This window comes from Pseudomonas sp. zfem002, from assembly GCF_032621685.1.
GTDB classification, from domain to species: domain Bacteria; phylum Pseudomonadota; class Gammaproteobacteria; order Pseudomonadales; family Pseudomonadaceae; genus Aquipseudomonas; species Aquipseudomonas japonica.
Genome location: NZ_JAVYJH010000016.1, coordinates 1 through 57,671, shown reverse-complemented (window position 1 = coordinate 57,671; position 57,671 = coordinate 1). Strand labels below are relative to the sequence as shown.

Below are 57,671 nucleotides of genomic sequence, written 5' to 3'. Positions count from 1 at the left end.
AGATAGACCTCGATCACCCGATCGTCCGCCTGCACCTGCTCCAGCGAACCCTCGGCCAGCACGCTGCCCTGGTGCAGCACAGTGACATGGTCGGCAATGCTGCCGACGAAACCCATGTCGTGCTCCACCACCATCAGCGAATGCTTGCCGGCCAGGCCCTTGAACAGCTCGGCGGTGAACTCGGTCTCGGCATCGGTCATGCCCGCCACCGGCTCGTCGAGCAGCAGCAACTGCGGGTCCTGCATCAGCAGCATGCCGATTTCCAGGAACTGCTTCTGGCCGTGGGACAACAACCCCGCCGGGCGCTGGCGCGAGGCCTCCAGGCGAATGGTCGCCAGCACCTCGTCGATACGCTCGCGCTGCTCGCCGCTCAGGCGTGCGCCGAGGCAGGCCCACACCGACTTGTCGGTCTTCTGCGCCAGCTCCAGGTTTTCGAACACGGTCAGCGCCTCGAACACCGTGGGCTTCTGGAACTTGCGGCCGATCCCGGCCTGGGCGATCTGCACTTCGCTCATGCGGGTCAGGTCGAGGGTATCGCCGAACCAGGCCTTGCCGCTGGTGGGGCGGGTCTTGCCGGTGATGACGTCCATCATGGTGGTCTTGCCGGCGCCGTTGGGGCCGATGATGCAGCGCAGTTCGCCGACGCCGATGTACAGGTTCAGTGCGCTAAGGGCCTTGAAACCGTCGAAGCTGACGTTGATGTCCTCCAGGGTCAGCACCGTGCCGTGGCGCGCGTCGAGACCGCTGCCGACCACCTGGCCAAGACCGATGGCATCGCGGCCGCTGCCGGCATCGAGAATGGGTTCGAGCATGAACTCGGGATGGATCGACGGCAGTCTCATTGTTCGCCCCTTTTCTTCAGCAGACCGACCACGCCCTTGGGCAGGTACAGGGTGACGAGGATGAACAGCGCCCCGAGGAAGAACAGCCAGAACTCCGGAAACGCCACGGTGAACCAGCTCTTCATGCCGTTGACCAGGCCGGCGCCGAGCAGCGGGCCGATCAGCGTGCCGCGCCCGCCGAGGGCGACCCACACGGCGGCCTCGATGGAGTTGGTCGGCGACATCTCGCTGGGGTTGATGATGCCTACCTGCGGCACGTACAGCGCCCCGGCCAGGCCGCAGAGCACGGCGCTCAGGACCCAGACGAAGAGCTTGAAGCCGCGCGGGTCGTAGCCGCAGAACATCAGGCGGTTCTCCGCGTCGCGCAGGGCGGTGAGCACCCGGCCGAACTTGCTCCGCGCCAGGCGCCAGCCGAGGTACAGGCTGCCGACCAGCAGCGCCACGGTGAGCAGGAACAGCACCGCGCGGGTGCCCTGGGCGGTGATGTCGAAGCCGAGCAGGGTGCGGAAGTTGGTGAAGCCGTTGTTGCCGCCGAAGCCGGTCTCGTTGCGGAAGAACAGGAGCATGCCGGCGAAGGTCAGGGCCTGGGTCATGATCGAGAAGTACACGCCCTTGATCCGCGAGCGGAAGGCGAAGTAGCCGAACACCAGGGCCAGCAGCCCCGGGGCCAGCACCACCAGGCACAGGGCCCAGGCGAAATGCTGGGTGCCGGCCCAGTACCAGGGCAGTTCGCTCCACGACAGGAAGCTCATGAACGCCGGCAGGCCGTCACCGGCGGCTTCGCGCATCAGGTACATGCCCATGGCGTAGCCGCCGAGGGCGAAGAACAGCCCGTGGCCCAGCGACAGCAGCCCGGCATAACCCCAGACCAGGTCGAGGGCCAGGGCGACGATGGCGTAGCAGAGGATCTTGCCGACCAGCGTCAGGGTGTAGGCCGAGACCTGCAGGGCATGGCCGTCCGGCAGCAGCGACAGCAGCGGCAGGGCGATCAGCAGGGCGAGGACGACGGCGCCGATGGCCAGGGACAGGCGCGGTCCGGCTTTTTGCGTGGCGGTGACAAGCAGTGGCTGGTTCATCAGTCGATTACCCGTCCCTTGAGGGCGAACAGGCCTTGCGGACGCTTCTGGATGAACAGAATGATCAGCGCAAGGATGAGGATCTTGCCGAGCACCGCACCGATCTGCGGTTCCAGCAGCTTGTTGGCGATGCCCAGGCCGAACGCGGCCCACAGGCTGCCGGCGAGCTGGCCGACGCCGCCGAGCACCACCACCAGGAAGGAGTCGATGATGTAGCTCTGGCCGAGGTCGGGGCCGACGTTGCCGATCTGGCTCAGGGCCACGCCGCCGAGGCCGGCGATGCCCGAGCCGAGGCCGAAGGCGAGCATGTCCACACGCCCGGTGGGCACGCCGCAGCAGGCGGCCATGTTGCGGTTCTGGGTGACCGCGCGGACGTTGAGGCCGAGGCGCGTGCGATTGAGCAGCAGCCAGGTGAGCAGGACCACGCACAGGGCGAAGCCGATGATCACGATGCGGCTCCACGGCAGCACCAGGTTCGGCAGCACCTGGATGCCGCCGGACAGCCAGGCCGGGTTGGCCACTTCGACGTTCTGCGCGCCGAACAGCAGGCGGATGGCCTGGATCAGGATCAGGCTGATGCCCCAGGTCGCCAGCAGGGTTTCCAGGGGGCGGCCGTACAGGTGGCGGATCACCGTGCGCTCCAGGATCATGCCGACCCCGGCGCTGACGGCGAAGGCCAGCGGCAGGGCGATCAGCGGATAGAACTCGATGGCGCCGGGGGCGTAGCGCTGCACCAGGACCTGGACCATGTAGGTGGTGTAGGCCCCGAGCATGAGCATCTCGCCGTGGGCCATGTTGATCACCCCGAGCAGGCCGAAGGTGATCGCCAGGCCGAGGGCCGCCAGGAGCAGGATCGAGCCGAGGGACAGGCCGCTGAAGGCCTGGCCGAGCAGTTCGCCGACCAGCAGCTTGCGCTTGACCTGGGCCAGGCTGGTTTCCGCCGCGGTGCGCACGCCGGCGTCGCTTTCCACTGTCGGGTCGAGCAGGGCTTCGAGGCGGGTGCGGGCCATGGGGTCGCCGGTTTCGCCGAGCAGGCGCACGGCGGCCAGGCGCACCGCCGGATCGCTGGCGGCCAGTTGCAGGTTGGCCAGGGCCAGGCCGAGGGCGGCGTGGACGGCGTCGTCGGTTTCCTGGGCGTACTGGCGGTCGAGGAAGGCGACCTGGGCCGGTTGCGCGCTCTTCTGCAGTTGCTGCGCGGCCTGCAGGCGCAGGCCGGCATCGGTGCCGAGCAGTTGATGGCTGGCGAGGGCGTTGTCCACCAGCCCGCGCAGACGGTTGTTCAGGCGCAGCTTGCGGCTGTCGTCGGGAAGGCGGCCTTGCTGCAGTGCGCTGAGCAGGGCCAGCCGGGCAGGGTCGGGTTGCGCCGCCCAGTCCTGGAGCAGGCGGGCCTGTTCGCTGGGCTGGGCGCTGGCGAAGTATTCGGCTTCGCTGGCGTGTGCGGCCAGGGGCAGCAGCAGGCACAGGCAGAGCAGGAGGTGGTAGAGGGCCTTGGGCATGGTGCGGGGGTCCCTTCGAGTAGTTGGAGTCATTGGGGACTGCTTCGCAGTCCTTCGCGGGCAAGCCACGCTCCTACAGTGGACGCGCGGTCATCCGGGGTACGCGGTCATTCGCGACGCGGTCATCCGGGGTACGCGGTCATTCGCGACGCGCGGTCATCCGGGGGCACGATTTTCCGTAGGAGCGTGGCTTGCCCGCGAAGGACCGCAACGCGGTCCCCGACGGTCTTGAATCAGTTGCCCTTCACCGCATAGTCCGGCCGCTTGTCGTTGCCCGGAATGAACGGACTCCACGGCTGTGCCCGCAGCGGCTGCTCGGTCTGCCAGACCACGCTGAACTGCCCGTCGTCCTGGATCTCGCCGATCATCACCGGCTTGTGCAGGTGGTGGTTGCTCTTGTCCATGGTCAGGGTGAAGCCCGACGGTGCCTTGAAGCTCTGCCCGCCGAGGGCTTCGCGGACCTTGTCGACATCGGTGCTGCCGGCTTTCTCCACCGCCTGCGCCCACATGTGGATACCGACGTAGGTGGCCTCCATCGGATCGTTGGTCACCGCCTTGTCCGCCCCCGGCAGGTTCTTCGCCTTGGCATAGGCCTTCCAGTCACTGACGAACTGGCTGTTGACCGGGTTCTCCACCGACTCGAAGTAGTTCCACGCGGCCAGGTGTCCCACCAGCGGCTTGGTGTCGATGCCGCGCAGTTCTTCCTCGCCCACCGAGAAGGCCACCACCGGCACGTCGGTGGCTTTCAGGCCCTGGTTGGCCAGTTCCTTGTAGAACGGTACGTTGGAGTCGCCGTTGACCGTGGAGATGACCGCAGTCTTGCCGCCGGCGGCGAACTTCTTGATGTTGGCGACGATGGTCTGGTAATCGCTGTGGCCGAACGGGGTGTAGACCTCTTCGATGTCCTTGTCGGCCACGCCCTTGGAATGCAGGAAGGCGCGCAGGATCTTGTTGGTGGTGCGCGGGTAGACGTAGTCGGTGCCGAGGAGGAAATAGCGCTTGGCCGCACCGCCGTCCTCGCTCATCAGGTATTCCACCGCCGGAATCGCCTGCTGGTTCGGCGCCGCGCCGGTGTAGAAGACGTTCGGCGACATCTCTTCACCCTCGTACTGCACCGGGTAGAACAGCAGCCCGTTGAGTTCCTCGAACACCGGCAGCACCGACTTGCGCGATACCGAGGTCCAGCAGCCGAAGACCACCGCGACCTTGTCCTGGGTCAGCAACTGGCGGCTCTTCTCGGCGAACAGCGGCCAGTTCGAGGCCGGGTCCACCACCACCGGCTCCAGCAGCTTGCCGTTGACCCCCCCCTTGGCGTTGATCTGCTCGATGGTCATCAGCGCCATGTCCTTGAGCGAAGTTTCCGAGATCGCCATGGTGCCCGACAGGGAATGCAGGATGCCGACCTTGATGGTCTCGGCGGCCTGGATGGTCCAGCTCAGGCCCATCGCGGCGATGGATGCGCTGAGGGTGAAGGCCTTGATCAGACTGCGACGCTTCATGGGTGCTCTCTCCGTTGAGTTGTATTTGGCGGTAAGGCAAATGGCGACTACGCAGAGGGAGATAGCAAGGGCTGTGCCTAATTGTGTACAGGCTCTGGCACAAGGGTTTCAGCGGATTGTGAGCGATGCATGCACCGCCCTGGAGCCCAGGACGGTGGCACGGTGCAGGCCGTTGCGCGCTGATGGTGCGCAACGGCCTGTGGGGCGGGGAATCAACCGCGCGAAGGGTCGATCTGACGACGTGGCTGACGGCGGCTGCGCACGAACTGGTAGGTCACGCTGAGGATCACGAACCAGATCGGGGTCACGATCAGGGCCTGGCGGGTGTCGGCCTCGAAGCTCAGCAGCACCAGGATGCCGGCGAAGAACACCAGGCATGCCCAGCACATGAAACGGCCACCGGGCATCTTGTATTTCGAGGCCTGGTGCAGGGCGCTGCGCTGCTTGCGGTAGGTCAGCCAGGACAGCAGGATCAGCGACCAGACGAACATGAACAGGATCGCCGAGACGGTGGTGACCAGGGTGAAGGCCTCCACCAGGTCAGGGATCACGTACATCAGCGCCGCGCCGAGGAGCAGGCAGGTGCAGGAGAAGTACAGGCCGTTGGCCGGAACGTCACGGCCGGACAGCTTCTCGAAGGCCTTGGGCGCATCGCCTTCCTGGGCCAGGCCGAAGAGCATGCGGCTGGTGGAGAACACGCCGCTGTTGGCCGAGGAGGCGGCCGAGGTCAGCACCACGAAGTTGATCACCGCCGCCGCCGCGGGCAGGCCGGCGAGGATGAACAGCTCGACGAACGGGCTCTTGCCCGGCACCACGTCACGCCAGGGGGTGACCGCCATGATGGCGATCAGGGCGAACACGTAGAACATGATGATGCGCAGCGGGATCGAGTTGATCGCCCGTGGCAGGGTGCGCTCCGGGTCCTTGGCTTCGGCGGCGGTGGTGCCCACCAGCTCGATGCCGACGAAGGCGAACACGGCGATCTGGAAGCCGGCGAAGAAGCCCATCAGGCCGTGGGGGAACATGCCCTCGTCATTCCACAGGTTGCTCAGGCTGGCGGTGCTGCCGGCCGGCGACTGGAAGCCGCTGAGCACCATGTACAGGCCGGTGCCGATAAGGCCGAGGATGGCGACGATCTTGATCATGGCGAACCAGAACTCGATCTCGCCGAACAGTTTCACGGTGATCAGGTTCAGCGACAGCAGCACGCCGACGCACATCAGCGCCGGTATCCACTGCGGCAGGTCGGGGAACCAGAACTGCGAGTAGGCGGCGATCGCAATCACGTCGGCGATGCCGGTGATGATCCAGCAGAACCAGTAGGTCCAGCCGGTGAAGTAGCCGGCCCAGGGGCCGAGCAGGTCGGCGGAGAAGTCGATGAAGGATTTGTAGTTGAGGTTCGACAGCAGCAGCTCGCCCATCGCCCGCATGACGAAGAACAGCATGAAGCCGATGATCATGTAGACGAAGATGATCGACGGGCCGGCGAGGCTGATGGTCTTGCCCGAGCCCATGAACAGCCCGGTACCGATGGCCCCGCCGATGGCGATCAGCTGGATGTGGCGGTTGGTCAGGTTGCGTTGCAGGTGATGCTCCTGCGCGTCCTTGGTGATGTCTTGAGTCATTGCATGCATTCCATAAATTGCAGTCTTCTTGTGCGTGAAGCGGCGGCTAGGCTACCACGCAAACCCGCGGGCCAGACGCGACAAGATGACTCGACTTTAGGGTAATGCTGTCTGGATTATCAGGAATTTCCCTGGTGTTGCTTGCGTAGGAGCTGGCTTGCCTGCGAAAGGACCGTGCAACGGTCCCCAAATGGCGCAACCTGCAAGATTTCGGGACCGCTCTGCGGTCCTTTCGCAGGCAAGCCAGCTCCTACAGGAAGAGGAATGGGGTCAGGCCCGCGCCACCAGCATCCGCCGGCCGAACACCCGGTCCAGCAGCCACACCACCAGCATCGACACGCCTACCAGCGGAAAGGCCACGCCAAGCACCAGCATCACCACCGTCGCGGTCTTCCAGCGCGGCAGGTCGTGGCGCAGTGGCGGCACGCCGAGGCCGCCCTCGGGACGGCGTTTCCACCACATCACCAGGCCGCTCACCGAACCGAGCAGGACCATCAGGCAGATCAGCAGGATCAGCAACTGGTTGACCACGCCGAACATCTTGCCTTCATGCAGCATCACCCCCAGTTCCGTGGCCCTGGCCACCGTGCTGTAGTCCTGCCAGCGCACATCCACCAGGACCTTGCCGGTGTACTGGTCGACATGCAGGGTGGCGTCGTTGCGCGGGTCATCGGCGAACACGGCGATGGTGAACACGCCACTGCCGGTCTTCGGCAAGGTGATGCTGTAGCCGGGCTCGACGCCGCGCTCGCCGGCGATGTCCTCGACCCGCTGCAGGCTGACCTCCGGCGCCGCCGGGCCGCTGTCCACGGCCTGGTGGCCCTGGTGCTCGGCATGCGCGCCGGCGGATTCCGGCAGGGGGGTGTTTTCCACCGCCCAGGGCACGGTCTGCCGCGCCGCGCTGTTCAGGGTGCGGGCCTCCTGGTCCGAGGTGGGGACGTCGTTCCACATGGCCGCGGGAAAGCGGTTCCACAGGTCGGCGTACTGCTTGCCCCAGAACCCGGTCCAGGTCATGCCGCTGAGCAGCATCAGCAGCAGGACCAGCGCTCCCCAGAAGCCACTGACCGCATGCAGGTCGCGCCACAGCAGCCGCCCGCGAGCGTTCATGCGCGGCCAGAACACTCCGGCCAGACGCCCGCCGCGCGGCCACCAGAGGTACAGGCCGGAGACCACCAGGACGATGCCCCAGCCGGCCGCCAGTTCCACCACGCGGTCGCCGACGCTGCCGACCATCAGCTCGCCGTGCAGCGCACGGGCCACGGCCTGCAGGTTGCTCTTGGCATCCTGCGCGCCGAGCACCTGGCCGCTGTAGGGATCGACGAACACGTTCAGTTCCTGCCCGTCACGCTTGACCACGAACTGCGCGCTGCGGTCGTTGGCGACGGCGGGCAGGTACTGGGTGATGGTGCCGCCCGGATAGGCCGTCTGCACCTGCTGCAGCAGGTGATCGGCCGGATGCCGGTGATGACCCGCCTCGACCACCATCAGCGAACGGTACATCAGTGGGTCCAGCTGCGGCTTGAACAGGTAGATGATCCCGGTGACCGCCAGCAGGATCATCACCGGGGCGACGAACAGCCCGGCGTAGAAATGCCAGCGCCAGGCCAGGTTGTAGAAGGAAAACGATGGCTTGCTCATGCAACGCTCCCGAATGAGGGGCGCGGCCTGTGACCGCGCCCGGGCTGGATCAGAAACTCAGGTCGACCTTGGTCCAGAAGGTCCGTCCCGGCTCGTTTACCGTTTCCGTGCCGGAGTAACCGAAGCCGGCGTTGCCCGCCAGGTTCAGGTGCTCGGCGTAGGCCTTGTCGAACAGGTTGTCGACGCCGACGCTGAGCTTGAGGCTCTTGCTTACACGGTAGGCGCCGTTGAGCGAGAACACACCGAAGCCGCCGGACTTGTCGAAGTCCTTGCCGACGATGTTGCCGTAGTTTTCCGACACCCGGTTCTGTGCCGAAACCAGACGCCACAGGGCACCGGCGCTCCAGTCGCTTTCGCTGTAGGTCAGGCCGAGGCGGCTCTCCAGTGGCGGCATCTGCGGCAGGGCCGAGCCATCGCTGCTGTTCTTGCCCCAGGCGTAGGCGAGGGTAGCGTCGGCTTTCCAGTTGGAGGTCAGCTGGTAGGCCACGCCCATCTCGCCGCCCATGATCCGCGCGTCGACGTTGTCGGCGCGGGAGACGTTCGCCCCGGCGCGGTAGTCGTAGAGAATGTAGTCGCGGACCTGGCCGATGTAGCCGGAGGCCCAGGCTTCCAGGGTCTCGGTCTTGTACTGGATGCCGAAGTCAAGCTGGGTGGTCTTCTCCGGCTTGATCGAATCGAAGGCGTTGACCGAGCCCAGCGGGCCGTAGGTCGGCGAGAACAGCTCCCAGTAGTCCGGGAAGCGCTGGGCGTGACCCAGGCCGACATAGGTGGTGGCCGGGATCTCGACCAGGTCGTGCTCGTAGCGCAGAAAGCCGCTGGGCAGGGTATCGGCGCGGGTGTCGCCGCGGGTGGGGTTGGGCCGCGACATCATTCCCGAACCGGTCCTCTGGCGGAAATCCTTCGCCGAGGCGCGATCCAGGCGCGCCCCGCTGATCAGGCGATCCTGGCTGTCCAGCTCCCAGGTCAGCTCGCCGAACACACCGTAGTTGTGGAAATCGGCGTCCTTGGTCCAGGGCTGGTTGCCGTAGGTGTTGACGCCCATGCCCATGCGCTGGCGGTGTTCGTTGCTCTGCGCATCGAGGCCGCTGACCAGGGTCACGTCTTCCCAGCGCCAGGTGCCCTTGATCCGCGCCCCCAGGGTCCGGCGATCGACGTTGCTGGCCATCGGGCCGGCCATCATCCCGGTGCCGGACGGCGTGCGCAGGCTGTAGTTGTCCATCACATGGTCGGCGTAGTTGTAGTAGACCTGCGCCTCGATCTTGTCGAAGACCTCGCCGATGTTGGACTTCTCGAAGCGCAGGCCGAGGCTTTCGCGCTTGAACTGCGAACCGTCCATGCCGCGCCCGGCATAGCGGGCCTCGCCATCGCCGCGCCCGGCGGTGAGTTCCAGCAGGGTGTCGCTGTCCGGGGTCCAGCCGACGGCGACGTCGCCGTTCCACTTGTCCCACTTCGACGGCACGGTATCGCCGTGGCCGTCTTCGTAGTCATCCGAGCGCGACTGGTTGCCGACGAAGCGCACATAGCCCTCGCGGCCACCGGCGGCGGCATCCAGCAGCTTGTCGAAGCGGCCGTTGGAGCCGGCCAGCAGGCTGGCATTGACGCGGGTGCCGAGCTCGCCGAATTTCTCCGGCTCGCGCTCGAAGAGGATGGTCCCGGCGGAGGCGCCCGGGCCCCACTGCACGGTCTGCGGGCCCTTGATCACGGTGAGGCGATCGTAGGTTTCCGGCGAGATGTAGGAGGTCGGTGCGTCCATGCGGTTCGGACAGGCACCGAGCATCACCCCGCCGTTGGTGAGGATGTTCAGGCGCGAGCCGAACATGCCGCGCAGCACCGGGTCGCCGTTGGTGCCGCCGGAGCGGATCGCCGAGAAGCCGGGGATGGTCTTCAGGTAGTCGGCGCCGTCGCTGGCCGGCACCGGCTGGCGCGGGTCCTTGGGGTTGGTGACGATGGTCAGCGGCGAGCTCGGGGCCACCGCGGTGATCACCGTGGGGCTGAGTTCCGCCAGGTCGTGGTCATGGCCTTCGTGGCCGGTTTCCGCAGCCAGGGCGAGCGGGGTGAGCAGGCTGCCGCAGAGCAGGGCGATGGTCCCGCGCAGGGACAAGCGATAGACAGGGGTGGAGCTGGACATAGGTTTTCCAACATCGATCGGTCATGAAGGTGCGCGCGATCACAGCACCCGCCCTACAGGGCAGGCCGTTCGCGAAGCACGTTGATTCAGGAATTCAGGCGATCGAAGTGGAAGGGGGCGCGCGACTGCGGGCACCGGGGAAGAAGGCCGGGCGCGGCGGGCCCTGGCGAGGATGGGCGATGAACTGGCGGCTGGCCGGCGTGGCTTCGCTGGTGAGCAGGCTGAGCGGTTGCGGCAGGGCCGGGCAGTGGAAGAACAGGCTGCAATAGCCGCATTTTTCCCACATCACATGCTGCGCAGCATCGCCGCCATGGTGGCTGTCACCGTGATGGTCGCCGTCCATGCTCATGTCCATGCCCATCGGCATGGACGCCATGTGCTCCATCGGCATCGACTGGGATACCAGCGGACCGATGAAGATCATCAGCATGGCGAACAGGCTCAGCCAGCCAGCGCGTCTGCTCCTGTTGTCAGGACGCGGTGGCCGGTGCCATGGGGTACGGGCGAAGCTCATTGCGAGCGGTGTTCAGCGATCAGTGCTGGTGGGCGCTGGTCCCTTCCGGCGGCTGCTTCTGCACCGCGACGTCCACGGTGACGTCGCCGGCCTTCTCGAAATGCAGTGTCAGCGGGAAGCGCTTGCCATCGGCAAGCAGGTTGCGGTCCTTGGGCTGCATGATCATCACGTGGTAGGCGCTGGGGCTGAAGACCACCTGGCCACCGGCGGGAACGGCCACGTTCGGCACCTGTTGCATGCGCATCACGTCACCCTTCATCACATGCTCGTGCAGCTCGGCGCGGTCGCTGATCGGTGTGTCGACGCTGAGCAGGCGGTCGGCCTCCTTGCCCTTGTTGTCGATGACGAAGTATGCGGCGACGTTCGGCGCGTTCGGCGGCAAGGCCAGCGACCAGGGGTGGGCGATATGCAGTTCGCCGACGTTGTATTCGTGGGCGCTGGCGAAACTGGCGGGCAGCAGCAGGGCGGCCAGCAGCATGACGTTCTTGAACATGAAGGATCTCCGGTCGATTCAGATTGTGCGCGGTAAGAGCGTAGGTGAATCAGACCGAAGGTGAGGCGCGTGGATTGAGCGAAGGCCAGAGTTGCCGCGGGCCGGGCCGGGACGGTGGCTGCACGACGGGCACGGCGGCCAGCGCCGGGCTCGGCAGGAACAGGCGCGGCATGTGGCCGGGCAGGGCCAGTGGCGACGGGTTGCCGGAGCAGCACCAGCAATGCTGCATGGCCGGGTGCTCGTCGCTCTGCTGGCTGTCATCCAGCGCGCCGAGGGAGATGGCGACCAGCTTGGTACCGCCGGTGGAGCAGAACGCCCCCCACAGCAGTTGATCGGCGGGCGCCTTGGCGGCGCTGGCGGACATCGGCATCGCCAGCAGATTGAACAGCACTGCGAAGCAGGCGATCCACGCATAGGCGAGCCGGTTGGAGGACATGGGGAGATCCGTGGGGATTCGAATGATGGCTATTTAGCCAGAAGCGGCGGGAGATGTAAAAAATGGCGGTGCGATGAAGTGCCGCAGGCCTTGTGTTGCTCTTGCGGGCCTCATCGCAGGCAACGCCCGCTCCCACAGGGTCTTGTGCTGTCCTCGATATTGAAGGCAGTCGGAACCTTGTGGGCGCTGGCGAAGCCTGCGATGAGGCCCTTGAAATTCAGGATTTGGTCCGGCCGAGCATCCCTCTCACAGCCTCCTGCAGGTCCGCCGGCAACACCACCATCTTGGCATTGTCGCTACCCGCCAGGTTCTCCATGGCATTGATGTAGCGCTCGCCGAGCAGGTACATGGCCGGCGTCACATCGGTGCCCACCGCGTTCTTCACCAGGGTGATCGCCTGGGCCGATGCCTCGGCCAGGTTGACCTGCGCCGCCGCGTCCAGCTTGGCCGACTCCTGGCGGGCCTGGGCTTCGAGGATCGCCGCCTGCTTGGCGCCCTCGGCGCGGGTCACGTCGGCTTTTCGCTCACGCTCGGCGGCGGCCTGGCGCTCCATCGCCGCCTGCATGTTCGGCGACGGCTTGATGTCCTGGATCTCCACCGAGCGCACGGTGATGCCCCAGTCCTCGGTCTGTTCCGACATCGCCTCGCGCAGCCTGGCCTTGATCTGCTCGCGGCTGGACAGCGCTTCGTCGAGGTCCATGGCGCCGACGATGGCGCGCAGCGCGGTCATGGTCAGGCTGGTCACCGCGTAGGTGTAGTTCTCCACGCCATACGAGGCTTTCTGCGGATCGACCACCTTGGCGAAGCACAGGGCGTTGGCGACGATCACCGCGTTGTCGCGGGTGATGATTTCCTGCTGCTGCACGTCGAGGATGATGTCCTTGGTCGGCAGGCGGTAGGCCACGACGTCCATGTACGGGATGAGGATGTTCAGGCCGGGTTTGAGGGTGGTGTGGTAGCGCCCCAGGCGCTCGACGATCCATTCCTCGCCCTGGGGCACGATACGCACGCCCTTGAACACCGTGACGAGGACGAACAGGGCGATGGTTGCGGTAATGATCAGACTGGTCATGACAGTTCCTTTGTTGAGGTTCCTGAAGCGGTTGGTCAGGCCCTGGCGACCCGCACCGTGTTGCCCTCGACCGCGAGGATGCGGACCCGCTCGCCGGAGGCGATGTCGCCATTGGCGATGCAGATCCACTCTTCGTTGCCGAGGACCGGTTTCTGGAAGCGCACGCGGCCTTTCTGGAACTCCGAGACCGGCGCGACCAGCAGGCCGACTTCACCGATCACTTCGTCCGCGGTCCAGCGATTGTCGGCCTTGCGCGGCTTGAACACCTTGAACCAGAGGGCCACGGTCAGCGACGACAGCAGCACCCAGATGATCAGCTCGCTGGCCAGGCTCAGCCCCGGCCACAGCCCGGCGATCACCCCGACCGCCACGGCACCGATGCCGAACCAGATGATGAAGAACGTGGGCAGCACCAGCTCCAGCAGGATCAGGGCGAAGCCCAGTACCAGCCAGATCCACCATTGCAGTTCCATAGTCGCAGCCTTGCGTGGAGGGGAAACAAGGCATTGGAAACGCTTGCCCGGGTATTGGCAATACCCGAGCGGATTACAAGGCGTTTCGCTGGTCCAGCGCGGCGAGCAGGGCGGCCGGGTCGGCGAAGTGCCGGTCGACCTCGGGCAGGGCCGGGCGGGCGAGAACCAGCACCGGAATGCCGCGCTCGCGGGCCACTTGCAGCTTGGGTTCGGTGGCGCCGCTGCCGCTGTTCTTGCTGATCAGCACGTCGATCTGGCGCCGGGCGAACAGCGCCCGTTCGTCGTCGAGGAGGAACGGCCCGCGGGCACCGATCACTTCGCAGCGCTCGTTGCCGGGGCAGGCGTCGAGGGCGCGCAGGGTCCAGAACTGCTCCGGCGGGATTTCGTCGAGATGTTGCAGCGGCTCGCGGCCGAGGGTGAACAGCGGGCGGCGGAAGGGGCGCAGGGCGTCGATCAGTTCGCCCCAGTCGCGCACCTCGCGCCAGTCGTCGCCGGGCTGCGCGTGCCAGGCGGGGCGGCGCAGGGCCCAGCAGGTGACGCCGGCGAGGGTGGCGGCGCGGGCGGCGTTGGCGCTGATCTGCGCGGCGTAGGGATGGGTCGCGTCGATCAGCAGGTCGATGCCCTCGGCGCGCAGGAAATCGGCCAGGCCCTCGGCGCCGCCAAAGCCGCCGACCCGCACCTGGCAGGCCAGGTCGTCCGGCACCCGGCCGATCCCGGCCAGGCTGTAGACGTGTTCGGGGCCGAGCTGACGGGCGATGCGCAGGGCTTCGGCGACGCCGCCGAGGAGGAGGATTCGCCGGCTCATTGCACACCCGCCTGGCCGACGATGCCGCCCTGGCGGTCGATGGCGAAGACTTCTACCTGAACCTGGGCGGGCACCACGCTGCGGGCAAAGGCCAGGGCATGGCTGCAGACCGCATCGCCCAGCGGCACCCCGGCGGCATGGGCCAGGGCCAGGGCCTGCTGGCTGGTGTTGGCGCCGATGATCGCCGCCTGCAGTGTCGCGTCGGCCCCCACCGCCGCGGCCCATTGCGCCAGCTGTGGCAGGTCGATGCTGGAGTGGCGGCTGTGCAGGTCCATGTGCCCGGCGGCCAGCTTGCTGATCTTGCCGAAGCCGCCGCACAGGCTCAGGCGCGCCACCGGCACCTTGCGCAGGTGCTTGAGCACGGCGCCGACGAAGTCGCCCATCTCGATCAGGGCGATTTCCGGCAACTGGTAGACCCGGCGCATGGTGTCTTCGCTGGCGTTGCCGGTGCACGCGGCGATGTGTTCGTAGCCATTGGTCTTGGCCACGTCGATGCCCTGGTGGATCGAGGCGATATAGGCCGAGCAGGAAAACGGCCGGACGATGCCGCTGGTGCCGAGGATCGACAGGCCGCCGAGAATGCCCAGGCGCGGATTCATGGTCTTCAGCGCCAGGCTCTCGCCGTCGCGCACGTTCACCGTGACCTCGAAACCGCCGCCATAGCCACAGCCTGCGGCGAGCTGCTGCAGGTGTTCGCTGATCATGCGCCGTGGCACCGGGTTGATCGCCGGCTCGCCAACCGCCAGCACCAGGCCGGGGCGGGTCACGGTGCCGACGCCTGCGCCGGCGACGAAACGCACGCCCGGCTCGTCCAGCAAGCGCACCCGACTGTAGAGCAGGGCACCATGGGTCACGTCGGGGTCGTCGCCGGCGTCCTTGAGGGTGCCGGCCTCGGCGCCCTGTTCGTGCAGCCGGCAGAATTCCAGGCGCATCTGCACCTGCTTGCCCTTGGGCAGGGTGATCTGCACGGCGTCGTCGTGTTGCCCGGTCAGCAGCAGGCGTGCGGCGGCGAGGCTGGTGGCGGTGGCGCAGCTGCCGGTGGTCAGGCCGCTGCGCAGCGGGGCCGGTTGTTCGGCGCTTTCCTCACGCACCCTTGACGGCTTCCAGCAGGGTGATCGGCAGGGCCTGGCGCCAGGTGTCGAACGCCCCCAGCGGCTGGGCCTGGGCGACATGGATGCGGGTCAGTTCGCCGCCGTGGCGTTCGCGCCAGTCCATCAGGCGCACTTCACTCTGCAGGGTCACCGCATTGGCCACCAGGCGTCCGCCCGGGCGCAGCTGCTCCCAGCAATGCTCCAGCACGCCGGGGACGGTGACGCCGCCACCGATGAAGATCGCGTCCGGTCGTTCCAGCCCGCGCAGGGCGTCCGGCGCCCGTCCGCGCACCAGTTGCAGGCCGGGTACACCAAGGGCATCGCGGTTGAGCTCGATCAGTTGCTGACGCCCCTCGTCGGCCTCGATCGCCAGCGCCCGGCACGCCGGATGAGCGCGCATCCACTCGATGCCGATGGAGCCGCTGCCGGCGCCGACGTCCCAGAGCAGTTCGCCCGGCTGCGGCGCGAGGCGGGCGAGGGTGATGGCGCGGACATCGCGCTTGGTGATCTGCCCGTCATGGCGGAAGGCGCTGTCCGGCAGTCCGGCCAGCGGCGACAGGCGCGGCGCGCCCGGGTCGGCCAGGCACTCGATGGCGAGCAGGTTGAGGTCGGCGATGGCCTCGCCGCTCCAGGTCTCGGCGTGGCCCTGGACATGGCGCTCCGCCGGACCGCCCAGATGCTCCAGCACATGCAGGCGGCTGGGACCGAAGCCGCGCTCGCGCAGCAGCGCGGCGATCGCCGTCGGGCTGCTGCCGTCATTGCACAGCACCAGCAGGCGCTGGCCGCTGTACAGGTGGGCGTTCAACTGCGCCAGCGGGCGCGCCACCACGGAAACGATCGTCACGTCCTGCAGCGGCCAGCCGAGGCGGGCGGCGGCGAGGGCGCAGGACGATGGCGCGGAGATCACTGCCAGCTCGCTGGCCGGCAGCTGTCGCGCCAGGCTGGCGCCGACGCCGTAGAACATCGGGTCGCCGCTGGCCAGCACGCACACCGGCTCGCCGCGCAAAGCCAGGACCGGGGCCAGGGAGAACGGGCTGGGCCAGGCCAGGCGCTCGGCCTTCAGGCAATGCGGCAGCAGTTCGAGCTGGCGCGGGCTGCCGAACACCCTGGCGGCGCCCAGCAAGGCGCGACGGGCCTGTTTGCCAAGGCCGCCGAAGCCGTCTTCGCCAATTCCAACCAGGGTCAACCAGGGCGCCATGCCGTTCCTCTTTTCCGGGGTAATCCGACCGGCAGGCTTGGCCCGCCGCCGGGCAAAGCAGGCATAATACCGCGCCTTCCCGACCACCAGCGCCTTTTGACGATTGACGGGTGACCCCTTGAACCAGTCCCGCCCCGCTCCAGCCATTCGCCCCTCGGCCTGCCCGGGGCTGTGGCGCATCGTCCAGGCCGTGGATGGCGGTATCTCGCGGATCAAGCTCGACGCCGGTCATCTCGAAGCCGACCAGGCCGAAGCGCTGGCCGCCGCCGCCGAGCGTTTCGCCGGCGGGGTGATCGAGGTCACCAACCGCAGCAACCTGCAGATTCGTGGCGTCGGTGACGATCATTCGGGGCTGGTCGCGCACTTGCTGAGCGCCGGCCTCGGCCCGCGGGAAGCGGCGGGCGACGATGTGCGCAACCTGATGCTCAGTCCGGCCGCCGGCTTCGATCCGGCCATGCTCTTCGACACCCGGGCGCTGGGCGCGCGGATTCTCGACCTGCTGCAGAGCACCCCGCGTTTCCACGAACTCTCGGCCAAGTTCGCCGTGCAGCTGGACGGCGGCGAAGACCTGGCGATGCTCTGGCACCCCCACGATCTCTGGCTGTCGCCGCTGCGCCTGGACGACCAGTTGTGGCTGGCCTTCGGCCTGGCCGGCTGCCCCGGTCACGACGCGCCGTTGGGCGCGGTGCCGCTGGAGCAGGGCCTGGCGCTGGTGCGTGCGGTGCTGGAGCGCTTTCTCGATCTGGCCGACAGCGGCCAGTCGCGCATGCGCCAGTTGCTCGCCGAGCACGATCCGCAGACCTTCCTCGCCGGCCTGCCGCTGCCCCTGCGGCGTGACGCCGCGGTCCTCGGCTGGCGCCGCCCTGGACGTGACCTGGCCCGGCACCTGGGTGTCTATCCCCAGTCGCAGGCCGGACGGGTCGCGGTGGGTGCCATGGCGCCCCTGGGCCGCCTGAGTGCGCGGCAATTGCGTGGCATCGCCGTGCTCGCCCGCGAACTGGGGGACGGCAGCCTGCGCATGACCCCCTGGCAGAGCGTGCTGCTGCCCAACGTGGCCACCGCCCAGGCCGAGCGCGTGCTGGCCGGGCTGACCTGCCTCGGTCTGATTGGCGATGCCGCCGCGCCCCTGGCCGGGGTCGTCGCCTGCACCGGCTCCGCCGGCTGCGCCAAGGCCCAGGCCGACACCAAGGCCGACGCCGTGCGCCTGGCCGCCAGCCTGCGCCGCCGTGGTCCGGTGGCGGGTATCCACCTGAGCGGCTGCGCGCGTTCCTGCGCCATGGCCCATACCGCGCCGAGCACCCTGCTGGCGGTCGGTCCCGGGCGCTATGACCTGTATTTTCACGACCCGGCGCAGCCGGGCCCCGGCACTCTCGCCGGGCGCAACCTGACATTGGAAGAAGCGGGCGCCAACCTGGACGTCCGCCACGGAGCAACCTCGATGATTGATTACATCCGCGACGGCCAGGAGATCTATCGCAACTCCTTCGCCATCATCCGCCAGGAGGCCCGCCTGGAGCGGATTCCGGCCGACCTGGAAAAGCTCGCGGTACGGGTGATCCATGCCTGCGGCATGGTCGAGGTGGTGGACAAGCTGCGCTTCTCCGCGGGCGCCGGCAAGGCCGGGCGCGAGGCGCTGGCCGCCGGCGCGCCGATTCTCTGCGATGCGCGGATGGTCGCCGAAGGCATCACCCGCGCGCGCCTGCCGGCCAACAACGAAGTGATCTGCACCCTGCGCGACGACAGCGTCCCGGAACTGGCGAAGGAGTTGGGCAACACCCGCTCGGCCGTGGCCCTGGAGCTGTGGCGGCCGTATCTGGAAGGCAGCGTGGTGGTGATCGGCAATGCCCCGACCGCGCTGTTCTACCTGCTGGAGATGATCGACGCCGGCGCGCCGAAACCGGCACTGATCCTCGGCTTCCCGGTGGGCTTCGTCGGCGCCGCCGAGTCCAAGGCGATGCTCGCGGCGGACAGCCGTGGCGTGCCGTTCGTCATCGTCGAAGGCCGCCTGGGCGGCAGCGCCATGGCCGCCGCGGCGGTCAATGCCCTCGCCACGGAGGTGGAATGATGCAGGCTCGCGGACGTTTGCTCGGCCTGGGCGTCGGCCCCGGCGATCCCGAACTGATCACCGTCAAGGCCTTGCGCCTGCTGCGTGAAGCGCCGGTGGTGGGCTACTTCGTCGCCAAGGGCAAGCGCGGCAACGCCTTCGGCATCATCGAGCAGCACCTGCAGAGCGAGCAGATCCTCCTGCCCCTGGTCTACCCGGTGACCACCGAGGCCCTGCCGGCGCCGCTGTCCTACGAACAGGTGATCAGCGACTTCTACGATGAAGCCAGCCTGACGGTCGCCGCGCACCTGGATGCCGGCCGCGATGTGGCGGTGATCTGCGAGGGCGATCCGTTCTTCTATGGCTCCTACATGTACCTGCACGACCGCCTCGCCGAGCGTTACGACGCCGAGGTGATTCCCGGCGTGTGCTCGATGCTCGGCGGTGCCTCTGTGCTCGGTGCGCCGCTGGTGTACCGCAACCAGAGCCTGTCGGTGCTGTCCGGCGTGTTGCCGCACGAAGAGCTGAAGCGCCGCCTGGCCGATGCCGATGCGGCGGTGATCATGAAGCTCGGGCGCAATTTCCCCAAGGTCCGCCAGGTGCTCGCCGAACTGGGCCTGGACGGGCGCGCGCTGTATGTCGAACGGGCGACCATGGCCAACCAGAAGATCGTCGCGCTGGATGAGGTCGACCCGCAGTCGTCGCCGTACTTCTCGCTGATCATCGTTCCCGGCGAAAGGTGGCAAGGCTGATGACCCGACGCGCTCCCGCCATTGTCGTGCTCGGCAAGGGCAGCCTGGACACCGCCCGGAAGATCCAGCGCTTCTATCCCGATGCCCTGATCCACGGCCTTGCCGGCCGGGTCGAGGACGTCGACCGCAGCTATGCGGAGTTCGGTGCCATGCTGCGCCAGCTCTATCAGCAGGACACGCCGATCATCGCCTTGTGTGCCGCCGGCATCGTCATTCGCAGCCTGGCCAGCGTGTTGCTGGAGAAGGGCGCCGAGCCGCCGGTGCTGGCGGTGGCCGAGGATGGCAGCGCGGTGGTACCGCTGCTCGGCGGCCTGGGCGGGGTGAATGTCATGGCCCGGGAAATCGCTGCCGGGCTGGGCGTCGCCGCGGCGATCACCACCAGCGGCGAACTGCGTTTCGGCACCTGCCTGCTCAATCCACCGAGCGGCTATGCCCTGGCCGACCTGGAGCTGGGCAAGCGCTTCGTCTCCGACCTGTTGGCCGGGGAAAGCGTGCGTGTAGACGGGGCCGCGCCATGGCTGGACGAGGCGCGTCTTCCACAGCGTGACGATGCGCGCCTGACCATTCGCGTCGGCTGCGCCGAGCGCGAGGCGGCGGCCAACGAGCTGCTGATCCATCCGCGTTGCGTGCTGGTGGCGGTGTCCGCCGGCGTGCCGGCCCTGGCCGAGGCGGTGCGCGCGGCGCTGCATCAGGCGCGGATCGCCGAAGCCTCCCTGGCCTGCCTGCTCGCCAGCGAGGAAGAGATGGCTGATCCCGCGCTGCATGCCGCCGCCGCCGAACTGCGCGTACCGCTGCGCTTCGCCATGGCCCGAGGCTCGGTCAGCGAGCTGGCTGCTCACGCGCTGCCGCAATTGCTGGCACCGCAGGTAGTAGGCGAGGGCCTGGCAATCGCCGTCGCCGCCGAACCGATCGATCCGTGCACCGTCGGTCGTGCCCGCGGCCGCGTCGCGGTGATCGGCCTCGGCCCGGGTGCCGCCGAGCTGATGGCCCCGGCGGTCAAGGCCGAGCTGGCTCGGGCCAACGATGTGCTGGGCTACGAAACCTATGTGCGCATGGCCGGCCCCTTCCGCGCCGACCAGGTGCTGCACTGCACCGACAATCGCGAGGAACTGCAGCGTGCCCGGCATGCGTTCGAGCTGGCGGCGCAGGGGCGTTCGGTGATCGTGGTGTCGTCTGGCGATCCCGGGGTGTTCGCCATGGCCGCGGCGGTGCTGGAGGCACTGGAGGCTTCCAGCGATCCGGCCTGGCATCGGGTCGAGCTGGAAATGCTCCCGGGCATCTCCGCCTCGCTGGCCACCGCGGCCCAGGCCGGCGCGCCGCTGGGTCACGATTTCTGCGTGATCTCGCTGTCGGACAACCTCAAGCCCTGGTCGATCATCGAGAAGCGCCTCGACCTGGCGGCCCAGGCCGACCTGGCCCTGGCGTTCTACAACCCGATTTCCCGCGCGCGGCCCTGGCAACTGGGCCAGGCCCTGGACATCCTGCGCCGCCATCGCGCCGCCGCGACGCCGGTGGTCCTCGGCCGCGATATCGCCCGGCCGGGGCAGTCGCTGCGGGTGGTGACCCTGGGTGAACTGCGCCCGGAGATGGTCGACATGCGCACCATGGTCTTGGTCGGCTCCTCGACGACCCGTACCTTCCCGCGCCCCGACGGCGGCGAATGGGTCTACACCCCGCGCTGGTATCCACAGCCGGAGTGAATGCTGAGGGGAAAGGTTTCGTTCCTGACCCCCTGGCGCTTGCAACGTACCTTTGGGCTCCCTCCACCAGGAGGGAACAGCCAAGAAAAGGACTTTGCAATGACCTCTGACAACGACCAATCCCTGAGTATCAGCTCCGCCGCAGTGGTGGAAAGCTCGCTGATGGCCTTCGGTGCCGGCATGTCCGCGCAGAACCGCCAGGATGCGAAGAACGCGGTGTTGTTCGCCACCCTGGCCGCCAATCGCCAGTTCGATCAACTTATCCACAGCGAGGAGTGGTTCGGCCTCTTCCTCAGCGTCATGCGGACCTGTGGCTGGACCACGGTCCATCGCACCCACGAAAAGGAAGTCGCCAGCGGACAATCCCTGACGGTTTCCAACGTGGTGGTCGAGGCGGTGAAGGTGGCTGCCTCTGGCCTGATCCAGGGCAATCCGGTGGGCCAGGTATTCAGCTCCCTGGCCGAACAGGCGATTCAGGGCGTGAGCAAGGACGACAAGGCGCTCACCCTGTTCAAGCGCAATCTCAAGCAGCGTTCCAATGTCGTGGTCGGCCTGGCCTCCTGCATCGAGACGGCGCAGGGCGAGGTGGTCATGGCCCTCGGTGCGATCCAGCGCTCGGTACGCGATGAAGACCTCGACGTGCTGGTATTCGACTGGCATAGCGCAAGCACCACATCCTACAAGGGCAGCGCGGCACTTTCCTTCAACAACCAGCTGTACGACGGCTTGCGCGCCGCGGTGGAGAAGAAGCTGGGCGACAAGGCACTCACTCAGATCCTGGATTACGAAATCTGACGGGCGTTCGGGTCGGCGGCCTGCTGGAGGAAAAGGACATGGATGTCGAAGGCTACACAATGTGGATCAGTGGCGGCAGCCTGGTGCTGGTCGCCCCCCGGGTCGCCGACCTGGAATGTCGCAACGCGCTCGCCTCGCTGCGCCACGCGCAGTCGCTGGCCGATGCCTTGATGGGGCCGCGCTTCGACGGGCACCGGCAATGGTACCGGGCCTATCGCAACGCCCTCGGCCAGGGCGGCTGGCGAGTGACCTACAGCTGCCAGAGCATCGAAAGCGCCGGCTATCGCACCTTGCTCGCGCCGACCCAGCCCTTGTTGCTGTGGCTGGTCAGCCAGCACCCGGAACTGGGGGATGTGCTGGAACTCGGCGTTGATGCGCTGAGTCTCGATGCGCAAGGGCTGCGGCAACTGTCGCAGCATGCCCTGCAGGTGCTGGCAGGGCCCGCCGGTGGTACGCGGATCGTGCTGGAACTGGGGGTCTTGCGCCCCGGTTCGCAGTTGAGCCTGTGCAGTGTCGCCCTGGAAACCAGCCAGGCGCTCGACCCGGACTGGCTGAGGGTTCCGCTGGAAGGCATCCACCTGCGCGGCGATCTTTATTTTCAGAGCCTGACGGCCGAGTCCGCGCCGGAACTGCGGGAAGCCGGCAACGATGGCTTCGCCCGCCTGCGCCTGGTCGCCAACGACCGTCAGACCCTTCATTGAGGCAGGAATCATCATGACGAACCAACCCCGAACGACGGTGGTGGGCCACGCCCTGCTGTCGTTCTTTCCGGAAATCGACGCCAGCACCCGCGAGCTGGTGCAGACGGCCCTGCTGTTCGCTCAGCGGGCGACCGACGATGTACTCGCCGACGGCCTGGTGAAGGACGGCTACGCCTACTACCGCAATCAGTTGAAGAGCCTGGGCTGGGATGCCACGCCACCGCCGCTGTCCTACGTCCCGGACCTGCGGCGCTGTCGGATGCTGGACGCGGCATTGGCGCAGATCGGCGCCGTGACCGACCAGCGGATGGCGGAGGTGACGCGGTTTTCCATCGACAGGCTGCAACGCAGCGGCAAGGCCTTGCTGCGTTTCGAAGAGCGTTCGCTGGAGCGCTCGGCCTTCCAGTTGCTGCCCTGTCGGGTGAGCCAGCCGGGTTATGTGGATCTGGTGCTCTATCACCAGACCCTGGAATCAGCGGACCGCTGCCGCGGTTTTCTGTTCTTCGAACGGGTCGCCACGGGGGCCAGGGCCGACCTGGTGCGTTTCAACCCGCGTCTGTTCGAAACGACCTATGCCGGGCGGCTTCGCGAGCGCCTGACCCGGGCGCTGCTGGAGGAAATCCACGAGCTCTGACGCCGTGGCTCAGGACACCAGGTAGCCCTTGATCCCGGTAAAGATGATCTGCGCCGCCAGGGCGCAGACGAACAGGCCCATCAGCCGGCTGACGATCTGCAGACCCTGGTCGCCGAGGATCTTCTCGATGCGGTTGGACAGGTAGAGCACCAGGCCGACGGTGACGCTGGCCAGGGCGATACTGACGATCGCCAGTGCCTTGTCGTCCCAGTGCGGCTGGCTGACCCCCATCACCAGCAGGGCGCCGATGGTGCCGGGGCCGACGGTGAGGGGAATGGTCAGCGGCACGATGGTCACATCCTGCTGCACGTTGTCGGTCTGCACCGCCGACTTGCCCTGGGCCATGCCCAGCGCCGAAATGAACAGCACGCTGCCGGCACCGATGCGGAATGCATCCGGGGTGATGCCGAACACGCCGAAGATCACGCGCCCGAACAGGTACAGCAGGACGCTGGCCACCAGCACGCCGGTCGCCACCTTCCAGGCCAGGTGCTTGCGCTCCTTGCTGGAGTAGCCGCGGGTCAGGCTGATGAAACAGGACAGGACGAAAAACGGGCTGTAGAGCACGAGCATCTTCAGGTAAACGCTGAACAACTCATGGAGCATGGTCTGGGCTCGCGAAAGGACAAGGGCGGGAAGTGTATCAGTGTGACGCCGGCGCGCCTGCGGCGGCGCGTGCCTGTTCGCGACGGGCGATCCAGTGCTCGACCACCTCGCGCAGTTGCGACAGTTCCACCGGCTTGGACATGTGTCCGTCCATGCCGGCCAGGCGCGCGCGCTCCTTGTGCTCGGCGAGGATGTGCGCGGTCAGCGCTACCACCGGCGTGCGCGGGCGTTCCATGCTGGCTTCCCAGGCACGCAGTTGCTGGGTGGCGGAGAAGCCGTCGAGGATCGGCATTTCGCAGTCCATCAGCACCAGGTCGTACTGCCTGGCCTTCATCGCCTTGAGCGCTTCCTCACCGTTGCTGGCGGTGTCCGGTTCGATGCTGAGCTTGCCCAGCATGCCGCGGATGACCTTGGTGGAAATGCTGTTGTCCTCGGCGACGAGAATACGGAAGTCCGCCGGCAGCTCGATCGGTACCGGTTTCGGCGCCGGCGCCAGGCCCGGCGGTGGCGCCTTGCTGCGCTGCGCCAGCTCTTCGGCGAGGGTGGTCTTGAGCGTGTAGCCGGCCACCGGCTTGGCGAGGATGCGTTTGACCCCGGCATTGCGCGCGATGATCTTGCTCGGCGCGTTGCTGATGCCGGTGAGCATGACCAGCAGGATATCGTGGTTCAGGCTCGGGTCTTCCTTGATCTTCGCGGCCAGTTGCATGCCGGTCATGCCGGGCATGTTCTGATCCAGCAGCACCGCATCGAAGTAATCGCGCAGGTGCGCCTTGGTCCGCAGCAGGGCCAGGGCTTCCTTGCCCGACGGCACGGCACTGACGTTCATGCCCCAGGCGCCGCACTGCTGCACCAGGACCTTGCGGCAGGTGTCGTTGTCGTCCACCACCAGGACCCGCGCCCCGCGTAGCGAGGCGTCGAGGTCGGTGGCCGGCTGCTCCAGGCGCTGCGAGTCGAGGGGCAGGGTCAGCCACAGGGTGTTGCCCTGGCTGTGGCTGGTCTTGATGCCGAACTCGCCCTGCATCAGGTTGACCAGCTGCTTGGCGATGACCAGGCCGAGGTGGCCGCCGAGCTTGTTGCTCGACAGGAAGTGCTTGCTGTGCAGCTCGGCCTGCAGCAGGGCGTCGCGCTCGGCCGCCTGCATGGCTTCGCCGCAGTCCTGGACGGCGATGCGCAGGCGCGGGCGGTCGCCACGCTGGTCGAGGGCCACCACCAGCAGGATCTCGCCGTGGTCGGTCTTCTTCAGGGCATTGTCGAGCAGGCTGAGCATGGCCTGGCGCAGGCGGGTCGGGTCGCCGCTGATGACCCGCGGCACCTGGGGCTGGGTGAAGCTGATCAGCTCGATATTCTGCTGCTCGGCCTTGGCCCGGAAGATGCCCAGGCAGTCTTCGATCAGGGCGTTGAGGTCGAACTGCACGTCGTCCAGCTCGATCTGTCCGGACTCCAGCTTGGAGATGTCGAGGATCTCGTTGATCAGGGTCAGCAGCTCGTTGCCGGCACTGTGGATGGTCTGCACGTAGTCGCGTTGCTTGACCGACAGCGGCGTGCCGAGGAGCAGTTCGGTCATGCCCAGTACGCCGTTCATCGGGGTGCGGATCTCATGGCTGATCTTGGCCAGGAACTCGGCCTTGGCGTTGATCTCGGCGTTGCTCGCCGCCTGCTCGCGGCTGGCGCTGAAGCGTGCCTCGCTGATGCTGCGCAGGCGCTCGCTGACCGACAGGTTGAGCAGCAGGCCGCTGAGCACGGTGAGGCCGAGCAGAATGAACAGCAGGATCTGCGTCGGCGTGCGGGTCAGGCCGAGCAGGGCCGGCAGCACCACCAGGCAGCCGAGGTTGAAGATCAGCATGGCCAGGGCGAACAGCCGCGCCGGGGCGAAGCCCTTGTACCAGTGATAGCTGGCGACCCCGAGCATGCTCAGGCAACCCAGGGCCACCAGGGCGTAGGTCATCAGGTTCAGGGGCAGGGTGTCGACGAACAGCAGCAACAGTCCGCAGATCACCACCAGCAGCATCTGGCCCTGCAGCAGGCGGTTGACCCGGGACGGGCCGAGGGGGGCGAAGAAGCGCTGGGTGAAGGCCAGTCCGCAGAGGGTGGCGAGCATCACCGTGAGGTAGGCCGCCGGGGTCTGCGCGGCGTGCCAGAGGTTCCACGGGCCGCTGAGGTTGAGCAGGATCAGCGCGCTGAGCAGCATCAGCAGGTGGTAGCCGGCCAGCCACAGGCTGCTGGCCGAGCGGGAATAGGCGAAACGGGTCAGGTTGTGCAGGGCGAGCATGCCCAGGCAGCCGAACAGCAGGCCGAACAGCAGCGCGCGGCGCTGGTCGGCGGCGGCCTCGACCGCGGGCAGCAGGCTGATGCCGGGACGCAACTGGTGCTCGGACACCAGGCGCAGGTAAACGTCCAACGCCACGGGGCTGGCGGGCAGGGAAAGGAGTTGGTCGTTGCTGCTCAGGGTCAACAGGCCGCTGTCGCTGCGCCGCCCGTTGTGGGTCTGCAGCAGCAGGTTGTTGCCGTCGAGTACGTAGAGGTCCAGGCGCGACAGGTCCGGGGCGAAGACGCGGATCACCTGTTCCTGCTGGCCGGGGGCCAGGCGGTAATGCAGCCAGAGCGCCTGGTTGGGGGCGGCGGCGTCGAGCTGGTTGAGATCGATGGGGCTGAACTGGTTGCGGTAGCGTTCGGAGCGGATGTCGCCGAGTTGCAGATTGGCCTGGCTGTCGAGCAGAACGGCCCAGCCGCTGCCGGACTCGGCCATGGCCGGGGGCAGACAGAACAGGGTCAGCAGGCTGACGAGGGTTCCAATGGCAATCCTGAGCCAACGCACGACTATATCCCTTCCTCGCGTGATGCCGGTGTACAACTATGCGCGGCGTGCCAAGGCGAAGGCAAGGCCCCTCCGGGGCCCTGCCGAGGTGTCGGGTGGCGCGCCGCAGGGGCGCCGCGCTCCCGAACCCGTGGATTACTCCTGATGCTCGCCACGCTCACGGGCGATGGCGCGATAGCCGATGTCCTTGCGGTAGAACGCGCCGTCCCAGTCGAGTTCCGCGGCCAGGCGGTAGGCCTGCTGCTGTGCGGCTTCGACGGTATCGCCCAGGGCGGTGGCGCAGAGCACGCGACCGCCGCTGGTGACGACCTGGCCGTCCTGCAGCGCGGTACCGGCATGGAACACCTTGCCTTGCAGCGCGGCGGCAGCCTGCAGCCCCTTGATCGGCGCACCCTTGGCGTAGTCGCCTGGGTAACCGCCGGCGGCCAGCACCACGCCCAGGCTCGGACGCGGATCCCAGCGCGCTTCGATCTTGTCCAGGGCCTTGGCCAGCGCGGCCTCGACCAGCAGGACCAGGCTCGATTCCAGACGCAGCATGACCGGCTGGGTTTCCGGATCACCGAAACGGCAGTTGAACTCGATGACCTTCGGGTTCCCGGCCTTGTCGATCATCAGACCAGCATAGAGGAAACCGGTGTAGACGTTGCCTTCGGCGGCCATGCCGCGCACGGTCGGGTAGATCACCTGGTCCATGACGCGCTGGTGCACGTCGGCGGTGACCACCGGTGCCGGGGAGTAGGCGCCCATGCCGCCGGTGTTCGGACCGGTGTCGGCGTCGCCGACGCGCTTGTGGTCCTGGCTGGTGGCCATCGGCAGCACGTTGGCGCCGTCGACCATGACGATGAAGCTGGCTTCCTCGCCGTCTAGGAACTCCTCGATGACCACGCGCGAACCGGCGTCACCGAAGGCATTGCCGGCGAGCATGTCGCGCACGGCGTCCTCGGCTTCGGCCAGGGTCATGGCGACGATCACGCCCTTGCCGGCGGCCAGGCCGTCGGCCTTGATCACGATCGGTGCGCCTTTCTCGCGCAGGTAGGCCAGGGCCGGCTCGATCTCGGTGAAGTTCTGGTAGTCGGCGGTCGGAATCTGGTGACGCGCCAGGAAATCCTTGGTGAAGGCCTTGGAGCCTTCCAGCTGGGCGGCGCCGGCGGTCGGGCCGAAGCAGTCCAGGCCGCGCTTGCGGAACAGGTCGACGACACCGGCGACCAGCGGTGCTTCCGGGCCGACGATGGTCAGGGCGACGTTCTTCTCGGCGAAGTCGGCCAGTTGCTCAAGGGCCAGGACGTCGATGGCGACGTTCTCGCACTTGGCTTCGGTGGCGGTGCCGGCGTTGCCCGGGGCGACGAAGACTTTCTCGATGCGCGGGTCCTGGGCGACTTTCCAGGCCAGGGCGTGCTCGCGGCCGCCGCTGCCGATGATCAAAACGTTCATGTCAAAACCTCAAGGTTTCCGAAGGGCTGTCCTTCGCTGTGTATTCGCTGTGCGAGGCCGCACTGAAGCAGATGCCTGCTTCAGTGCGGCCGATTGCCGTAAATCAGTGGCGGAAGTGGCGCATGCCGGTGAAGACCATGGCGATGCCCGCTTCATCAGCAGCGGCAATGACTTCGGCATCGCGCATCGAGCCACCTGGCTGGATGACTGCGGTGATACCCACTTTAGCTGCGTTGTCGATGCCGTCGCGGAACGGGAAGAAGGCGTCCGACGCCATGACCGCGCCCTGCACCTGCAGGCCGGCGTGCTCGGCCTTGATCGCGGCGATGCGTGCGGAGTTGACGCGGCTCATCTGGCCGGCGCCGACACCGATGGTCTGGCGGTTCTTGGCGTAGACGATGGCGTTGGACTTGACGAACTTGGCCACTTTCCAGGCGAAGATCAGGTCGTGGATTTCCTGCTCGCTCGGGGCGCGCTGGGTCACCACCTTGAGGTCGCCCTCGGTGATCATGCCGATGTCACGGCTCTGCACCAGCAGGCCGCCGGTAACGCGCTTGTAGTCCCAGGCGGCGGCACGTTCGGCCGACCACTCGCCGCAGGCCAGCAGGCGTACGTTGGCCTTGGCCGCGACCACGGAGCGTGCTTCCTCGCTGACGCTCGGGGCGATGATGACTTCGACGAACTGGCGCTCGACGATGGCGCGGGCGGTTTCGCCGTCCAGCTCGCGGTTGAAGGCGATGATGCCGCCGAAGGCCGATTCGGTGTCGGTGGCGTAGGCCAGCTCGTAGGCCTGGCGGATGCCGCCTTCAGGGCTGACTGCGACGCCGCACGGGTTGGCGTGCTTGACGATGACGCAGGCCGGCTTGACGAAGCTCTTCACGCATTCCAGCGCGGCGTCGGTATCGGCCACGTTGTTGTACGACAGCTCCTTGCCCTGCAGCTGCACCGCGGTGGCGATGCCGGTTTCCGACGGCTTGGCCTCGACGTAGAACGCCGCGCTCTGGTGCGGGTTCTCGCCGTAGCGCATTTCCTGGGCCTTGATGAACTGGCTGTTGAAGGTGCGCGGGAATTCGCTGCGGCCTTCGGTGCTCAGGGTCTCGGCGGCCTGGTTCACGGTGCCCATGTAGTTGGCGATCATGCCGTCGTAGGCGGCGGTGTGCTCGAACGCCTTGAGCATCAGGTCGAAGCGCTGGGCGTAGGTCAGGCCACCGGCCTTGAGGTTTTCCAGGACGCTGGCGTAGTCGCTGGCGTTGACCACGATGGCCACGTCCTTGTGGTTCTTGGCCGCGGAACGGACCATGGTCGGGCCGCCGATGTCGATGTTCTCGATGGCGGTCGGCAGGTCGCAACCCGGCTTGGAGATGGTGGCTTCGAACGGGTACAGGTTGACGGCGACCAGGTCGATCGGCTTGATCCCGTGCTCCTGCATGATGGCGTCGTCGGTGCCGCGACGACCGAGGATGCCGCCGTGGATTTTCGGATGCAGGGTCTTGACCCGGCCGTCCATCATTTCCGCGAAGCCGGTGTAGTCGGCGACTTCGACCGCGGCGACGCCGTTGTCCTGGAGCAGCTTGAAGGTGCCGCCGGTAGACAGGATCTCGACGCCAAGGCCTTGCAGCTCACGGGCGAATTCGAGGATCCCGGTCTTGTCGGAAACGCTGATCAGGGCACGGCGGATCGGCAGGCGGGTAGTCTGGTCGGTCATTTCAGATTCCATAACGCGGTGGAGTCAGCAAAAAAGGCGACCTCACGGTGGAGTCGCCTTTTCTGGTTGGGATTCATGCTTACAGCAGGTCGTACTGCTTGAGTTTCTTGCGCAAGGTGCCGCGGTTCAGCCCCAGCAGCTCGCTGGCCTTGGTCTGGTTGCCCTTGACGTAGTTCATCACGCTTTCGAGCAAGGGGGCCTCGACTTCCGAGAGCACCAGGTTGTACACGTCCGTGACAGCAGCGCCTTCGAGGTGGGCGAAATAGTTGTGCAGCGCCTTCTCCACGCTTCCGCGAAGGGTCTGGCCCTCTTCGCTGGGGGTATTGAGGTGCTGTTTCAGGTTGACGTTGTCGCTCACGGGCGTTGTTCCACTCACTAAAGTCTCGGTCATCGTCGTCATGCGGCCACCCCTTGTCCGTCCTCTGTCTCAAGGCTCTGTTGCCGTTCGCTGAAGAACAGGCGAACGTCGGCGCATTGCGCGTGTGTGTCTTCCAGACGATTGAACCGGGCGCGAAACTCCCTTGCCCCCGGTAACGTCGCCAGATACCAGCCAACGTGCTTGCGGGCGATGCGTACGCCCATTACATCGCCATAGAAGGCGTGCAGCGCTGCCAGGTGTTCCAGCAGAATCCGTTCCACCTCGCCCAGCGCCAGCGCCGGCAGCGTCTCGCCGGTGCGCAGGTAGTGCTCGATCTCGCGAAAGATCCAGGGACGCCCCTGGGCGGCACGTCCGATCAACAGGCCATCGACGCCGGTGCTGTCGAGCACCTGGCGGGCCTTTTGCGGCGAGGTGATGTCGCCATTGGCGAATACCGGGATCGACACCGCCTGCTTGATCGCAGCGATGGTGTCGTATTCGGCTTCGCCGGTGTACAGGTCGGCGCGGGTACGGCCATGCACGGCCAGCGCCTGGATCCCGGCCTGCTCGGCGATCTTCGCCACGGTCAGGCCGTTCTTGTTGTCGCGGTCCCAGCCAGTGCGGATCTTCAGGGTCACTGGCACCTCCACCGCGGCGACCACCGCATGGAGGATTTCACTGACCAGCACTTCATCTTTCAATAAAGCAGAGCCTGCAGCCTTGTTGCAGACTTTTTTTGCCGGACAGCCCATGTTGATATCGATGATCTGCGCACCCAGCTCGACGTTGGCGCGGGCCGCCGCGGCGAGCATCTGCGCGTCGCCACCGGCGATCTGCACCGAGCGCGGCTCGGGGTCGCCTTCATGGATCATGCGCAGGCGCGATTTGCGGCTGTTCCACAGGCTCATGTCGCTGCTGACCATTTCCGACACTACGAGACCCGCGCCCATCCGTCGGCAAAGCTGGCGAAAAGGCTGGTCCGTGACCCCGGCCATCGGGGCGAGGATCAGGTTGTTCTGCAGTTCGTATGGGCCGATGCGTACCGCCGACATAGGAGTTCCCTGTTGTGGGGCCGGATCATGAGAGTTCGAAAAAGGGTGGGCATGATACCCGCTCTCGATGACCGGATAAAGATGAATCTGGATAAAATCTGAACAGTTGCGCCTATGGGGAGGACGGCAATCGACGTGTGCCCGACGCCGGAAAGCCGGCGTCGGGCAGCGCGGATCACTCGGGCGAGCGGAAGCTGAGGCTGTAGTTCACGGCCTTGGGCCCCGGATCGAGAATGTCCAGGGCGATGTGGATCGGGGTCTGGCTGGGCATCTCGGCCTTGCCGGCCAGCTCGCCGCTGAGGTACTCGGCGGGCTTGAAGCGACGGCTGGCGATCAACTGGCCGTTGAGGTCGGCGAAACGCAGCTCCAGCAGCGGAAACGGCTGCGAGAACGACGCCCGGTTGTAGATGATCGCGTCCACCACCAGCGCGCCCTTGAAGTCAGGATGGCTGCGCACCACCAGGTTGCTGCTCTTGATCCTGGCGATATCGACCTTGGACGGCACTTCACAGCCGAGGGTCGGGCAGATCTCCTGGAACCAGGGGCGGTACTGGTCCTGGCGGGCCAGTTCGTCGTAGTGGTACCAGATGTACTGGCCCGCCAGGGCGGCGGCGGCGAGCAGGATCAGGAACAGCCAGAGCAGGCGCTTGCCGAGGTTGCTGCGCGGTTTCTGCCAGTCCAGTTGCAGCGGGTCGTCGACCAGGTCGATCAGGGGCTCCTTGCGCGGCGACCGGGAAGGTTCGGCGAGTGCGCCGAGCGCGGGGTCGCGACGCTCGTCGGCGGCGATGTCGTCCTGATCGTCGTCGCGGGCCGACAGGCGCGGCACGCCGTCGGTCGGATCCTCGTCATCGGCCGCGAGGGGCGCCGAGCGCGTCAGCGGCACGTCGTCCTCCGCCGCCGTCAGGTCCAGGGACAGTGACGGCTCGGTGCGTTCGTCGGCCAGCGGCTCGTCGAGCAGCTGCGCCGCGGTTTGCACTTCCTGCAGCGGCGGCTCGTCGAGCGTCGGCTCGTGGACCTCGGGTTCGCTGCTGGCGGCGCCGAACAGGCCATCCTCGAGCAGTTCGTCGCTGCGCGGATCGTCGCGCTGGGCGCTGAGGCTGTCGTCGCGCCGCGGGGGCGCATGGAAGTCCACGCTGGGCTGGATTTCGCGCTGTTCGAGACGGGCCAGCTCACGGTCGAGGTCGAGCTGGTCGAGGTCCAGGTCGGCCAGTTCGACATCGTTCCAGTGCTTCGTTGCCGATGCGGGCGCCGCGGGTTGCTCCGGCGGTACGTCTGGCACTGGTTCTGGCTGCGGTGCGGCAGGCGGCTCGGCTGCCGCCACCGCCGGCGGCGCGATGGGCGCCGGGGCGGGATCAGGCGCGGGCGCCGGTTGCAGCGCGGCATTCTGCTCCAGCAACTGGCGGGCGGCGTTGAACACTTGCAGGCAATTACCGCAGCGGACGACACCACGAGCCACGCTCAACTGATTGTGGCTGACGCGAAAGCTGGTCTGGCAATGCGGGCACTGGGTGACGAAACTGTCGGTCATGCGGCGGTCCGGAGGGGTGAGCTGAAAACTAGTCTAGTTAACGACGACGACCGCTGATGCGCACCCAGCCATCGCGGACGACGATCGGGTCGAGGTCGAAGTCCGCCACGTAGGCCGCGGCCACTTCCTCGCCCTGTTCGGCGAGGATGCCGGACAGCGCCAGCAGGCCGCCCGGACGCACCAGGCCGCTGAGCTGCGGCGCCAGCGACACCAGCGGACCGGCGAGGATGTTGGCGACCAGCACATCGGCCTGCATGGCCGGCATCTGCTCGGGCAGGTACAGGTCGAAGTCCGCTTCGGCGATGCCGTTGCGTCCGGCGTTGTCACGTGAGGCCTCCAGGGCCTGCACGTCGATATCGGTACCGGTGGCGCGGCGCGCGCCCAGCAGCAGCGCGGCGATGGCGAGGATGCCCGAGCCGCAGCCGAAGTCGAGGACGTTGGCGTCACTCAGATCCTGGCCGTCCAGCCACTCAAGGCACAGCGCGGTGGTCGGGTGGGTGCCGGTGCCGAAGGCCAGGCCCGGATCCAGCAGCAGGTTGACCGCATCGGGCTCCGGCGCCGCATGCCAGCTCGGCACGATCCACAGGCGCTGGCCGAAACGCATCGGCTGGAAGTTGTCCATCCAGCTGCGCTCCCAGTCCTGGTCGGCGATGACCTCGGCGTGGTGCTCCGGCAGTTCGGCGCCGGTCAGCAGTTGCAGGTGGGCGAACACTGCCTCGGGCTCGGCATCGGCCTCGAACAGCGCCAGCAGGTGGGTGTTGGACCACAGTGGCGTGGTGTTCAGGTCCGGCTCGAAGATCGGCTGGTCTTCGGCGTCCATGAAGGTCACGGAAACCGCGCCCACTTCCAGCAGGGCGTCTTCATAGGTTTCGGCCTGTTCCGGAGTGATAGCCAGACGAACTTGTAACCAGGGCATGGGGGTACCTTCACCAGGGAGATTCAGCACAGTGCTGCGAAAGCCCGCCAGTGTACGCCAGCCAGGCTGCAAAGTGGATAACCCGCGCCTGGCGTCACGGCCCTAACTATCTATCACCTCCCAACGGCATCGCTCGCTCACCCTCCATGGCTCCATTCAACAAGGAGTCAGATGATGAGCATCGACCTAACCGACGGGCCTGGACGCCTGTCGTTGCTGGAGTTGACGCGCTGGGAACTGTGGATTCACCGGTTCTTCGATGGGCAACCGTTCTTCGAGATGTTCGCCCGCGAGCAACTAATGTTGCATCTGCGCACCTACCATCCCCAGGGCGACGTGGCGCCCTCGTTTCCCGAGGCACTGCTGGAGGCCTTGCTGCAGCGGCTGATCGACGGCCAGTTGCCGTCGTTCGAGGAGCAGCCGCAGGGGATCCTCAGCCAGCTGGCCGGCGCGCTGCCTGCGGAAACCCGCGTGGAACAGGCCGACGAGCGTCGGCAGAGCATCCTGCAGACCATCGAGGGCGTCGCCCCGGGCGTGGTGGGTGACTACTGCGAGTCCTTGCAGCGGCAGTGGCAGCAGCGCCCGGCCGGGCTCGATGGCGGCAGCGTCATCGGCGAGAAATTCCTCGCTCGCCAGGAGGCGCATTGCGCCGAGCTGAAATCCCTGTTTCGCCAGGAATCCTTGCAACGCTTCGATAGCCAGACCCTGCGGCAGCACATCAGCGACATGGAGGCGCGCTGGCGCGCGTCGTTCGAGGACGGCGGCGGGCTGCCCGACCGGGAGCGGCGGCAGATCGATGGCCTGATTCGCACTGCGCTGGGCGACTGGTTCGCCGGCCTGAGCCGCGACGAGCTGGACACCCTGCGCGATTTCCAGCAGCACGTCGCGCTCCTGCGCGAGCAGGTCCGCCTGCTGCTGGAAGACGTGGAATCGCTGTACGCCCACTCCCGGGTAGAGATCATCGCGCGGGCCCGGGCGGTGCTTGGTGTGGAGCTCGAACCGGACGAACTACGGGTGGAAACGCGCCTGAACCATTCCGATTACCCGGCGAGTCGCACCACCCGGCTCGCCGAACTGGTCGCGGAAGGGCCGTTCGAGGCGGATCCGGGCAAGTCGCGCACCTTGTCGCGGGTGCAGGGCGCGCTCAACCAGAGCCTGCCGGACGACTTCCTCGGCGCCCTGCTGGCGCAGGTCGATCCGCGCGCCAGCTACCATCGCTGCCTGACCGAGCGCTACGCCCGTACCGATGTGCTGGCGGCGCTGTATGACCTGAACGATGTGTGCCTGCAGCAGAGCGCCTTCATCGCCCTCTGCAAGGGACACCTCAGTCGCGAGGGGCATGACCTGGTCATGCGGGTCCGCGCGGATAACGGCGTCGGCCGCGATGAGCCGGGCGAAAAGGTCACTGGCGTCTCGCAGTTCCCCGACGAACCCCTGGCGCAGCTGATGCTGTTCCATGGCGAAGACAGTAGCGGGCAACTGTCGGGGCTGGTGCTCTATGCCCCGGGCAAGCCGGATGGCCAGGAGTGGATCGAGCTGCCGTCGCTGCGCGCCCTGGCAGCGGAGCTGGGCGGATGGCTGCGCGACGAGGCGGGGACTCGCTACCTGCTCGACCGCCTGAACGTCAGCGGGCAGGCCAAGGCCGAGGCGTTCTACGCCAACGTGCGCGAGCGCCCGGAGCTCTGGGACCTGCGCCGTGACCATCGCGGCCCGCACTACGGCTATGCCGAGTGCAGTCGCCACCTGGTCGAACTGGGGCGGGACAATCACCTCGACCAGGTGGCCTGGTACGAGGCGCCGCGCTGGTTGCAGGAGCTGCCCGTGAGCAAGCGGCGCCTGATCGCCGGGCTCAATGAGGACCTGCGCCTGCTCAATGAGGCGATGCAGCAACGGGTCAGCGAGCAGGAAAGCTATCTGGCGTTCTCCAGGCGCACCGTCCAGGCCAGCCTCGCCAGCTACCTGAAGGACTGTGGCGTGGTCGGCGAGGTCGACCCGGAAACCATCCTCTTCGACTTCGTGCCGGGGCTGGACTCATCGGTAAAGATCACCCGCACCCTGCTCGATCTGGCCATGTACGGCCACGATGACAACTGGGGCCTGGACAACCCGCGGATGCCGGTACGCTCTTCCGTTGGCCAGGACCTGAGCAGGGTGCGGGCCGCCGATCTGGCGATCTGGCTGCGCGGTGTCTTCCTCGGCGAGCGTTACGCGGAGTCGCTGCGCAAGGAATTCCTCGATGCCAGCCATCCACAGTACGCCCCGCGTCGCGCCCTGCACCTGCGCATGGCGCGCACGACCCTGCTGCGCGATGTGCATGCGACCCATGGCAAGCAGATGATCACGGTCGATGAACGCGACTGGTTGCTCGGCGTGATCGAGCAGCTCGGCGAGGCCCGCCCGCTGCAGGGCGATTCGGCGGACAACATCGCCAGCAGCGGCGTGTTCCGTTTCACCCTCAACGGACGCAGGAGTGTCGGCCTGTACGTGTTCCGTCGCGTCGTCGGCGATGTCGCGCAGGATTGGCTGTATACCCCGCAGGCCCCCGACGGGCTGACGTTGCGCAAGTACCAGAGCTTCGTGGGCAGCGAGCGCGGGGCGATGCACGACTGGTACCTGCAGTACCTGCGTTTCGTCGATCGTCCGGCGGTGTCGCAATGGCTGGGGCAACTGGCGAAGGGCAAGGCCAGCCGCGATGCCCTGCGCGAAGGCAACCGCATCAGCGACTTCACGGCGGAGTACGACGAGCAACTGAAAAACCACATCAGCGATATCGAGGAAGTGACCCGCAGTCGCCACGAGGTGATCGTCGCGCAAGTGACCAAGGGCCTGCTGTATGCCGCCTTCCCCCTGAGCCTGGCGTTTCCGCCCCTGGGGTTCCTGCTCGATGCGGTGTTCATCGCCATCGGCAGCATCAAGGCGATCCGCAGCCACATGGCCAATGACGATGCCGCCGCGCTGGACCATTGGCTGGGGGTGGCCGCGACGCTCTGGGGCATCGCCCTGCCGGGTGCCTGGGGCGCGTTGACGCACGCCTCGCGCGCCGGGGTGCGCAAGGTCAGTGAGGTCAGTCGCTGGAACCAGGTCACCCAGCAGGCCCGGCCGGGCGTGCGCCAGGGCGAGCGCGCGCTGATTTCGGTACTGGACGAGCAGCGCGCCCTGAAAACCGTTCCGGACAACCTGCGCAGCATGGAGAAAGGCGGGGTCTGGCGCGGGGTGTTCCAGCGCAGCGACGACAGCGGGCAAGTGGCCTTCTACGTTCGCGATCGTGGCCGTTATTTCCAGGTGGTGCATGATCGTGAGTACCAGACCTTGCGCCTGATCGACCCACGCAGGCCCGATGCGCAATACCGCGTGCCGATCCGCCTCGGCCCGGGCAACCGTTGGCAGTTCAACGGGCAGGTCGGCCTGCGCGGTGGTGCACCGACGGTCTACCTGGGGCAGGTGCGGGAGGTGTTCGATGCCTTCCCTGCGCGCACCAATCCGCTGCCGGAGCGATGCGTGCTGCAGGGCGAAGGGCTGGTCGCCGGTTTCAACCCGGGCATCACCGACAACTACCTGTATTCGCTGAACATCGAAAGCTGCGTGGTGGCTTGCCTGTACAACCCGGTGACCCGCTGTGGGGCGATGATCCATATCGATCACAACATCGGCCGGCTGATCGACGACGCGCTGGACTCGGCGCTGAGCGGGATTCGCCAGGGCGGGGAAGAGGGGCGGATCAGTGCGACCCTGGTCGGTGGCGACTGGCTGTCGTCCGGCGCGGACATCGGCGGCCCGATTCGCTCGGCGCTGGCCCACCGGGGGATCATGGCGGACTGGGATCACTGGTCGTATTCGTCGTGCTTCGGCAACATCTACGGGGTTCGCCTCGACCTCGTCGATGGCGCGGCCAGCGTCTTCACCAGTACCCGCTCCAGCGTGCAGCGGGTGATCGACCCGATCCTGCTGGATGCCACCCGTGGTGCCCAGAGCGACCTGGCCCGGCGGGCCATGCGCTTTCTCCAGCGTTTCCGCGAGGATCCGCTGGTGCAGACCGGCAGTGGCGCCGTCACGACCCTCGGCGGCAAGCCGGCAAGCGCGTCGCAGATCAGGGCGCAGGCATTGCTGCTGACCACCCTGGACCGTTGAGCCCAACGAAAAAGCCCCGAACCTGGGTTCGGGGCTTTTCACATTCAACGCAAGGTGCAACCGGCGGGATTACTCCGAAGCCAGCTTGTGCTCCAGGTAGTGAATGTTGACGCCGCCCTTGCAGAAGGCTTCGTCACGGACCAGATCACGGTGCAGCGGGATGTTGGTCTTGATCCCGTCGACGACGATTTCGTCCAGGGCATTGCGCATGCGTGCCATGGCTTCGTCGCGGTCCTTGCCGTAGGTGATCAGCTTGCCGATCAGCGAGTCGTAGTTCGGCGGAACGGTGTAGCCGCTGTACAGGTGCGAATCGACGCGAACGCCGTTGCCGCCCGGAGCGTGGAAGTGCTTGACCGTGCCTGGGCTCGGGATGAACTTCTTCGGATCCTCGGCGTTGATCCGGCACTCCAGGGCGTGACCGCGGATGACCACGTCGTCCTGGGTGAACGACAGCTTGTTGCCAGCGGCGATGCTGAGCATCTCCTTGACGATGTCGATACCGGTGACCATTTCCGAAACCGGGTGCTCTACCTGCACGCGAGTGTTCATCTCGATGAAGTAGAAGCGGCCGTTCTCGTAGAGGAACTCGAAGGTGCCGGCGCCACGGTAGCCGATCTCGATGCACGCCTGGACGCAGCGGGCGAAGACTTCCTGGCGGGCCTTCTCGTCGATGCCCGGAGCCGGGGCTTCTTCCAGTACCTTCTGGTGACGGCGCTGCAGCGAGCAGTCACGGTCGCCCAGGTGCACGGCGTTGCCCTGGCCGTCGGAGAGAACCTGGACTTCCACGTGACGTGGGTTGGTCAGGAACTTCTCCAGGTAGACCATCGGGTTGCCGAAGGCGGCACCGGCTTCGGTACGGGTCAGCTTGGCCGAGGAAATCAGGTCCTCTTCCTTGTGCACCACGCGCATGCCGCGACCACCACCGCCACCGGCGGCCTTGATGATCACTGGGTAGCCAACCTCGCGGGCGATTGCCAGCGCGGTTTCTTCGTCTTCCGGCAGTGGGCCGTCGGAACCCGGTACGGTCGGTACACCGGCCTGGATCATGGCGTGCTTGGCCGATACCTTGTCGCCCATCAGGCGGATGGTGTCGGCTTTCGGGCCGATGAAGGCGAAGCCGGATTTCTCTACCTGTTCGGCGAAGTCGGCGTTTTCCGCGAGGAAGCCATAGCCAGGGTGAATGGCGGTGGCACCGGTGACTTCGGCGGCGGCGATGATCGCCGGGATGTGCAGGTAGGATTCCTTGGACGACGCCGGGCCAATGCACACGGACTCGTCAGCCAGGCCCAGGTGCATCAGCTCGCGGTCGGCCGTGGAGTGTACGGCGACGGTCTTGATGCCCAGTTCCTTGCAGGCACGCAGGATACGCAGGGCAATTTCGCCGCGGTTGGCGATCAGAACTTTTTCCAACATCGCAGGCTCTCCGCGGTTCAAACGATGGTGAACAGCGGCTGGTCGAACTCAACCGGCTGACCGTCTTCCACCAGGATGGCGTCGATGACACCGCCGATATCGGCTTCGATGTGGTTCATCATTTTCATGGCTTCGACGATGCACAGGGTGTCGCCCTTCTTAACGCTCTGGCCGACTTCGACGAAGGCTGGCGAGGTTGGCGAAGCCTTGCGGTAGAACGTACCGACCATTGGCGAGCGGATCACGGTGCCGTTCAGCTTCGGCGCAGCGGCTTCGGCAGCTGGGGCGGCTGCGGCAGCGGCGACCGGCGCGGCGACTGGAGCGACAGCGGCGGCAACCGGGGCCGGCGCGTAGTACTGCTGGGCTGGAGCCTTGCTGTGGCGGCTGATGCGCACGGACTCTTCGCCTTCCTTGATCTCCAGCTCGTCGATGCCGGACTCTTCCAGCAGTTCGATCAGTTTCTTGACTTTACGAATATCCATTAATCATCAACTCCCAAGATATGGTCAGGGTCGTATGAACGTGATTCAAACGTTCTTGTAGGCCCGGCGACGGCCAGGCTCGCGTTATTCAGGATTTTGCGCCGGCAGCCAGTTGCTCCAGGGCGGACTCCAGGGCCAGGCGGTAACCGCTGGCGCCCAGGCCGCAGATCACTCCCACGGCGACATCCGAAAAGTAGGAGTGGTGACGGAATGGCTCGCGCTTGTGCACGTTGGACAGATGCACTTCGATGAATGGGATGCTCACTGCCAGCAATGCGTCACGTAATGCGACGCTGGTATGTGTGAAAGCCGCCGGATTGATCAGGATGAAGTCCACGCCTTCGTTGCGCGCGGCATGGATCCGGTCGATCAGTTCGTACTCGGCGTTGCTTTGCAGGTACTGCAGATGGTGGCCGGCGGCGCGGGCGCGCTGCTCCAGGTCCTGGTTGATCTGCGCCAGGGTCACGGCACCGTAGACACCGGGTTCGCGCGTTCCAAGCAGGTTCAGGTTGGGGCCGTGCAGCACCAGTAGGGTCGCCATCTGCGCATCCTTTGATTTTGTAGGACATGATTACAAGCGCGGCGACTATGCCGCAAAGACCCGAGCACTGTCCAGTTACCTGCAATAGCCAGCACGTTGAGCGAGATTCGCGCAAAATATGTGACTATTTTATTAATCCCGGTCATGGGCCGCGCTTTCCGGCGGCCCCGGGAAGTTATAGACGCAGATCGGCGCGAATGCGCTGCAGATGTTCGGCGAATTCGCCGGCGTTGGTCTCGCCTACCACGCGAGCGGCGCTATTTTCGCTGCCGTTCGCGGCGAAGAACAGCAGCGCCGGTGGGCCGAACAGCTGGTAGCGGTCGAGCAGGGCACGCTGTTCGGCGCTGCTTTGGGTGATATCGAAGCGCACCAGCTGGTATTCCTTGAGCAATGGCAGCACGTTCGGCGCATTCAGCACCTCATGCTCGATGACCTTGCAACTGATGCACCAGTCGGCGTACCAGTCCAGCACCAGCGGCTGGCCGGCGGCCCTGGCCTCGGCCAGGATCCGGTCGAGTTCGGCGGGGCTGTCGATCGTCTGCCAGGCCTGATTGCCGGCCGGGCTGACGACCGCACCGCTGCTTGCCACGGGCAGCGGCCGCAGCGGATCGCTCTGGCCGCTGAGGGCGCCGTACCACGAGGCCAGGGCGTAGACCAGCAGGAACAGGCCGAGCAGTTGCGCCAGGCGCTGGCGCGGGGTTTTCACCACGAACTCCAGGGCGCCGAGGAACAACGCCACGCCGGCGGCCAGCAGGCCCACCAGCACCAGGGTGACCTGGCCGGGCAGGACGCGGCTGAGCAGGCCGATGGCCAGGCCCAGCAGCAGCACGCCGATGGCGTTCTTCACCGTGACCAGCCATGGCCCGCTTTTCGGCAGCCAGGCCGCGCCGCCGGTGGCCACCAGCAGCAGCGGGGCGCCCATGCCCAGGCCCAGGGCGAACAGCTTCAGCGCACCGCCCAGGGCATCGCCGCTGGCGCTGATGTAGAGCAGTGCGCCGGCCAGCGGCGCCGAGACGCAGGGCGAGACCAGCAGGCTGGACACCACGCCGAGCACCGCGGCACCGAGCAGCGAACCGCCTTTGGTCTGGCCGGCGACGCGGTCGAGACGGTCGTTCAGGGCGCGCGGCAGTTTCAGCTCGAACAGGCCGAACATGGCCAGGGCGAACACCACGAAGAACAGTGAGAAGGGCACCAGTACCCAGGCCGACTGCAGGCGTGCCTGCAGGTTGAGGCTGGCGCCGAACAGGCCCATCAGGGCGCCGAGCAGGGCGAAACAGGCGGCCATCGGCAGCACGTAGGCCAGCGACAGGGACAGCCCGCGCCAGCCGCCAACCTGGCCGCGCAGGACCACGCCGGAGAGAATCGGCAGCATCGGCAGCACGCAGGGGGTGAAGGTCAGGCCGACGCCGGCGAGGAAGAACAGCAGCAGGCTGTTCCACGTCCACTGGCTACTGGTGCCCGCGACCGGCGCGCTTGCGGGTGTGGCGGCGCCCGTGCCGGCGATGCTCAGGCGCTCGGTTTCCGGCGGGTAGCACAGGCCCTTGTCGGCGCAGCCCTGGTAGGTCACCACCAGGGTGAAGGGGCGTTTGTCATCGCCGCGCGGCAGGTCGATATCGAGAATGCCGTGGTAGACCTCGACATCGCCGAAGAACTCGTCATGCTTGGCCTCGCCCGGCGGCAGTTGCGGGGTGCCGAGGGCGATATCGGCCGGTTCGGCGCGGAACTGGAAGCGATGGCGATAGAGGTAGTAGCCCTCGGCGGGGACGAAGCGCAGCTTGATGCCCTCGGCATCGCCCTGGATCAGGTTGAGCTTGAAGGCTTCGCGGACCGGCAGGAAGTCGGCGCTGTTGTTCAGGGACGGCGCGCCGAGGGTGGCGCTGGGGCGGCTGTCGAGCAGGCCGGCGCCCAGGGCGGGCAGGGCCAGGGCCAGCAGCAGGAGGCAAAGCAGACGACGCATGATGGTCTCGCGGGGGCGTAGGTGTCCGCATGATAGCGGAGTCTCGGCGGGGATGCAGGGACCGCTGCGCGGTCCATCGCGGGCAACGCCCGCTCCCACAGGGTTCGATGTCGCCTCGGACATTGTGGGAGCGGGCGTTGCCCGCGATGAGGTCCGGAAGGGCGACTACAGGCGGAAAGCCCGCACCGCCGTATTCAGCTCCCCGCCCAGGCGCAACAGTTGCTCGCCCTGGTCGCGCCCCTCGCCGATCCGTTGCAGGTTGTCCTCGCCCAGGTCATGAATCCGCTCGCTGTGGTCACGAATCTCGCTTACCGCACCACTCTGCTGCGCCGTCACATCGGCAATCCGCACCGCGGTATCGGCGATGGTCTGGATCGCCGTGACGATCTCGTCCAGCGCGCCATCGGCGGCCTGCGCCTGGTCGGCGGTGGCCTCGGCGTGTTCGAGCTGGATGCGCATGCCGTCCACCGACTCCCGCGCGGCCTGCTGCAGACGGGTGATCAGGGTCTGGATCTCGCCGGTGGCGCCGGTGGTGCGCTGAGCCAGCGAGCGTACTTCCTCGGCCACCACGGCGAAACCACGGCCCATTTCCCCGGCCCGCGCCGCTTCGATGGCGGCATTGAGGGCGAGCAGGTTGGTCTGCTCGGCGATGGCGCGGATCACTGTCAGTACGCCGCCGATGGTCGCCGACTCCTGGGCCAGTTCCTCGATGGCCTGGGCGTTGCCCTGCACTTCATCGACCAGCTTGCGCAGGCCGGTGAGGCTCTGGCCGATCACGGCCTGGCCCTGTTCCACTGCGAGACCGGCCTGGCGACTGGCATCGGCGGCCTGGCTGGCATCGCCGGCGACCTGGGTGATGGTCGCCTCCAGCTCGCCCAGGGCGTCGCGGATCTGCGCGGTATCGCCGGCCTGGCGCTCGGCGCCGTCGTGCAGCGCGCTGCTCATGCCCGCCAGGGCATGGCTGCTGCCGGCAACCTGTTCGGCGTTGCTGCGAATGGTCCCGACCAGTTCCACCAGGTAGTCGCGCAGGCGGTTCAGCGAGTCCTGGATATCGTGCATCTCGCGGTTGCTCGGCGGCAGGTCGATCGGCTTGCTGAAGTCGCCACCGGCCCATTCCGAGAGCGCCGGGTCGAGCGCCGTGAGCACCCGCGCCAGGCGCCGTTGCAGGCGGTCGATGACCAGCGCGATGAGCAGGATCAGGGCGATCATCCCCCCCTGCATCAGGCGTACTTCACTCTGGATCTGGCCATGCTGGCTGCGCACCCCCGGCTCCAGGTCGGCGATCGCCTGCTGTACCGCGGCGATTCGCGACTGGGTGGTGGCGGCCAGTTCGCTGCGACGCTGGATCAGCTCGCGGGTGCGCTGCAGTTCCGCCGGGTAGCGGCCGACCAGGCTGTTCAGTTCGCGGCGCAGGCCGATGGCGCTGTCCTCGGCCTCGCTCTTGCTCTCGCTGGCCAGGCCCATCATTGCGGCGAAATCGTCGGAACCGGAGGCGCTGGCGTCCTTGACCCCGAGCAACGGCAGGGCGTCGAGGACCTTGGCCTGCGCGGCGATCAGGTTCAGTTCCCGCTCGACTTCCTCGGCCAGTTCGCTGCGGCCGCTGCTGACCAGCTTGTCGCGCGCGAGGGACAGGCGGCCGAGGTGCAGGCCGGCCTCGACCAGTGCCGGGGTATAGCGCTCGCCCTCCGGGTTGCCGCTGTTCTGCGCATAGCGCAGCCACTGTTCGAGGTTGGCGCCCATCTCGCGTTCGGCCTGCAGCAGCAGTGCCTGCGGATCGCCGGCCAGCTTGCCGGCGGCGAGCAGTTCGTTGCTGGCGAACAGGGCCAGGCTGTCCAGGCTCGGGCGGACGCTCTGGGCCAGGGTTTGCGGCAGTTGTTTCAGCTCCTCCTGGAGGTCCTGGGTGGCCTGCAGGGCGGTGGCGTGCTGCAGCGCGTCACCGCTGCCGAGATAGGTCTGGATATTGCGCGCCACCTGGTTCTGGAACTGCTGGGACAGGCCCAGGTAACGCTCCATCAGCAGGTAAGGGCGCTCCAGCGCCTTTTGCGACCACCAGAGGGTGGCGCCAAGGGCGAGGCAGACGAGGACGAGCAACAGGGTGTTGAGATTGGTGAGCAGCTTCAGGCGCATGTGCGTGACTACCGACGGCTGTAGGCAAGTCACTGAACTTATTGCGTTTTTATTGCAGTGTTATGACGAGCCGGGCGACTCGGTCAAAAAAAGTGGCCATTTGATTTCACGGCTCCACGCGCTGCACCCGATTGCGCCCGGCGCCCTTGGCCCGATACAGCGCCTCGTCGGCGGCGGTGGCCATGCTCAGGGCGTCGAGGTCGTCGTTCAGTTCCACCACCCCGGCGCTGAAGGTGCAGAACAGATCCTGCGGCTGCGCGGGGTAATGGATCTCGGCGAAGCGCCGGCGAATCTCGTCGAGCACCTTGTGCGCGGCATTCAGATCGGTATTGGGCATGACGATGGCGAACTCCTCGCCGCCGTAGCGCCCGATGAAGTCGGTCTTGCGCAGGCGCTGCTTGAGAAACAGCGCCAGGCTCTTGATCACCCGGTCGCCCATGGGGTGGCCGTGGCTGTCGTTGACCTTCTTGAAGTGATCGATATCCAGCATGGCGAAGCTCAGCGGCCGGTTCTCGCGGCGGGCGCGGAAGCTGCAGTCCTCGAGCAGTTGCAGGATATGGGTGTGGTTGTACAGGCCCGTGAGGCTGTCGCGGACCATCCGCGCCTTGAGGTTGCGCGCGCGTGCGGCGCGGTTGCGCACCGTGGTGATCAGGTGGCGCGAGCGGATCGGCTTGGTCAGGAAGTCGTCGCCGCCTTCGCTCATGGCATCCAGTTGCTTGTCCAGGTCGTCCTCGGCGGACAGGTAGATGATCGGCACGCTGACGTAGCGGTCGTTGTGGCGGATCACCTTGGCCAGCTCGGTGCCGGTGCAGGCCGGCATGTACATGTCGAGGATGATCAGGTCGGGCTGGAAATCGGCCAGCTCGGCCATGGTCTGGATCGGGTCGGTGAGGGTGCGGGTGACGATCCCGGCATTGTTCAGCAGGCGTTCGGTGTGCAGGGCCTGGGCCCGCGAGTCGTCGATGATCAGCACGCGAAAGGGTTCGTACTGAGTGACGCTGGTGAGCAGTTCGACCTTTTCCAGCAGGCTCGACGCTTCCAGGGTGCCGGTGAGGAATTCCTGGCCGCCGGCGCGGACCGCGGCGAGGCGGGTCGGGGTGTCGGTTTCGTGGAGGCTGAAGAACAGCAGCGGGACACGCTGCTCCAGTCCCTGCTGGGCCTGCTCGGCGAGTTTCAGGCCGAGGCCGCTGCCGCCGAAGTCCACGTCCATGACGATGGCCGAGGGCAGGCGCTCGCTCATCGAGGCACGGAAGGCGTCGGCGGTGTACAGCGGTTCCACGCCGAGGCCGAAGAACTCCAGCTGCTTGGCCAGGCGTTCGGCGCGGTCGTGGTCCTGCAGCATCACATAGACCGGCTTGCGCAGCGGCGGCAGGACCGTCTGCTCGAGACGGTCGCCCTGGCGCAGGCCGGTGCGCGACAGGCGCTGCATCAGGCGGTTGAGCTCGCTGATAAGGCTGCTGCTCAGCCGCGCACTGTTGGCCTCGACCGCGGCCAGGGTCTGGCCGATGGCTTCGGCCAGCTGGGTGTGTTCCGGTTGTTCGAAGCGTTCGGCATAGCGTTGCAGGCGCAGATTGGCCTCGCACAGTTCGCCGAGGTCGCCGCTGGACCATTCGTTGCGCTGCAGGCGCTGCCAGATTTCCAGGATCTGCCGGGCCTGGTGAATGACCCGCTGGGCAAAGTGTTGCTTCAGTCGCTCGCGATTCGGGTCTTCTGGCTCGGTCATGTCCTGACTACTTATTAGAAATGAGGCAGTTCGAGTGATGGCTCTATGCTAGCACCACTTTTCGGGCAAACGAGTGCCCTGTATCAATTTATTGACGCCGGAGAACATTCATTTCGTGACCCCACAGTCGCTTATGCGATCCGCCGCCCTTGCTTTATAGTTGCTGCCACCCTGGTCGCACCCGACGCCGGCGCATTTGCGGACAGCAGCGATGCTTGGCACCAATGCCCGGATGCCGCGGTCGAACCCTGGAAACGCACTGACTGAAATAAGGACTACGCCATGCTGGACTGGAAAAACCGTACAGGCGGCACCGAGTCGCGCGAGGAGCGCAGCGCCGGCCGCGCCACGGCGAGCGGCAGTTACTTTCGCGGGCTGCTCAGCCGTTCGCTGGGCGCGCTGATCGGCCTTTATCTGCTGGTGACCATCGGCCTGGGCTGGTACTGGAGCCAGGAGCCGGAGCTGTTCCCGGTGCAGCAGAACGCCCAGGCCGCCGCCGAGCGTGGCGGCCAGCAGATGGTGGTCGGCTACACCACCGTCGAGACCCTCAAGACCGTCGCCGGGACCCTGCTCAACAAGCCGGGCGGCTACATCTCCAACGACCGCTTCCCGCCGGGCCTGTGGATGGACAACATGCCGAGCTGGGAATACGGCGTGCTGGTGCAGGTCCGCGACCTGTCCCGTGCCCTGCGCAAGGACTTCGCCCGCTCCCAGTCGCAGTCCACCGAAGACGCCGACCTGGCCAAGGCCGAGCCGCGCTTCAACTTCGACAACAAGAGCTGGATCCTGCCGTCGAGCGAGTCCGAGTTCGAGGAAGGCATCAAGTCCCTGACCCGCTACCAGACCCGTCTGGCCACCGGTGATTCCGGCGCGATCTTCTATACCCGCGCCGACAACCTGAACAACTGGCTGGGCGATGTCGCCACCCGTCTCGGCTCGCTGTCCCAGCGCCTGTCGGCGAGCGTCGGCCGGGTCAAGCTGAACAGCACGCTGAAGACCGAAACCGTGGTGCCGGGCCAGGCGCCGCAGGTCGACGAAGAGCTGGTGGAAACCCCATGGCTGCAGATCGACAACGTGTTCTACGAAGCCCGTGGCCAGGCCTGGGCGCTGTCGCACCTGCTGCGCGCCATCGAGGTCGACTTCGCCGACGTGCTGGCGAAGAAGAACGCCACGGTCAGCGTGCGCCAGATCATCCGTGAGCTGGAAGCCTCGCAGGAACCGCTGTGGAGCCCGATGGTGCTGAACGGCAGCGGCTTCGGCATGTGGGCCAACCACTCGCTGGTCATGGCCAACTACATCTCCCGGGCCAACGCCGCGGTCATCGACCTGCGCCAGCTGCTGTCGCAAGGCTGATGAGCATCAGCGCAGCGGAGGCGGCGCACCGCGCCGCCTCGGACCAGGAGCAGGTCGCCTGGGTCGACGAAGACGACAACCTGCTCGGCGCCTTGCCCCGCGCCGAGCTGCGCGAGCGCGGCCTGATCGGTCGCTGCACCTTCATCCTGCTGTTCAACGGCGCCGGCCAGCTGTGCATCCACAAGCGCACCCTGAGCAAGGCGCTGTATCCCGGCTACTGGGATGTGGCGGCCGGCGGCATGGTCGCGGCGGGTGAGGACTACCCCGAGTCGGCCGCCCGCGAGCTGGCCGAAGAGCTGGGCGTGAGCGGGGTCGAGTTGCGCGCCCACGACCGTTTCTTCTTCGACCAGCCCGGCAACCGGCTCTGGTGCGCGGTGTTCTCGGCGGTCTGGGACGGGCCTTTGCAACTGCAGCCGGAAGAGGTCAGCGAGGCCCGTTTCGTCAACCTGGAAGTGGTCTGGGAAGAGTCGCGGATACTGGCCTATTGCCCTGACTCGTTGGCAGCGCTTTCCAGGGCCTTCGGCCGTCAAGCCTGATGTCGCGAAAATTGCCCGAAATGGCGCAGTTCTGTACTTAGCAAGCGGGACATTTGCCGTTACACTGCGCGGCCTTTTCACCCTGCCGCGAAGCCATTCGCGACAGGTGCGCTGCCCCTGCCAGAGTGGGGCTTCGCGGTCGTTGTCCCGCCCGGGTCCGCGACCAGTTTTTTGTCCTCAAACCCGAGGATCAAAAGTGGCCAAGAAAGCCTCGTCATTCTCCGCCCTGGGCGGCCTGGTGTTCTCCACCGATGCGGGTCGGCACTGTCCGGACTGCAGCAAACCCATCGATGCCTGCATCTGCAAGCAGACGGACATCCCGCAAGGCGATGGCATCGCTCGCGTGCGCCGCGAAAGCAAAGGTCGTGGCGGCAAGACGGTGACCACCATCACGGGCGTGCCGTTGCCTCTGGAACAGCTCAAGGACCTCGCCAGCACGCTGAAGCGGCGCTGCGGCACCGGTGGCGCGTTGAAAGACGGCGTCATCGAGATCCAGGGCGACCATGTCGAGCTGCTGCTCGGTGAGCTGCTCAAACAGGGCTTCAAAGCGAAGAAATCCGGCGGCTGATCGCCTGCTTTCCGTTTCGTTGGTCCGTCGCGTGCAGCGCGCGGGCACGGAGCGGGGCACCCGGGGCTTTTCGCCCAGCGTCTAAACTCGTTGCCTTGGGAAGGGTCCAAGCCCGAACAGGGAAAATCGTCATTTTCACTTTGTACACTGCGCCCTCCCGCATGGCCGGTGTTATCCGACTTTCTTTATAGGGGACTTCGATGTCCGTACGACGCACACGCAAAGACGATGGCAGCCAATGGACCGTGGCCGACAGCCGCAGTGTTTACGGGATTCGCCATTGGGGCGCGGGCTATTTCGCGATCAATGAAGCCGGGCGCGTCGAAGTGCGCCCGAACGGTCCGGGCAGCGCGCCGATCGACCTGTACGAGCAGGTCGACGAACTGCGCAAGAGCGGCCTGTCGCTGCCGCTGCTGGTGCGCTTTCCCGACATCCTGCAGGACCGCGTGCGCCAGCTGACCGGCGCGTTCGACGCCAACATCGCGCGCCTGGAATACCAGAGCCAGTACACCGCGCTGTACCCGATCAAGGTCAACCAGCAGGAAGCGGTGGTGGAAAACATCATCGCCACGCAGAACGTCTCCATCGGCCTCGAAGCCGGTTCCAAGCCGGAGCTGCTGGCGGTGCTGGCGCTGGCGCCGAAGGGCGGCACCATCGTCTGCAACGGCTACAAGGACCGCGAGTTCATCCGCCTTGCGCTGATGGGCCAGAAGCTCGGCCACAACGTGTTCATCGTCATCGAGAAAGAGTCGGAAGTGGCCTTGGTGATCGAAGAGGCCGCCGAGCTCAAGGTCAAGCCACAGGTCGGCCTGCGCGTGCGCCTGTCGTCGCTGGCGTCGAGCAAGTGGGCGGATACCGGGGGCGAGAAGTCCAAGTTCGGTCTGTCCGCGGCGCAGCTGATTTCCGTGGTCCAGCGTTTCCGTGACGCCGGCCTCGACCAGGGCATCCGCCTGCTGCACTTCCACATGGGTTCGCAGATTGCCAACCTGGCCGACTACCAGCACGGCTTCAAGGAAGCCATCCGTTACTACGGCGAGCTGCGTGGGCTGGGCCTGCCGGTCGATCACATCGACGTCGGTGGTGGCCTGGGCGTCGACTACGACGGCACCCACTCGCGCAATGCCAGCTCGATCAACTACGACATGGACGACTACGCCGGTGTCGTGGTCGGCATGCTCAAGGAGTTCTGCGATGCCCAGGGCCTGCCGCATCCGCACATCTTCTCGGAGAGTGGCCGCTCGCTGACCGCGCACCACGCCATGCTGGTGATCCAGGTCACCGACGTCGAGAAGCACAACGACGAAGTGCCGACCATCGAGAACAAGGAAGCCCTGCCGGAAACCGTGCAGTGGCTGGCCGACCTGCTGGGTCCGACCGACCTGGAGATGGTTACCGAGACCTACTGGCGCGCCACCCACTACATGAGCGACGTGGCCGCGCAGTATGCCGACGGCAAGATCAGCCTGGCCGAGAAGGCCCTGGCCGAGCAGTGCTACTTCGCCGTGTGCCGGCGCCTGCACAACTCGCTGAAAGCCCGCCAGCGCTCGCACCGCCAGGTGCTGGACGAGCTCAATGACAAGCTGGCCGACAAGTACATCTGCAACTTCTCGGTGTTCCAGAGCCTGCCGGACACCTGGGCCATCGGCCAGGTGCTGCCGATCATCCCGCTGCACCGTCTCGACGAGGAGCCGCTGCGCCGCGCCGTGCTGCAGGACCTGACCTGCGACTCCGACGGCAAGATCAACCAGTACGTCGACGAGCAGAGCATCGAGACCAGCATGCCGGTGCATGCGGTCAAGGAAGGCGAGGACTACCTGCTGGGCGTGTTCCTGGTCGGTGCGTACCAGGAGATTCTCGGTGACATGCACAACCTGTTCGGCGACACCGACTCGGTGAACATCTACCAGAACCCGAACGGCAGCGTGTACCACGCCGGCATCGAGACCCACGACACCATCGAAGACATGCTGCGCTACGTGCACCTGTCGCCGGAGGAACTGATGACGCATTACCGCGACAAGGTGGCCAGTGCGCGTATCAGCGAACGCGAGCGGACCCAGTTCCTCGATGCGTTGCGCCTGGGCCTGACGCGGTCTTCGTACCTGTCGTCGTAAGGCACTGGAGATGAAAACGGCCCGCTTGCGGGCCGTTTTCGTTTGGGTCAGTCGCTGGTTGCGCTCAGGTCGATGGTGACGGGCTGGATTTCGCCGTTTTCCCGCAGGAGCGCAGAGTTGCTGAATGCATAGACTCTGGCATGGGTCAGTGCGGTGATTTTCAGTCCTTCTACCGCGCGGATGGCATCTGATTGTCGGGTGACCAGGAACGGTGTGTGCGCTTTCAGCATCTTCAGGGCGCGGACTTCATCGGGTTCCCGGTCTGCAATGAAATACCGATAGACCAGTGGAACGGTGGCGCCGCCCGAGTTGCTGAGCACCTCATAGACGGCGCTGTGTTCGCCGATGGGGGTGGTTTTGATGACATTGCTCAGTGTCGGCGCTGGAGCGGGATTGAAAATCCAGAATGCCTGAGCTGCTACCAGCACAAGCAAACCGGTGATCAACCATTTGCAGGTCGCAGGATGCGGTATGGCCGAAGCCTGCCCTGAACCCTTCCTGGGCGCCTTTTCCGGATTGTTCATCGAGTCTCGCCAACCGTGGGGACGCAGCTTTTTCCACCAGAGAGCAGGACGAGTCAAAGGAAGGTATGTGACAGCGTGTGATCGCCCATGCTTTTCATGGCTGATGCACAAACCACCCATCGCGCCGCTGCAACCACCAGCCCATCACCCCCAGCGTCACCCCGCGCACCGCCATGAACAACAGGAACGCCAGCCACAACCCATGGTTGCCCAGGTCCCGCGCCAGCCAGGCGAAGGGCAGGGCGATGAGTACGCTGAGGAGCATGGCATCGCGCATTTCCCGGGCACGGGTGGCGCCGATGAACAGGCCATCGAGCAGGTAGCTCCACACCGCGATCAACGGCAGCAGCGCCAGGTACGGCAGGTATTCGAAGGCGGTTTCGCGCACGCTGGGGATATCGGTCTGCAGCTGGATGAACAGGTGCCCACCCAGCAGGAACAGCACGGCGAACCCGGCACTGGCGAGCAGCGACCAGCCGCCGGCGACCACCAGCGCGCGGCGCAGGGCCGGCCGGTCGCCGGCGCCGATGGCATGACCGCACAGCGCTTCCACCGCATGAGCCAGCCCGTCGAGGGCGTAGGCGGTCACCAGCAGGCCATTGAGCAGCAGGGCGTTGGCCGCCACCGTGGCTTCACCCATGCGCGCGCCCTGCACGGTGATGAGGAAGAACACGCCCTGCAGCGCCAGGCTGCGGATGAAGATGTCGCGGTTGACGCTGAGCAGCGGCCGCCAGCTCTGCCAGCGCGCCAGCAGCGGCCAGATCACCTTGCCCGGATAGGCGCGCAGCGATGGACGGGTCAGGGCCAGGCCGAGCAGGGCCGCGGCCCATTCGGCGATCACCGAGGCCCGCGCCGAGCCTGCCACGCCCCAGTCCAGGCCCAGCACGAACCACAGGTTGAGGACGATGTTCAGCAGGTTGGTGGTGAGCAGGATCGCCAGCGGCGCGCGGGCGTTCTGCGTGCCGAGGAACCAGCCGACCAGGGCATAGGTGGCCAGCGCCGCCGGCAGGCCGAGCAGGCGGATGGTGAAGAACTCGCGGGTGCCCTGTTCCAGCGCCGCGCCGGGCTGGATCAGGTTCAGCGCCAGATGACTGAGGGGAATCGCCAGCAGGCCGAGGAGCAAGGCGAACAGCAGCGCGAGGATCAGCCCCTGCGCCAGCACCTGGCGCAGGCCGCTGCCGTCGGCACGCCCGGCGGCCTGGGCGGCGAAGCCGGTCGAGCCCATGCGCAGGAAACCCAGGACCCCCACCAGCAGGGTATACAGGCTGGCCCCCACCGCCACCGAGCCGAGCTGGTGGGCATGGGGCAGGTGGCCGATCACCGTGCTGTCCACCAGGGCGACCAGCGGCACCGAGATATTCGACAGGATCATCGGCGCGGCCAGGGCCCAGACCTTGTGATGGGTAGGGCGGTCGCGCCAGGCGCTGAGGAGTGCGGGCATTGAAGGGTCCTTGGTGGATGCAGGTTGCTCCTCGTGGGAGCGAGCTTGCCGATAGCCGCCCATTCTACTCATCCGCGGCACTTTGCCGGGTGAACCCTGTCTCATCCTGCGGTCCCGCGCCGGTGAAAATACCGGCCTTGATATATAGTTTCCCGTCTGCCCCCGTTGCCGAACGAGTTCCCTCTCCATGCTGAACAAAGGATTGTGGCTGGCCTGCGCCCTGGCGCTGCTCAGCGCGTGTGATTCGTCTTCCGTCGACCAACCCGCTCCGGCGGAAAAAGCCGCCGCCAGCGCGCCTGCGGCCGCCACGGCGGTGGTCGACGAGGCCGCCCTGGCCCAGCGCTACGCCGGCCGCGAACTGAATGTGGTCGATGTCTCGGAGGTCCAGGTCGATGGCGCCAGCGCGCTGTCGGTGACCTTCTCCGCCCCGCTTGCGGCCGACCAGCGCTTCGACGAGCGCCTGCACCTGGTCGACACCACCAAGGGCAAGGTCGACGGCGCCTGGGAGCTCTCCGACAACCGCATGGAACTGCGCCTGCGCCACCTCGAACCCAAGCGCAAGCTGGTCCTGACCCTCGATGCCGGGCTGCGCAGCGTCAACGGCAAGCAGCTCGCCAACGAGTACGTCAGCCGCCTGGAAACCCGCGACATGGAGCCGAGCATCGGTTTCGCCAGCCGCGGTTCGCTGCTGCCGACGCGACTGGCTGAGGGCTTGCCGGTGATCGCCCTGAACGTGGCGAAGGTCGATGTCGAGTTCTTCCGCATCAAGTCCGAATCGCTGCCCGCTTTCCTCGCCGCCTGGGGCCGCAGCAGTTCGCTGCAGAGCTATGAAGCCCGCGACCTGCTGCCCATGGCCGACCTGGTCTATGCCGGACGCTTCGACCTGAACCCCGCGGCCAACACCCGCGAAACCCTGCTCCTGCCCATGGCCGGGATCAAGCCGCTGCAGGAAGCCGGCGTGTACCTGGCGGTGATGCGTGAGTCCGGCACCTACAACTATTCGCAGCCGGCGACCCTGTTCACCCTCAGCGACATCGGCCTCTCGGTGCACCGCTACAGCAACCGCCTGGACGTGTTCACCCAGGCGCTCGAAGGCGGCAAGGCCCTGAGCGGCATCGAACTGGACCTGCTCGACAACAACGGCAAGATGCTCGCCCAGGGCAAGACCGACGGCAGTGGCCACGCGCAACTGCCGCTGCCGCCCAAGGCCGACGTGCTGCTGGCCCGCCAGGGCGAGCACACCACGCTGCTGCGCCTGAACACCTCGGCGCTGGACCTGTCCGAGTTCACCGTCACCGGCCCGCAGGCCAATCCCCTGCAGTTCTTCGTCTTCGGCCCGCGGGATCTCTATCGCCCCGGCGAGACCGTGTTGCTCAACGGCCTGCTGCGCGACCGCGACGGCAAGCCGGTCAAGCCACAGCCGATCAATGTCGAGGTGCGTCGTCCGGATGAGCAGGTCAGTCGCCAGTTCGTCTGGGAGGCTGACTCCAATGGCTTCTACCAGTACCGGCTGCAACTGGATGGCGAGGCGCCGACCGGCCGCTGGCAACTGCTGTTCGACCTCGGCGGTGGCAAGCGCCAGGTCTTCGAAGTGCTGGTCGAGGACTTCCTGCCCGAACGCCTGGCCCTCGAACTGAAAGGCAGCGATACCCCGCTGAGCCCGGAGCAGACCGCGGAAATCGAAGTCAACGGGCGCTACCTGTACGGCGCCCCGGCGGCGGGCAACCGCCTCAGCGGCCAGGTCTACGTGCGGCCCCTGCGCGAAGCGGTGCCGGCACTGCCCGGTTATCAGTTCGGCTCGGTCACCGAGGGTGAACTGAGCCACGACCTCGACCTAGAAGAGAGCACCCTCGATGCCGAAGGCAACGCGCTGATCAGCGTTGCCAGCGAATGGGCCGAGGTCCGCTCGCCGTTGCAGCTCACGGTGCAGGCCAGCCTGCAGGAGTCCGGCGGCCGGCCGATCACTCGCCGCCTGGAACAACCGATCTGGCCGGCCGAGCGCCTGCCGGGCCTGCGTGGTCTGTTCGACGGCGAAGAAACCGACGGCGACGCGCCGGTGGAAATCGAGCTGCTGATGGCCGACCGCGACGGCAACAAGCTGGCCGCCGACAACCTGCGGGTACGCCTGGTCCGCGAGCGTCGCGACTACTACTGGAACTACTCGCAGAGCGACGGCTGGAGCTACAACTTCAACGAGAAATACCTCACCGAAAGCGAGCAGACCGTCAGCGTGCCGCAGGGCAGTACCACCAAACTGAGCTTCCCGGTGGAGTGGGGCCCGTACCGCGTCGAAGTGGAGGATCCGGCCACCGGCGTCACCAGCAGCCTGCGTTTCTGGGCCGGCTATCGCGCCCAGGACAACGCCGATGGCGGGGCCGTGCGTCCCGACCAGGTGCGCCTGGCCCTGGACAAGCCGGCCTACAAGGACGGCGAGACAGTCAACGTGACCGTCACGCCGCCGGCTGCGGGCAAGGGTTATCTGATCGTCGAGGGCAGCGATGGTCCGCTGTGGTGGCAGGAGATCGACGTGCCTGCCGAAGGCAAGGCGTTCGCGGTCAAGCTCGATCCGCAATGGGCCCGGCATGACCTGTACCTGAGCGCCCTGGTCATTCGTCCGGGCGAGCGCAAGGCCAATGTCACGCCCAAGCGCGCCGTCGGCATTCTCCACCTGCCGCTCGATCGCGCCGAGCGCAAGCTGGCGCTCACCCTCGAGGCCCCCGAGAAGATGCGGCCGAAGCGTCCGCTGACGGTCGCGATCCAGGCGCGCAACGCCGACGGCAGCGTGCCGAAGCAGGTCCAGGTGCTGCTCTCCGCGGTGGACGTGGGCATCCTCAATATCACCAGCTACGTCACCCCCGACCCGTTCACCGGCATGTTCGGGCGCAAGGCCTATGGCGCCGACCAGCTGGACATCTACGGGCAGCTGATCGAAGCCGGCCAGGGCCGGCTGGCCAGCCTCGCCTTCGGTGGCGACGCGGCCATGGCCAAGGGCGGCAAGCGGCCGGACACCAGCGTGACCATCGTCGCCCTGCAGAGTGCGCCGGTGACCCTCGACGCCGAGGGCAAGGGCCAGGCCACGGTGGACATTCCCGACTTCAATGGTGAACTGCGCCTGATGGCCCAGGCCTGGAGCGAGGATCGCTTCGGCGTCGCCGAAGGCAAGACCGTGGTCGCCGCGCCGCTGGTGGCCGAGCTGTCGGCACCGCGCTTCCTCGCCGGCGGTGACCGCACCAGCCTGGCGCTGGATCTGTCCAACCTCTCCGGGCAGGCACAGAACCTCGCGGTGACCCTGGCCAGCGAAGGCCAGCTCGATCTGCTGGGCAGCACTCATCAGGCGCTGAAACTCAAGCAGGGCCAGCGCCTGACCCTGCAGATTCCGGTGCAGGCCCAGGGTGGCTACGGCCAGGGCCGCATCACTGTACGGGTCGATGGCCTGGTACTGCCGGGCGAGAGCGATACCGGCTTCACCCGCGAATGGACCCTCGGCGTGCGCCCGGCCTATCCGGCGCAGCTCAAGCACTACCGCGTTGCCCTGACGGGCGAGCCGTGGAGCCTGCCGGAACAGGACCTGGCCCTGTTCGAGCCGGCGGGCCTGGAGGGCAGCCTGGTGTTGTCCAGCCGGCCGCCGCTGAACCTCGCCGAACAGATCCGCGCGCTCAAGGCCTATCCCTATGGCTGCCTGGAGCAGACCACCAGCGGCCTGTACCCGTCGCTGTACGCCGACGCCGCGACACTCGAGCGCCTCGGCATCGAGGGCGAGCCGGCCGACGAGCGCAAGCGCAAGATCGAAATCGGCATCGAGCACCTGCTTGGCATGCAGCGCTACAACGGCAGCTTCGGCCTGTGGAGTTCCGACAGCGACGAGGAATACTGGCTGACCGCCTATGTCACCGACTTCCTCCTGCGTGCCCGCGAGCAGGGTTTCGCGGTGCCGCCCGAGGCCTTGAAGAAGGCCAGCGAGCGCCTGCTGCGCTACGTGCAGGAGCGCAACCTGATCGAGGTGAACTACAGCGAAAACATCGAGCACACCCGCTTCGCCGTGCAGGCCTATGCCGCGCTGGTGCTGTCGCGCAGCAAGCAGGCGCCGCTGGGGGCCTTGCGCAGTCTGTTCGAGCGCCGCGCCGATGCGCGCTCGGGGTTGCCGCTGGTGCAACTGGCGATCGCCCTCGACACCATGGGCGACAAGCCGCGCGGGCAGGAGGCCCTGCTGGCGGGGCTGGCGGTCAATCGCGAGAAGGACTGGATGGCCGACTATGGCAGCCCGCTGCGTGACCAGGCGCTGATCCTGGCGTTGCTCGATGAATACAAGCTGGCCGGCGACAGCGTTGCGGATCGCCTGTTCAAGCTGTCCGATCAACTGGCGGCGAGCCCGTGGCTGTCGACCCAGGAGCGTAACGCCCTGTTCCTCGCCGGGCGTGGTTTTGCCCAGCAACCGGAAGGGCAATGGCGCGCGCGGCTGGACAGTGCCGGCCAGGTCCGCGAACTGAGCCCGGCCCGCTCCGGTGTGCACCTGCAGGGCCCGTTGCTGGCCGCGCCGCTGAGTGTGAGCAACGAAGGCGAACAGACCCTGTATCAGCGCCTGACCCTTTCCGGTTATCCGCGCCAGGCACCGCCGGCCAGTGGCAACAACCTGAGTATTCGCCGCGAGTACCTGGGCATGAACGGCCAGGCGCTGGACCTCAAGGCGCTGGAAAGCGGCGATCTGGTCCTGGTGCACCTGGCGATCCAGGCCAAGGCGCGGGTGCCGGATGCGCTGGTGGTGGACTTGCTGCCGGCCGGTCTGGAACTGGAAAACCAGAACCTCGCGCAGAGCGCCGCCAGCCTGGAAAACGCCAGCAGCGCGGTGAAGCAATGGCGCGAGGCGATGGAGAACGCCAATGTGGCGCACCAGGAGTATCGTGACGATCGCTACGTGGCGGCGCTGAACCTCGACGGTTATGGCACCACTCACCTGCTGTACCTGGCGCGGGCGGTGACCCCGGGCAGCTACCGGATTCCGCCGCCGCAGGTGGAGTCGATGTACCGGCCGGAGTGGCAGGCGGTTGGGGAGACGGTGGGGGAGATGGTTATCAAGGGGCGGTAAGGGACCATAAGGGCTCATCGCTGGCTTGCCAGCGATGAGCATAGGTATATGCACATCTTTGAAGGCTTGTCGGGGAACCGCATCAAGGCCACCAGGTGCCTGCCTTGAGTCTTGCAGCGCCCTCCAGATCGAGCGCCGCCCGCGCGGCGCATCGCGGGCAACGCCCGCTCCCAGTGTGCCCGGCATGGGCCAAAATCAGTCACCTGAAAGCGGTGACCAGAATGAGTGACGACAACTGTAGTGAAACGCAAGGTGGAC

At 66.7% G+C, this 57,671-nt stretch carries 43 protein-coding genes and 1 pseudogene (1 of these 44 running past the window's edge); 13 read left to right on the top strand and 31 right to left on the bottom strand.

Annotation, left to right across the window (positions count from 1 at the left end):
* From urtD to cbiE, 15 genes are all read right to left on the bottom strand, one after another.
* A protein-coding gene (gene urtD / locus RTI28_RS18475) for an urea ABC transporter ATP-binding protein UrtD (protein ID WP_316921799.1) crosses the window boundary here: on the bottom strand, positions 1-842 show its 5' portion. It extends 10 nt beyond the left edge of the window; the window shows 842 of its 852 coding nt (coding positions 1-842); the start codon lies at positions 840-842; its stop codon lies off the left edge, out of view.
* Positions 839-1,918, bottom strand: a complete 1,080-nt coding sequence (gene urtC, locus RTI28_RS18470; protein WP_316921798.1) for an urea ABC transporter permease subunit UrtC — start codon at positions 1,916-1,918, stop codon at positions 839-841. Before urtC ends, urtD begins: the two co-directional genes overlap by 4 nt.
* Positions 1,918-3,414: an urea ABC transporter permease subunit UrtB gene (gene urtB, locus RTI28_RS18465; protein ID WP_316921797.1), complete on the bottom strand. Its 1,497-nt coding sequence runs from the start codon at positions 3,412-3,414 to the stop codon at positions 1,918-1,920. Before urtB ends, urtC begins: the two co-directional genes overlap by 1 nt.
* A 233-nt stretch (positions 3,415-3,647) precedes the next feature.
* Entirely contained in the window at positions 3,648-4,913 is a 1,266-nt protein-coding gene (gene urtA / locus RTI28_RS18460; protein ID WP_316921796.1) for an urea ABC transporter substrate-binding protein, read from the bottom strand.
* A 212-nt stretch (positions 4,914-5,125) separates the two neighbouring features.
* The gene (gene cycA, locus RTI28_RS18455; protein WP_316921795.1) at positions 5,126-6,538 is read right to left on the bottom strand and encodes a D-serine/D-alanine/glycine transporter; all 1,413 of its coding nucleotides are present in this window, start codon (positions 6,536-6,538) and stop codon (positions 5,126-5,128) included.
* Positions 6,539-6,808: 270 nt separating this feature from the next.
* Complete coding sequence (locus tag RTI28_RS18450) at positions 6,809-8,176, bottom strand: PepSY domain-containing protein (RefSeq protein WP_316921794.1); 1,368 nt, start codon at positions 8,174-8,176, stop codon at positions 6,809-6,811.
* Positions 8,177-8,225: 49 nt separating this feature from the next.
* Positions 8,226-10,304 carry a TonB-dependent copper receptor gene (locus RTI28_RS18445; RefSeq protein ID WP_316921793.1) on the bottom strand — a complete coding sequence of 693 codons (2,079 nt, stop codon included), beginning with the start codon at positions 10,302-10,304 and terminating at the stop codon, positions 8,226-8,228.
* A 94-nt stretch (positions 10,305-10,398) separates the two neighbouring features.
* Positions 10,399-10,818 carry a DUF2946 domain-containing protein gene (locus RTI28_RS18440; RefSeq protein WP_316921792.1) on the bottom strand — a complete coding sequence of 140 codons (420 nt, stop codon included), beginning with the start codon at positions 10,816-10,818 and terminating at the stop codon, positions 10,399-10,401.
* A 19-nt stretch (positions 10,819-10,837) separates the two neighbouring features.
* A complete protein-coding gene (locus tag RTI28_RS18435) occupies positions 10,838-11,311 on the bottom strand; it encodes a copper chaperone PCu(A)C (RefSeq protein ID WP_316921791.1) in 474 nt (157 codons plus the stop codon).
* A gap of 49 nt (positions 11,312-11,360) precedes the next feature.
* A complete protein-coding gene (locus RTI28_RS18430) occupies positions 11,361-11,747 on the bottom strand; it encodes a DUF2946 domain-containing protein (protein WP_316921790.1) in 387 nt (128 codons plus the stop codon).
* A gap of 217 nt (positions 11,748-11,964) precedes the next feature.
* Positions 11,965-12,819: an SPFH domain-containing protein gene (locus RTI28_RS18425; protein WP_316921789.1), complete on the bottom strand. Its 855-nt coding sequence runs from the start codon at positions 12,817-12,819 to the stop codon at positions 11,965-11,967.
* 35 nt (positions 12,820-12,854) lie between these two features.
* The gene (locus tag RTI28_RS18420) at positions 12,855-13,292 is read right to left on the bottom strand and encodes an NfeD family protein (protein WP_316921788.1); all 438 of its coding nucleotides are present in this window, start codon (positions 13,290-13,292) and stop codon (positions 12,855-12,857) included.
* A 73-nt stretch (positions 13,293-13,365) separates the two neighbouring features.
* A complete protein-coding gene (locus RTI28_RS18415; protein WP_316921787.1) occupies positions 13,366-14,097 on the bottom strand; it encodes a cobalt-precorrin-6A reductase in 732 nt (243 codons plus the stop codon).
* Entirely contained in the window at positions 14,094-15,188 is a 1,095-nt protein-coding gene (locus RTI28_RS18410) for a cobalt-precorrin-5B (C(1))-methyltransferase (protein ID WP_316921786.1), read from the bottom strand. The genes RTI28_RS18415 and RTI28_RS18410 overlap by 4 nt, the downstream gene beginning before the upstream one ends.
* Positions 15,181-16,386 carry a precorrin-6y C5,15-methyltransferase (decarboxylating) subunit CbiE gene (gene cbiE, locus RTI28_RS18405; RefSeq protein ID WP_316921785.1) on the bottom strand — a complete coding sequence of 402 codons (1,206 nt, stop codon included), beginning with the start codon at positions 16,384-16,386 and terminating at the stop codon, positions 15,181-15,183. The genes RTI28_RS18410 and cbiE overlap by 8 nt, the downstream gene beginning before the upstream one ends.
* Positions 16,387-16,489: 103 nt before the next feature.
* Here cbiE and cobG point away from each other — a divergent pair.
* From cobG to RTI28_RS18370, 7 genes and pseudogenes are all read left to right on the top strand, one after another.
* Positions 16,490-17,832: pseudogene (gene cobG, locus RTI28_RS18400) on the top strand (precorrin-3B synthase).
* Entirely contained in the window at positions 17,825-18,451 is a 627-nt protein-coding gene (locus RTI28_RS18395) for a precorrin-8X methylmutase (RefSeq protein WP_316921859.1), read from the top strand. Before cobG ends, RTI28_RS18395 begins: the two are co-directional and overlap by 8 nt.
* The gene (locus RTI28_RS18390) at positions 18,451-19,182 is read left to right on the top strand and encodes a precorrin-2 C(20)-methyltransferase (RefSeq protein ID WP_316921858.1); all 732 of its coding nucleotides are present in this window, start codon (positions 18,451-18,453) and stop codon (positions 19,180-19,182) included. Before RTI28_RS18395 ends, RTI28_RS18390 begins: the two co-directional genes overlap by 1 nt.
* Positions 19,182-20,882: a precorrin-3B C(17)-methyltransferase gene (gene cobJ, locus RTI28_RS18385; RefSeq protein ID WP_316921784.1), complete on the top strand. Its 1,701-nt coding sequence runs from the start codon at positions 19,182-19,184 to the stop codon at positions 20,880-20,882. The genes RTI28_RS18390 and cobJ overlap by 1 nt, the downstream gene beginning before the upstream one ends.
* 99 nt (positions 20,883-20,981) lie before the next feature.
* The gene (locus tag RTI28_RS18380; RefSeq protein ID WP_316921783.1) at positions 20,982-21,677 is read left to right on the top strand and encodes a hypothetical protein; all 696 of its coding nucleotides are present in this window, start codon (positions 20,982-20,984) and stop codon (positions 21,675-21,677) included.
* 38 nt (positions 21,678-21,715) lie between these two features.
* Entirely contained in the window at positions 21,716-22,378 is a 663-nt protein-coding gene (locus tag RTI28_RS18375; RefSeq protein ID WP_316921782.1) for a hypothetical protein, read from the top strand.
* 13 nt (positions 22,379-22,391) lie between these two features.
* On the top strand, positions 22,392-23,012 hold the full coding sequence (locus tag RTI28_RS18370; protein ID WP_316921781.1) for a hypothetical protein: 621 nt from the start codon (positions 22,392-22,394) through the stop codon (positions 23,010-23,012).
* 9 nt (positions 23,013-23,021) lie between these two features.
* Here the strand turns inward: RTI28_RS18370 and RTI28_RS18365 are convergent, their stop codons facing one another.
* The 8 genes from RTI28_RS18365 to prmA all read right to left on the bottom strand — a co-directional run bounded on the left by RTI28_RS18365 (position 23,022) and on the right by prmA (position 33,423).
* On the bottom strand, positions 23,022-23,618 hold the full coding sequence (locus RTI28_RS18365; RefSeq protein WP_042128018.1) for a MarC family protein: 597 nt from the start codon (positions 23,616-23,618) through the stop codon (positions 23,022-23,024).
* A 37-nt stretch (positions 23,619-23,655) separates the two neighbouring features.
* Positions 23,656-26,433, bottom strand: a complete 2,778-nt coding sequence (locus RTI28_RS18360) for a hybrid sensor histidine kinase/response regulator (protein WP_316921780.1) — start codon at positions 26,431-26,433, stop codon at positions 23,656-23,658.
* Between the two features lie 135 nt (positions 26,434-26,568).
* Positions 26,569-27,864, bottom strand: a complete 1,296-nt coding sequence (purD, locus tag RTI28_RS18355; RefSeq protein WP_316921779.1) for a phosphoribosylamine--glycine ligase — start codon at positions 27,862-27,864, stop codon at positions 26,569-26,571.
* Positions 27,865-27,967: 103 nt separating this feature from the next.
* Positions 27,968-29,569: a bifunctional phosphoribosylaminoimidazolecarboxamide formyltransferase/IMP cyclohydrolase gene (gene purH, locus RTI28_RS18350; RefSeq protein WP_316921778.1), complete on the bottom strand. Its 1,602-nt coding sequence runs from the start codon at positions 29,567-29,569 to the stop codon at positions 27,968-27,970.
* Between the two features lie 79 nt (positions 29,570-29,648).
* Positions 29,649-29,969: a DNA-binding transcriptional regulator Fis gene (gene fis, locus RTI28_RS18345; RefSeq protein WP_042128011.1), complete on the bottom strand. Its 321-nt coding sequence runs from the start codon at positions 29,967-29,969 to the stop codon at positions 29,649-29,651.
* Positions 29,966-30,979, bottom strand: coding sequence for a tRNA dihydrouridine synthase DusB (dusB, locus tag RTI28_RS18340; RefSeq protein ID WP_042128009.1), 1,014 nt, complete (start codon positions 30,977-30,979; stop codon positions 29,966-29,968). The genes fis and dusB overlap by 4 nt, the downstream gene beginning before the upstream one ends.
* Before the next feature lie 175 nt (positions 30,980-31,154).
* Complete coding sequence (locus RTI28_RS18335; protein WP_316921777.1) at positions 31,155-32,507, bottom strand: DUF3426 domain-containing protein; 1,353 nt, start codon at positions 32,505-32,507, stop codon at positions 31,155-31,157.
* 37 nt (positions 32,508-32,544) lie between these two features.
* Positions 32,545-33,423 (bottom strand): 50S ribosomal protein L11 methyltransferase, encoded by an 879-nt coding sequence (gene prmA / locus RTI28_RS18330; RefSeq protein ID WP_316921776.1) that lies wholly within the window; start codon positions 33,421-33,423, stop codon positions 32,545-32,547.
* A gap of 174 nt (positions 33,424-33,597) precedes the next feature.
* Between prmA and RTI28_RS18325 the strand changes: the two genes are divergently transcribed.
* Positions 33,598-37,551 carry a dermonecrotic toxin domain-containing protein gene (locus RTI28_RS18325; RefSeq protein ID WP_316921775.1) on the top strand — a complete coding sequence of 1,318 codons (3,954 nt, stop codon included), beginning with the start codon at positions 33,598-33,600 and terminating at the stop codon, positions 37,549-37,551.
* A gap of 69 nt (positions 37,552-37,620) precedes the next feature.
* On the opposite strand, the gene accC is transcribed toward RTI28_RS18325, so the two are convergent.
* The 6 genes from accC to RTI28_RS18295 all read right to left on the bottom strand — a co-directional run bounded on the left by accC (position 37,621) and on the right by RTI28_RS18295 (position 45,794).
* Positions 37,621-38,964: an acetyl-CoA carboxylase biotin carboxylase subunit gene (gene accC / locus RTI28_RS18320; protein WP_316921774.1), complete on the bottom strand. Its 1,344-nt coding sequence runs from the start codon at positions 38,962-38,964 to the stop codon at positions 37,621-37,623.
* Positions 38,965-38,981: 17 nt separating this feature from the next.
* Positions 38,982-39,446 (bottom strand): acetyl-CoA carboxylase biotin carboxyl carrier protein, encoded by a 465-nt coding sequence (accB, locus tag RTI28_RS18315; RefSeq protein WP_316921773.1) that lies wholly within the window; start codon positions 39,444-39,446, stop codon positions 38,982-38,984.
* An 88-nt stretch (positions 39,447-39,534) separates the two neighbouring features.
* Positions 39,535-39,987, bottom strand: a complete 453-nt coding sequence (aroQ, locus tag RTI28_RS18310; protein WP_042127997.1) for a type II 3-dehydroquinate dehydratase — start codon at positions 39,985-39,987, stop codon at positions 39,535-39,537.
* 175 nt (positions 39,988-40,162) lie between these two features.
* Positions 40,163-41,944, bottom strand: a complete 1,782-nt coding sequence (locus RTI28_RS18305) for a protein-disulfide reductase DsbD (RefSeq protein ID WP_316921772.1) — start codon at positions 41,942-41,944, stop codon at positions 40,163-40,165.
* A 165-nt stretch (positions 41,945-42,109) separates the two neighbouring features.
* Positions 42,110-42,889 (bottom strand): methyl-accepting chemotaxis protein, encoded by a 780-nt coding sequence (locus RTI28_RS30395; RefSeq protein WP_377698108.1) that lies wholly within the window; start codon positions 42,887-42,889, stop codon positions 42,110-42,112.
* Between the two features lie 1,288 nt (positions 42,890-44,177).
* Positions 44,178-45,794 (bottom strand): PleD family two-component system response regulator, encoded by a 1,617-nt coding sequence (locus RTI28_RS18295; protein ID WP_316921770.1) that lies wholly within the window; start codon positions 45,792-45,794, stop codon positions 44,178-44,180.
* A 282-nt stretch (positions 45,795-46,076) separates the two neighbouring features.
* Here RTI28_RS18295 and RTI28_RS18290 point away from each other — a divergent pair, with 282 nt between their 5' ends.
* The 4 genes from RTI28_RS18290 to speA all read left to right on the top strand — a co-directional run bounded on the left by RTI28_RS18290 (position 46,077) and on the right by speA (position 50,365).
* Positions 46,077-47,147 carry a DUF2333 family protein gene (locus tag RTI28_RS18290; RefSeq protein ID WP_316921769.1) on the top strand — a complete coding sequence of 357 codons (1,071 nt, stop codon included), beginning with the start codon at positions 46,077-46,079 and terminating at the stop codon, positions 47,145-47,147.
* Positions 47,147-47,683, top strand: a complete 537-nt coding sequence (locus tag RTI28_RS18285; protein ID WP_316921768.1) for an NUDIX hydrolase — start codon at positions 47,147-47,149, stop codon at positions 47,681-47,683. Before RTI28_RS18290 ends, RTI28_RS18285 begins: the two co-directional genes overlap by 1 nt.
* 196 nt (positions 47,684-47,879) lie before the next feature.
* Positions 47,880-48,251 (top strand): translation initiation factor Sui1, encoded by a 372-nt coding sequence (locus tag RTI28_RS18280; protein WP_316921767.1) that lies wholly within the window; start codon positions 47,880-47,882, stop codon positions 48,249-48,251.
* A 200-nt stretch (positions 48,252-48,451) separates the two neighbouring features.
* Complete coding sequence (gene speA / locus RTI28_RS18275) at positions 48,452-50,365, top strand: arginine decarboxylase (RefSeq protein WP_316921766.1); 1,914 nt, start codon at positions 48,452-48,454, stop codon at positions 50,363-50,365.
* A gap of 47 nt (positions 50,366-50,412) precedes the next feature.
* Here speA and RTI28_RS18270 read toward each other — a convergent pair whose 3' ends face one another.
* Positions 50,413-50,889, bottom strand: a complete 477-nt coding sequence (locus tag RTI28_RS18270) for a hypothetical protein (RefSeq protein WP_316921765.1) — start codon at positions 50,887-50,889, stop codon at positions 50,413-50,415.
* A 94-nt stretch (positions 50,890-50,983) separates the two neighbouring features.
* Positions 50,984-52,330 (bottom strand): MATE family efflux transporter, encoded by a 1,347-nt coding sequence (locus RTI28_RS18265; protein WP_316921764.1) that lies wholly within the window; start codon positions 52,328-52,330, stop codon positions 50,984-50,986.
* A 187-nt stretch (positions 52,331-52,517) separates the two neighbouring features.
* Between RTI28_RS18265 and RTI28_RS18260 the strand changes: the two genes are divergently transcribed.
* On the top strand, positions 52,518-57,413 hold the full coding sequence (locus tag RTI28_RS18260) for an alpha-2-macroglobulin (protein WP_316921763.1): 4,896 nt from the start codon (positions 52,518-52,520) through the stop codon (positions 57,411-57,413).
* Positions 57,414-57,671 lie beyond the last annotated feature (258 nt).

Bases quoted from the DNA above. Each gene is read 5' to 3' on its own strand.
- urtC (WP_316921798.1), bottom strand. From the start codon at position 1,918: ATGAACCAGCCACTGCTTGTCACCGCCACGCAAAAAGCCGGACCGCGC.
- urtB (WP_316921797.1), bottom strand. From the start codon at position 3,414: ATGCCCAAGGCCCTCTACCACCTCCTGCTCTGCCTGTGCCTGCTGCTG.
- urtA (WP_316921796.1), bottom strand. From the start codon at position 4,913: ATGAAGCGTCGCAGTCTGATCAAGGCCTTCACCCTCAGCGCATCCATC.
- cycA (WP_316921795.1), bottom strand. From the start codon at position 6,538: ATGACTCAAGACATCACCAAGGACGCGCAGGAGCATCACCTGCAACGC.
- RTI28_RS18450 (WP_316921794.1), bottom strand. From the start codon at position 8,176: ATGAGCAAGCCATCGTTTTCCTTCTACAACCTGGCCTGGCGCTGGCAT.
- RTI28_RS18445 (WP_316921793.1), bottom strand. From the start codon at position 10,304: ATGTCCAGCTCCACCCCTGTCTATCGCTTGTCCCTGCGCGGGACCATC.
- RTI28_RS18440 (WP_316921792.1), bottom strand. From the start codon at position 10,818: ATGAGCTTCGCCCGTACCCCATGGCACCGGCCACCGCGTCCTGACAAC.
- RTI28_RS18435 (WP_316921791.1), bottom strand. From the start codon at position 11,311: ATGTTCAAGAACGTCATGCTGCTGGCCGCCCTGCTGCTGCCCGCCAGT.
- RTI28_RS18430 (WP_316921790.1), bottom strand. From the start codon at position 11,747: ATGTCCTCCAACCGGCTCGCCTATGCGTGGATCGCCTGCTTCGCAGTG.
- RTI28_RS18425 (WP_316921789.1), bottom strand. From the start codon at position 12,819: ATGACCAGTCTGATCATTACCGCAACCATCGCCCTGTTCGTCCTCGTC.
- RTI28_RS18420 (WP_316921788.1), bottom strand. From the start codon at position 13,292: ATGGAACTGCAATGGTGGATCTGGCTGGTACTGGGCTTCGCCCTGATC.
- RTI28_RS18415 (WP_316921787.1), bottom strand. From the start codon at position 14,097: ATGAGCCGGCGAATCCTCCTCCTCGGCGGCGTCGCCGAAGCCCTGCGC.
- cbiE (WP_316921785.1), bottom strand. From the start codon at position 16,386: ATGGCGCCCTGGTTGACCCTGGTTGGAATTGGCGAAGACGGCTTCGGC.
- RTI28_RS18395 (WP_316921859.1), top strand. From the start codon at position 17,825: ATGATTGATTACATCCGCGACGGCCAGGAGATCTATCGCAACTCCTTC.
- RTI28_RS18390 (WP_316921858.1), top strand. From the start codon at position 18,451: ATGCAGGCTCGCGGACGTTTGCTCGGCCTGGGCGTCGGCCCCGGCGAT.
- cobJ (WP_316921784.1), top strand. From the start codon at position 19,182: ATGACCCGACGCGCTCCCGCCATTGTCGTGCTCGGCAAGGGCAGCCTG.
- RTI28_RS18380 (WP_316921783.1), top strand. From the start codon at position 20,982: ATGACCTCTGACAACGACCAATCCCTGAGTATCAGCTCCGCCGCAGTG.
- RTI28_RS18375 (WP_316921782.1), top strand. From the start codon at position 21,716: ATGGATGTCGAAGGCTACACAATGTGGATCAGTGGCGGCAGCCTGGTG.
- RTI28_RS18370 (WP_316921781.1), top strand. From the start codon at position 22,392: ATGACGAACCAACCCCGAACGACGGTGGTGGGCCACGCCCTGCTGTCG.
- RTI28_RS18365 (WP_042128018.1), bottom strand. From the start codon at position 23,618: ATGCTCCATGAGTTGTTCAGCGTTTACCTGAAGATGCTCGTGCTCTAC.
- purD (WP_316921779.1), bottom strand. From the start codon at position 27,864: ATGAACGTTTTGATCATCGGCAGCGGCGGCCGCGAGCACGCCCTGGCC.
- purH (WP_316921778.1), bottom strand. From the start codon at position 29,569: ATGACCGACCAGACTACCCGCCTGCCGATCCGCCGTGCCCTGATCAGC.
- fis (WP_042128011.1), bottom strand. From the start codon at position 29,969: ATGACGACGATGACCGAGACTTTAGTGAGTGGAACAACGCCCGTGAGC.
- dusB (WP_042128009.1), bottom strand. From the start codon at position 30,979: ATGTCGGCGGTACGCATCGGCCCATACGAACTGCAGAACAACCTGATC.
- RTI28_RS18335 (WP_316921777.1), bottom strand. From the start codon at position 32,507: ATGACCGACAGTTTCGTCACCCAGTGCCCGCATTGCCAGACCAGCTTT.
- prmA (WP_316921776.1), bottom strand. From the start codon at position 33,423: ATGCCCTGGTTACAAGTTCGTCTGGCTATCACTCCGGAACAGGCCGAA.
- RTI28_RS18325 (WP_316921775.1), top strand. From the start codon at position 33,598: ATGAGCATCGACCTAACCGACGGGCCTGGACGCCTGTCGTTGCTGGAG.
- accC (WP_316921774.1), bottom strand. From the start codon at position 38,964: ATGTTGGAAAAAGTTCTGATCGCCAACCGCGGCGAAATTGCCCTGCGT.
- accB (WP_316921773.1), bottom strand. From the start codon at position 39,446: ATGGATATTCGTAAAGTCAAGAAACTGATCGAACTGCTGGAAGAGTCC.
- aroQ (WP_042127997.1), bottom strand. From the start codon at position 39,987: ATGGCGACCCTACTGGTGCTGCACGGCCCCAACCTGAACCTGCTTGGA.
- RTI28_RS18305 (WP_316921772.1), bottom strand. From the start codon at position 41,944: ATGCGTCGTCTGCTTTGCCTCCTGCTGCTGGCCCTGGCCCTGCCCGCC.
- RTI28_RS30395 (WP_377698108.1), bottom strand. From the start codon at position 42,889: ATGAGCAGCGCGCTGCACGACGGCGCCGAGCGCCAGGCCGGCGATACC.
- RTI28_RS18295 (WP_316921770.1), bottom strand. From the start codon at position 45,794: ATGACCGAGCCAGAAGACCCGAATCGCGAGCGACTGAAGCAACACTTT.
- RTI28_RS18290 (WP_316921769.1), top strand. From the start codon at position 46,077: ATGCTGGACTGGAAAAACCGTACAGGCGGCACCGAGTCGCGCGAGGAG.
- RTI28_RS18285 (WP_316921768.1), top strand. From the start codon at position 47,147: ATGAGCATCAGCGCAGCGGAGGCGGCGCACCGCGCCGCCTCGGACCAG.
- speA (WP_316921766.1), top strand. From the start codon at position 48,452: ATGTCCGTACGACGCACACGCAAAGACGATGGCAGCCAATGGACCGTG.
- RTI28_RS18270 (WP_316921765.1), bottom strand. From the start codon at position 50,889: ATGAACAATCCGGAAAAGGCGCCCAGGAAGGGTTCAGGGCAGGCTTCG.
- RTI28_RS18265 (WP_316921764.1), bottom strand. From the start codon at position 52,330: ATGCCCGCACTCCTCAGCGCCTGGCGCGACCGCCCTACCCATCACAAG.
- RTI28_RS18260 (WP_316921763.1), top strand. From the start codon at position 52,518: ATGCTGAACAAAGGATTGTGGCTGGCCTGCGCCCTGGCGCTGCTCAGC.